Here is a 57,671-nt window from a genome sequence, read left to right as displayed (position 1 = left end):
CCTTCGGACATGACTGGGCCATTCACATGAACGACACATTCAAGGAACTGATTCTGAATGGTAATCACGCTCCCCTGATTGCTTACGACCGGTTGGGCCCTGAAGCACGCCTGGCCATTCCAACGCCAGAACATTATTTACCGTTGTTATACACCCTGGGGCTTCAGGGAAAACGGGATGCCGTTTCATTCTTTAATGACAAAGCCGTTGCTGGTTCGCTAACGATGACTTCCGTAAAAATCACCAGCGTCTAAATACCAGACTGGTAGACGCTTTTGCGAACGCCACCAATCGTATTCGAACAGCTGGAAGCAGCCTAAGACAACACCAAACGCTCCGATGTAGCCCGTCGGAGCGTTTGGTATTTAAGGCAAACTGGGCCGACCGGAGGGGACGCCTTTGCGTTAAAATGCTATTAAAAATTAGCTACCGTAACGGCTTTAAGGCCGGATCAAACAAGATGCTGTGGACTGAATAGGTATTGTATTATTTTGATGAGAGGATTTTGTTGCACTAAAGGAAGATAATAGTCTTTTATCCATAAAAAGCCGGGAAGGCGTTCCTGTTTTAGGTCGTTTAAACGAAATTTGTTTAAACAAATATTGGTTATACCTTTGACACGGCCTATTAGACATGGAAACGCAATTAATCAATGAATACCACCGGCTCATCAAAAACATTCATCAGACGGATGGCTATATATTCAACTACTTTGGACAAAAGCTAGCTCCGTTCGATTTGTCGGTTCAACAGTACATCACCTTACGCCGTCTGTCAGAAGTGTACCCTAATAGTTTGACAGCGGGGGAGTTGAAGGAAAAAATGACAGACATAAATTCAGATATGACCCGGCTTACCGATCGACTGGTAGCGAAGAATCTGATTATTCGTGAGGTCGATCCGACAAATCGAAGACGGGTCAATTTGCGGCTAACCGAGGAGTCCTACCAGTTTGTGGAAACCGTAGCCGCTGATTTTAAGAATTTTGAGTCGATCGTGAGTCATCTCACGGCCGAGGAAGTACGCATAATGAACACACTGCTTGAAAAAATTAGAAATCGGTAAAATGAAAAAGTACGTAATCGGGGCTGGCTTGTGGGTGCTGAGTCTGGGTTGGGCCACCGCCCAGCCAACACCAGCTGTTATGCCGCTGGATCAGGCCATTCAACGGGCCTTACAAAATAATAAGGGAATCAAACTGGCCGATTCGCGCACGCTGGCGGCCGAAGCCCGCGCGCAGGAAGCTAAAGACCGTAGTTTGCCGCAGGCGAATGCATCGCTGGCGTACTCGCGCTACAGCCTGACCGGCCCTTTTGCCTTTGGGCAGGGCAGTGATGGAAAAGCGCTGGCATCGATCCCGGCGGGAGCATTCAATGCTACTATCGGAGGGGCTACGATCACCAAAGAAGTATTTGGCGGGTTTGCCGAGAAGTCTGCCGAACTGTCGGCCAATTTGCTGGCGAAGGCCAGTCAACTGGATGCGCAGCGCAACCGCTCTGAACTGGTTTATACCGTTACGGATGCGTACTATAATATCGTGAAGCTGATTCGCTCGACCAGCGTGATCGATCAGAACATCCGGCAGTTCGATGAGCGGGAGCGGGAAGCGCAGAATTTGCAGAAGGAAGGCGTGGTGACGGCCAATGAAGTGTTGAAGATTCAACTACAGCGCAACAACTTACAACTCAGCCGCCTTCAGGTGGAGAAAGCCCGGCAAACGGCACTGTATAACTTTAACCTGCTCATCGGCCTGCCTGACGATCAGGTGATAACCGTCGACACGACTCTGGCCAATCCGGTCGTTACGGCCGAACCGCTGAGCAATTTTCTGGGGCAGGCCTTACAGAGCCGCCCGGAAGTACAGGCAAATGCCTTACGCGTACAATCGGCGGAAGCTATGTTGCGGAACACCAAGAGCAGTCTGTATCCGCACCTGGGTGTATCAGCGGGGTATAACTACATCAACCCAACGGCGCGGCTCATTCCTGAAGGCAGTTCGTTCATCAGCGCCTGGAACGTGGGGGCCGGACTGAGCTACAACATCGGTTCGCTTTACAACATGAAAGGCAAACTGAATTCGGCGAAAACAGCCATCGACCAGGCGGCCCTGCAGGGCCAGCAGCAAACCGACCAGATTCGGTCGGAGGTTGTAACGGCTTATAACAATTACCAACTGGCGCTGGAACAGCAAAACGTGATCCGCACCGCGGTGGGGCAGGCTCAGGAAAATTACCGCCTGTCTGAATCCCGCTTCCGCAATGGGCTGGTTGGCTCCACGGACCTGCTCGAAGCGGATAGCTTCCTGCTTCAGGCACAACTCAATGTGATCAATGCTACCGTGGACGCCCAACTGGCGTATCAACGTCTGCTGAAAGCCACGGGCCACAATCTTTAATTAATCTCACGTTCTGACGAACGAAAAACCATGAACAAGAAAACTTTATTCCGCGTAGGGGGCGTCGTTGTCCTGGTCATTGCTCTCTTTTTCGGGTACAGCGAGTTTCGCTACCTGCAACGCCATGAAACAACGGATGATGCTCAGATTGACGGTGATGTAAACCCGGTTATTCCCAAAGCGGGTGGGTATGTAACAGCCATTCGGTTCAAAGACAACCAGTTTGTGAAAGAAGGGGATACGCTGATCGTTCTGGACGATGCCGATTATAAAATTCGGGTAGCGCAGGCCGAAGCGGCTTTGCAAAGCGCGATGGCTGCCGCGGGTGTTTCGCGCTCGCAGGTTAACGTGGCGTCGGCCACGATCCAAAGTTCCCAGGCGAGTGTATTTACCGCTCGGAATCAGGTCGCAACGGCACAGGCCAACGTAACGGCGGCTCAGGCTCGCGCCCGTAAAGCCAATCAGGATTTTGACCGCTATAGTCGGCTGTTGGCTGAAAAAACGGTTCCGCAACAGCAGTTCGATGCCGTACAGGCCGAACGCGATGCGGCTCAGGCTCAGGTTCAGGCGGCCCAGGCTCAGTTGCAAACGGCTCAGGCCCAGGTAGCCGCAGCTGGTACGCAAACGGGCGTTACTAATTCGCAGCGCCGGGCAACGGAAGGACAGATTTCGGTAGCGCAGGCGGCCATTAAACAACGCCAGTCAGATCTGGATCTGGCTAAACTTCAGTTGTCGTATACAGTTGTCAAAGCTCCCATCTCGGGCGTCGTTTCGAAACGGTCGGTGCAGGTTGGTCAACTGGTGCAGGCTGGTCAGGCGTTGTGTTCCATCGTTGGTAATTCGAGCCTGTGGGTAACGGCCAACTTCAAAGAAACGCAGTTGAAACAGATGCAGCCCGGCCAAACGGTAGATGTTGATGTGGATGCTTTCGAAGGCGAAAAACTGGTTGGTCACGTCGGTTCGTTCGCTGGTGCAACGGGCGCTAAATTCACGCTTCTGCCCCCTGACAACGCCACGGGTAACTACGTGAAAGTGGTGCAACGGATTCCGGTTCGAATCGAGCTGGATAAAAACAGTCCGCTCTACGCTAAGCTCCGCCCCGGTATGAGTGCGACGGTAGCGGTGGATTTGCAGAAATAGTCTTACTGGTGACGGTGGTGTCGGGTTCTTAAACCCGACACGCTCGCGTCAGCAACGGTGTTGGACCGGGTGGCCGGTGCCATCTTAAACCCGACACCACTACTAATCAACTAATGAAAAAATTAGGTTTTGATAAATGGATCGTTGTCATAACGGTCACGACGGCCGCTCTGCTGCAAACCATCGATTCCTCCATCGTTAATGTTACGCTGAACCAGATGATGGGTAATCTCGGCGCATCGCTGGGCGATATTAGCTGGGTGGTTACGGGCTATGCAGCCGCCAGTGCGGTTATGATTACGATGTCGGGCTGGCTAACGGCCAAACTGGGTCGCCGGAATTATTTTGCCGCGTCCATTATCCTATTTACCATCGCGTCGATCTTTTGTGGTACATCCACCAACGTTTGGGAGCTTGTCTTCTTCAGGGTCGTTCAGGGTATTGGTGGCGGAGGGTTGTTAACCACGGCGCAGTCTATTCTGATCCAGACCTTTCCGAAAGAGGATTTAGGTATTGCCAACGCCATCTTTGGACTAGGCGTAATTATTGGGCCATCCATCGGCCCTACGCTTGGCGGCTTCATTACCGATAACCTGTCGTGGAACTGGGTGTTTTACATCAATATTCCATTCGGTATTCTGGCGACTTTCCTGACGTACACCTACATTAAGGAACCGGCGGAGAAAATGCTGGCGGGTAAGATGGACTGGCTGGCCCTGGTCCTGCTTGTAATGGGTATCGGTGGTCTGCAGATTATTCTGGAAAAAGGCGAAGAAAAAGACTGGTTCGATTCCCGCTTTATTGTCGGCATGTCGATTGCTGCCAGTGTCGGTATAGTCGGGTTCATCTGGCGTCAACTAGCGGTTAAGCTCCCTATTCTGGATCTTCGGTTGTTGCGCCAGCGCCGGTTTGCCGTAGGTACTCTCTTTAATTTTATTCTGGGTTTCGGTTTGTTCGCGTCGGTATTCATTATCCCCGTCTTCTGTCAGACGATTCTGGGCTTCACCGCCAGCCAGACGGGACTATTGCTCATGCCGGGTTCCATTGCCACGGGTATGATGATGCCGGTGGTAGGCGGGCTGATGAGTAAGAACTATATCTCACCCGTTTGGTACGCGGGTATCGGCTTCCTGCTGTTCTTTGGCTTCTGTTTCGATTTGTCCGCCATTAGTCTGGCGGCTGGCCCGGATTATTTCTTCTGGCCGCTAATCATTCGGGGTATTGGTATGGGCTTGATTTTTATCCCGCTGACAACCGTTACGTTAGCCGATTTAAAGAACATCGAAATTCCACAGGGGTCGGCCCTGACGGGTATGATTCGTCAGTTGGGCGGTACGTTCGGAACGGCCATCATGACGACGTACATCTCAACGCGTACCATGTTTCATGCCTCGCGGTTGAGCGATAACGTTTCGACCTACAACCCACTATCGGTCGATCGTATTCGGCAGTATACGGGCTTGTTTCTGTCGAAAGGAGATGCGCTGGCAACGGCTACCGGTAAAGCGTACGGCCTCATGCAGGGTGCCCTGATGCGACAGGCTTTGGTGATGACCTATGCCGATGCGTTTCTGGTCATTGGTGGCTTCTTCCTGATTTGTGTACCGTTGCTGCTATTATTTATCGGTAAGAAAATCGAAGCGCCTGCACACACGGAGATGGTGATGGAGTAGGCGGGTAACGAATCTATTTTGTTTCGTTTAGCAAAAAGGTCGGGATGCAGCATCCCGACCTTTTTGTTATATAATGAATTGGCTGCAAGCGAGTGAGTTAGATACTTTTTGTTTAATAAAGGACCTCCATCAGTACTCTTCATAGAATTACCTGCCACAGGTGTGGTGCTGGCGGTCCCGTCTGTGAGGCAACCGCTCGACAGCGGGCAGGCGCTAGGGCAAAATCATGGGGTTATCATTTGCCGATCTCGCGTCTGGATTCGTCGGCCCATCTCATCCGTCTTACTTTGGCAACCCTACTATTTGTATCTTCCAACTTCTGTTTCAAAGCAGCTAACTTCTCTGGATCGAATCCTTTTTTGTTCTTCTCCACGAAGGCTTCGGCATCAGCTATGTTTTGTTGCACCTTATCCCATTCGATCTGAGCCCAGATGGCTCCTACATCAACTTTATACGCTTTGTAGACGCCCATACCCCCTTTCACGATGGAAATGGCCGCTCCTCCGCCACCGGCCACCGCGCCAACTGCCGATGCGGCTCCTGCGTGTGAAACTTCCACGAGTGTTCTCGTGATGCCCTCTTTGGCACCTACCGCTCCAGATCCTTTCAACAACTCTCCTCTACCTACAGCCGCTCGGCCACTTTGAACTCCGCCCTCCCGCTGCGCGTTTGCTAATCCTACCTCCGTAACTGACCGGGCAGCGCCCACCGCTACACCTGTTGCTGCCGAAGATACCCCAATCGCAATCGCACCAGCGGCCATTGGAATAGCGGCAAGGCCGCCAGAGGCCACAATGCCGGCCACAATCAGGCCACCACCTAAAATACCCAATCCTATTTGGAATCCACTTAATGTGGCCATTCCGTTTCGCCACTTCTTCACATCCTGCTCATTTTTCTCAAACAGTTCCATAAGGGCGTCTATGCCGTCGCACCAGGCACCTACTTTGTTGAAATTGTCCGTCTGGAGTTGATGCGGCCTGCCCCTAACGGCCTGCTGACTACGTTCTCTCCCTGTTAGTTGAGCCGTGAAGTCCCAGGTGTCATCGATTACCCTAAGCTCATGGTTCGGGGTGAACAGGCTTGCTATTCTCGGCAACTGTACAACACCGGGCTCGCTTGTATTCAACGGACCGCTACTAATCCGAGTTGTGCTATCCTCCCAGCCGCCACTGATACCGCGTACATACCAACCTGCTGCCCGGGTGTTTCTGCCATTTTTTTCTCCCTGCCAATATCTTGCCTCACGTCCGTCGGAAAGCGTTTTCTTCGCAGCCCAATACCCTTGCGACATCGCCGATGCCGTTTGCGCCTGAAGTGCACTTGGTGCTGGCCGGGAAGCACTGGCAGGTGTAGTTGTAGGAGTGGGGGTATTCCGGAGTTGCATCGCCCGTTCAGCAGGTGTCATACGCGTAAAGAAATCTAGTTAAAGAATGAATGAGATCAACAGTCCGACAACTATGTTAGGACGAGTAACCTAAAGTTAATGGGTTTTACATTGCTAGGTAACTATTTCAAACATACGGTATTATTTTTTGTCACCCTGCGTGCCGCTACGATTGCCAAGTTGAATTAAGGAGATTGATTATTTTTAGTCGACCTTGTTGAAAGGCATCTTAAAGGGGCGCTAGAGCCGGGAAGATTGGGACCTATTTCTAGCCTTTGCAACCAATTTCACTGGACCTGAGTCATTGGTATAAATAGGAGGTTTGATATGAGACCAAATCGTTTACTGTTGGTGTGTGGCTTGCTCGTGTTAATGGGAAGTTGTGGGCCGTTTCATTTGGGAGAATACAGCCAGGGGGTATTTCCGGAAACGGTAACCAATCTTGGAGCTATTAATTCGGTCGATGACGACTACAATTCAACAGCACCCGCATTTGGCACAGTGATACCCTTGCTTTTTTCATCAAAGCGGGGAGGGCGGAGCGATTTTAACTTCGTAAAAGAGTCACTTAATTATTCGTTTGATAAGCATTCCGAGAAGTTCTCCTGGGATAATAAGCCTTATGGTGGGTGGGACATTTTGCAGGAGCAAAGGCCAATTGGCTGGGCCGGTGATAAGGCCAATTCCGACGCGAACGAACTGGGACCGTATATCAAATCGTATGAGCGGGATTTAATAAAAGACGGCATGGGTGGGCATTATGCTGAATACCTGATGCTATTTGCCTCCGACCGGACCGGTAATCTTGATATTTATTTAATTCATAATTACCAGGACAATCTCGCAAATACACCTGTTATTGCGGGGAGTATAAGTGCCCTTGACAATAAACAAGTTGCTGAACCCGTGCCGCTCTCTTTCCTGAATTCTCCGGCTGACGATGCTTACCCGACATTTGACAAAACATATAGTTCACTTTATTTCACATCTAACCGGGCTGGCTCCTTCGATATTTATAAAGCGGCAGTACCAAGTATAGCCCCGTCGGAATTACATACTCGATTACCTGCCTTATCAAATGTGCCGATTGAGCGGGTCGCTGAGTTGTCGTCTACTGCCGATGATAAATGTCCGTTTATTCTGAATGACATGCTGGTCTTTACGTCGAACAGGCCAGGTGGGCAGGGAGGGTATGATTTGTATTACAGTAAATGGGAAGCCGGGCGCTGGTCGGCACCCGTGAACTTTGGACCAACCGTTAATACGGCTTCTGATGAGTACCGCCCCATTTTATCGGATCAGCCGGATTTTTCCAATCGACTAATGATTTTTTCCTCCAACCGCCCGGGTGGTAAAGGTGGCTATGATCTGTATATGATTGGCCTGCCAAAATAGAATTTTCCGCGTTCGTGCCCGGAATGATGGTGTCATTGACAATGAGGGACTTTTTCCTGGTAAACAGCCGCCTGCCCGTTTTTGCGCAATGGGCCTGAAATGACTTGTGCCACGATAAGGACACCGTGGCACAAGATGCAAAATGAGTCAACCGTTTACCGGGCAGATGCAACGGGCCACGGTCAGGTTTATCCGCAATTATTCCGTCAGAATCACCTTGCGGCTAAGTCGCTGTTGATTTTGGGTGAGCGTCAGGACATAGCTGCCCCGTTGCAGTTGATCCACGTCTACATTGATCAGGTTTTCACCCGGCACAACCTGGTGGCTGGTTTGATGGACCGGCAACGCGGCTGAATTGACCAACTGGATAATGGCTTCGCCGGCTGTTTCGGCATAGTACTGTATCCACAAACGCTGTTTCGCCGGTATAGGGTAAATAGTCTTCAACGAAGGCCCCACAACGGTACGCTCGTCCGAAATCCCGAATCGCCCCCCCGAATAAGCTGCCGGAGCCGGGTATAGCCGGATTTGGGGAACTGTTTGCTGAGTCTGTCCCGGATAAGACCACCATAGTTTCGCCAGAGCCTCACCGGAATTTTCGAAATATTCCAGTCGGATGTCATACCGTTGGCCGGCAGTCAGGTTTATTGATGTACCCTTGTTGATTACGGGCGGGTGGGCGTTCCAGTCACTTATAAGCTGAATACCGTTGACCCAGAGCCGCACCCCATCATCGGCATTGGTGCTGAAGAAATACGCGCCACTGACGGGCGCTTCAACCTGACCCGTCCAGCGAACGGAGAAATTGTCGGTACTGATCGTACCCGAAGCCGGTGAACCCGTTCCCCAGTCGAAATCGACCGTAGCGTCGGTGCGGGTCAGTACACTGGGTGCGTTTAAATATTGGTTATTGAAATAAGCGGCCCGTAAGCCCGTTCCTGTTCCGGCGGTGTTGGTATTTACTAAAGATTGGACAGGGGCCACGCGCCGATAGGCTGCATCCGGGATTACTTGCTTGCTCAGGTTGGGGCCGCTGTAGCTGGCGATCAACGTTTGGCCACCACCGCCCTGAAGAAATAAAAGGCTTATGGCGTGCAGACCCGCCTTGAGGCCAATGGTCCCTGAACGCTCCTGGTCAGCATGTATCCCGTCATTATTAACGACCTCGGTGGAGCCGATCAGCAGTTTACTGCCATCGTCAGATGTTGTGTAAAACGTGTACGCCCCATCAGTTGGAATACTGATGTAGCCAGTGTACCGAATACTATAATTGTTATCCCGGTTACGCACCGCAAGGCTGGCACTCGTACTCGTTCCTGTCTTAACCGGAGTGAGTGATGCAAAGGTCGGCAGGTTATCCCAGCTACCTTCATAATAGCTATAGTCCAGACCGGCGGCTGTATTGGCTGGCTTATCGGCATTTCGCAAAGACAGCACAGGGGCCACCCGCTTAAAAGAAGCATCCGGAATGGCCTGCTTACCCAAATTGGGCCCGCTGTAACTAACCGTCAGCTCCTGCCCGCCACCTGCTTCGAAATAGAGAATGGTGATAGCATGGAGGCCCGCCTTGAGGCCAATCATGCCTGACCGTTCCTGAACAGCGTGCCCGCCATCGTTGTTCACCACTTCGGTGGAGCCGATCAGCAGTTTACTGCCATCGTCAGAATTGGTGTAAAATGTATAAACACCGTCGGCAGGAACGCTTATATAGCCCGTGTAGCGGATCGCGAAATTGTCATCCCGATTGCGTACGGACAGCGCAGGCGTATTGCTGACGCCACTCTTGATCGGTGTCAGCGCGTCGAAGGTCGGCAGGTTACCCCAGTTGCCTTCGTAGTAACTGTAATCCAGCCCGGTCACGGCATTCGCCGGATTGTCGGCTGCCCGTAACGGCATCGATAGAATAATGTCTTTTAGCAGAACCATCGATGAAAATGCGGGTACGGTTACCTGACCCGTATAGACACGATTGCGCATGTCGCGGTAGGTGCCTTCCAGGGAAACCTGAGTGGAACTCGTCGAGCTGTTTGCCAGACATTTGATATAATCGTCTGGATTGCCCGATGCATACGTAATCGGACTATTGGTGGTTGTCAGGTCTTTGCTATACTGGCTCTGCCACTGGGCCAGGGAAAGCGCTGCGCCGGTCGTTCGATTATATACCGCCAGCACTTTATAAGTATCTTCAAATGGACGACCATACGCGTTGTTGTCAAACTGGCCGTAGTTACCCAGGTCGTTTTGATCCGACTCATATTTTACAGTAAACTGGCTGGCCAGCCGACTCACAAATATGTTGTTTTTAATCAGGTTGTTCCGTGGCTGACACCCGCCGGCGCTCGTGATGGCCAACTGGCCGTCGCTGTTATTGTAAGCCGTATTGTCGGTTAGATTAACGTTTGACGAACCGTGAAGAAAGAAGCCTAGTCCCCGACAGTTGTACACCGTATTGTTCAACACGTCAATGTTTTTCGTGCAGTCGTCGAGGTAAATGCCGTGAGCACCCGAAGAGGAACCATCGGGCGAGCCTTCGGAGGTACCAATGCCGTTGAAAACAACATTCGAAATCAGGCGAATATCGCTCATGGGTTGCTGATTACCATTCCAGATATACAGGCCGCTGCCGTCGCTTTTGGTGAGGCAAAAGTTGCTGATCCGGTTGCGCTGAACGGTGGACTTGGTCGAGAAGTTAAGTGCGTTATAGCCAATATTGTCGAGTACGTTATTCTCGATCAGCGTGTTTGCTGTGCTGGCCGATTGGAAGCCCACATAAGTGCCATCGCCACTTTTTCCGCGGCCTGGAATCAGGCCAATGCGCCGGAGTGTATTGCCCCGGACCGTAACGTTCTGATAGCCAGCAATATCGATCCCATTGTTATTGGCATCTTCAATCAGATTGTTTTCCAGCAGCAGTTGCTTTCCGGTACCCTGAACGCGCAAAGCATCTTCACCCGATAAAGTGATGTCGACGTTGCTGATTGTCAGGTTGGAACTGTTGGTGACTAACAGGCCCGTTTCTAGGGTCTGGGTGATTTTCAGATTGCGAACTGTTACGAACGAGGCCGACGAAACACTTACGCCTTCCCGGAACGCAGTGGCTGTTATTGACTGGCTATTAGGATTTGCCTGATCGTCGTACAGTCGAATCGTTTTAGTCGCCGGATTGTAATACCATTCGCCCCGTTGGTCGAGGGTGGCCGGGTGGTTTTGAATGAAGTAGCCCCATTTATCGGTAATGTCATAATTACCGGAACCAACCAGCGTGAGGGTATTGCCCGATTGAGCGGTGATGGTTGCCCGATTCAGGATCCACTGTACGGGCCGGAAAACGGCTTCGGCACCCGACCAATTGGTCGACAATCCCTGTTGGCTTGTGAGTTGCGTTTTGCCATTGTGTGATTGAACCGTCAGGTAGCCTTTATTGGCTGCGCTAAGGTTAGGGTAGCGTCCCAGAGGGAGGGGGTCGTTGTCACGGTAGAGGCCCGTCAACTGATCTCCGCAGGTAGGGCAACTGGCCTGCCAGATATTATTCCCCTGCTTTGTCCAGTTCGTAATGACTACCGCGCCGGACAGAACAGGTTTATTCCCCGACCCGTATGCATCCACTACGATTGGGCTATTGGCAGTACCCGACTGCCGAAGTTGAAGGCTCCCCTGAAACGTATCATTTCGCCGAAATAATACCTGATCGCCAGGTTGTAACGTCAGGCTGTTAATCTTCGAAATAGTTTGAAAGGGAGTGGCGCTTGAGCGCCCTGTATTCGAATCATTGCCCGAACTCGCTACGTAGTACGTGGTTTGCCCCAGCGAAGGGGATAAATTACTACTTAGTAACAGGCAGACGGGAACGCAGCGAAGCAGCGTAGCCACTTGTTGAGATAAAGGTTTTTCCAAGTTGTATAGGTAGAGTAAAGTTTATAAATATTAATATTTGCAAATATAGAGTTACCTTAGTATAAATATCAATAACATATATATTGATCATATACAATTTTTATACCATTTAGGATAAATAATTGAAACATTATTCGTTATAATTTGTACTTAGTGGTTTGTGCGTTATTAAAAATTTATAGATATCAACTTTCACGAGTACGACAGTTATACTCGTGAGCGAATAGAAAAAAACCTCTAGCTACAGACGTGGAAATTACTCAATGCCTGGCTGCTGAAAGTGGCTCCAAAATGGAGTAGAAGGGGAGGGAGGACAGCCCGATTAGTTGTCTAAGGCTATAAGCTGCGATACCCGTACGTTTGGCTGACTACAACATAAAAAAACCTTCGTCGTAACAGCAAGAGATGCCTGTTACGACGAAGGTTTTAAGACGAACAAGCTACGGGAAGCTGTTCGAGGTTCGGTCCAGTAGTGACTACTGGCCTGAGTTTAAGCGACTGATAAACAGTTTACTTATCGCTGGTGGTATACTCATAAACCCCCAGTCCAAGTACTTCGCTTGTTTGCTTCCTGAGCTCCTGGCCAAGCGCAGGGTTATTGGCCAGCACCTGTCCATAGCTTGGAATCATCTCTTTCAGTTTTTGCTGCCAGGCGTCGGTGGCCAGTTGTTCCGGGAAGCAGCGTTTCAGTAAGTCGAGCATGATCGAAACGGCCGTTGACGCGCCCGGCGAGGCACCTAATAAAGCCGCAATGCTGCCATCGGCTGCGCTAACCACTTCTGTACCGAATTCCAGTACACCGCCCTCTTCGTCGTCTTTCTTGATAACCTGTACCCGCTGACCGGCGATTTCCAGCTCCCAATCATCCATTTTAGCATCCGGGTAATACTCCCGCAGGGCATTTAGCCGATCTTCCGGTGATTGCAGTACTTGTTGGATAAGGTACTTTGTTAGCGACACATTATGCAGACCAGCCATGAGCATGGGTGCCATGTTGCTTAGCTGAATGGATTTGGGAAGATCCATGTACGAGCCGCTTTTCAGGAATTTGGTCGAGAAACCAGCGTAGGGCCCGAAGAGGAGTTCACGCTTGCCATCAATCATGCGGGTGTCCAGGTGCGGAACCGACATAGGAGGAGCACCTACAGAAGCTTTTCCGTAGACCTTTGCCTGGTGCTGCTCAATAACTTCGGGGTTAACGCATTTCAGCCACTGGCCGCTTACCGGGAAACCACCGAAGCCCCGGCTTTCGGGAATGTCCGATTTCTCAAGTAGTCGTAACGAGCCGCCACCCGCGCCGATAAAAATGAACTGGGTCTGCACATCGCGCACCTGATTCGTCGTCACGTTCTCTACCCGGATTTTCCACCCGCCCAGCGATTTAGACCGCCATAAGTCGCGCACGTCATGCGCGAAATGAATATGCACACCAGGCATATCATACAACCGGCGGAACATAGCCCGTGTCAGCGCACCGAAATTAACATCAGTGCCGATGTCCATACGGGTAGCTGCTACCGCCTGCGATGGATCGCGGTCCTGCATAACCAGCGGCATCCACTCGGCTAGCTGGGCCGGGTCTTCTGAATAGCGCATACCGTGGAAAAGGTAGTTTTGCTGGAGTGCATCATACCGTTTGCGGAGATACGAAACGTTGTCTTTGCCCCATACGAAACTCATATGTGGAATAGACCGGATAAAATTGGGAGCGTCGTTCAGAAAACCGCGTTGAATGAGGAATGCCCAGAATTGCTTCGACAGTTCAAACGACTCAGCAATTTTGATGGCCTTGCCTGGGTCAATGGTGCCATCTGCCTGTTCTGGCGTATAGTTGAGTTCACAGAAAGCCGAGTGGCCAGTGCCGGCATTGTTCCAGGCATCCGAGCTTTCGGCAGCCGCACTGTCTAAGCGTTCGTAAATGTCGATTGTGATGTCGGGTTGCAGTTCTTTCAGCAACACACCCAACGTGGCACTCATGATACCAGCCCCAATCAGGACTACATCAGGGCCTTTTTGTATTGATTTACTCTTTTTCGCCATGATCGAAATGGGCAGCTAAATATAGATTCTTTTCAGGTATGTATTCCTGTTATAGTTACAAAGTTGGCAGGCAGGATGTTCCAAAACCACTGATTTACCTTTGTTTTATCCGTTTTTTTATTGTCTGGCTTGCCCGTCACTCAACCGGTTAAAAGTCGATAATGCGCTTCATCAGGAAACGTCTGATAGATCAGCAGCGAATAATCTGGCCGGACGACTTGATGCGAGAGCGGCCAACCCGCCTATTTTTAATAATTTTAGCCCATGAATTACCCATTTCGTGCCTTTGTATTACTCTGTTTGTGTGGGCTCCTTCTTGGCCAGTCAGTTCGGGCGCAACCGTTGCCCGTCGCTTCGGCTACACCTGACCCAACGGGCATTCGGCAGGGGCGATTCATTGGTGTACTGGTGGGTACGGCGGCTTTTTATACCCTAACACTGCTCATGCTGCGTAAGCAGTGGTACAAGAAAAAAGTCCCGTTTCACTCCTTCAACGACAACCGGGAATGGCTCCAGATGGATAAAGTTGGCCATGCCGCAACGGCTTACTGCATGAGCCGGGGCGGGTATGAACTGATGCGCTGGAGCGGAGTAAATGAACAGGCCAGTATTCTGACCGGTGGCCTGCTGGCTCTGTTGTTTCAGACAACACTGGAAGTGTACGACGGGCATTCGGAAGGATGGGGATTTTCGAAAGGTGATATGCTGGCCAATACCGTAGGAACGGCTCTGTTTATGGGGCAGCAATACGGGGCGGGCCAACAAGTTGTGAGTTTGAAGTATGGCTTCCGGAAAACGATTTTTCCACCCTTCCGCCCTAATGTACTCGGCAAAACGACAGGCGTTCAAATGCTGAAAGACTACAATGGGCAGCAGTACTGGCTATCCGTTAACCTGGCATCTATATTACCCGTCGGTCCCTCATTTCCACGCTGGCTAAATATGGATATAGGGTACAGCGGCAGTGGTATGATCGGTGGGCACGAAAATCCACCGGTAGTTGATAAAGAAGGCCGCCCGATTACATTTGAGCGATACCGTCAGTTTTTTATTTCGCCCGACGCTGATTTGTCCCGTATCAATTCGTTTTCGCCTTCGTTGCAACGGTTTGTCGGGACGGCCCAGTTTTTTAAGATTGCGGCTCCTTCTCTGGAATATAATCGCATAAAAGGCCTTCGGTTCCATCCTTTTTTATTGCCTAAAGAGTAAGAAAAGTTGCACGAATAAGGCTGGCCTTTCACCTGTCATTTTTTTAGATGTATTACAAAGACAATACTTTCTCCAAGTAACTAAAATGGACATCTTAAAACGGGTGATTTTTCAGATAATAAGTTTTAGTCATTGGTAGTCAGGAGTTTAAGGTCATAAGCAATGCATTTATTTATTGATCGTGACTACTTAATATTATTAAAGATTCTCCATGCAGTAAATCAGTCGCATAGTTTACTTTGTATATTTGTATGTACTTCTGATGAATTAAGCCTTTTGCCGGTGAATAAAAAAGGCTATTGGAAATAGTAAAAAAAGTGCAAGATGACATTTGAGGAGTACCTGCTTCAGAAGAAGATAGATGCCAGTCTTTTTCAACGCACTGAACCAGTTCGATACGCCGAATGGCAAAATGAATTTGTTCAGTTACATCCGGAAAGCTTTACCGCTCAGAAGAAATTTCTTTTGAATGATACTCGAAGAAAGTACCTTGTTCGTTAAAAAAAGTACCATATGGCCTGAAGGTCGGGCCGAATTTCATGTTAAAACTCAACTTCATTCAGATATGAGCCTTACGCTTGGAGAACTACGTGGCATTACGGATGCCGTGTTAAATGCCTTGAAAGGACAAGGCATTAGTGATAGTGATTCGCTACTGGAAGCCACTAAAACACCATCAGATCGTAAAGCACTGGCTTCGGCAAGCGGTGTTGATGCAAAGATTATTTTGGAATTGGCTAATCGTGCTGATTTAGCCCGGGTTAAGGGAATTGGTCGTGTGTATAGCGACCTGATGGAAGAGGCTGGTGTTGATACCGTCAAAGAATTAGCGGAACGGGATCCTAAAAACCTGCATGCCAAATTGATTAAAATAAACAGTGTTCGGCAATTTACGCAGCGGCCACCGTCTGTCGAGCAAATCGGTGATTTTATTGAACAGGCTAAAAATCTGACGTATATACTCGAATATTAGCAGACGTAAATCAGTTCGATCACTTAGTAACAAAGAAGGCCCGCCGTTTCCGGATGGGCCTTTGTCTTTAGTACAAACGATAAGGGCTATCGGTTTTTGGGTTCGCGCAGGTATTTCTCCAGCTTGTTTTCTAGTTCAAGCTGGCTGAGGTTGGTGAATAATTCGCCATTGAGGGCCAATGATAAACGGCCGCTTTCTTCAGAAACGGCAATAACAGCTGCATCCGTCGCTTCGCTCATTCCCAGAGCAGCCCTATGCCGAAACCCGAGTGAGGGCGGTAGTTCATCATCTTCCGAAACGGGCAGGATACAGCGGGCCGCCCGAATGCGTCCCTCACTAATGATCACCGCTCCATCGTGTAGTGGACTGTACTGACTAAAAATAGCCAGCAAAAGTGGTTTCGATATGTCGGCATCAATGACTTCGCCGGATGCGGCAAACTTTTCTAAATCATCGTTTTTCTGGAGAACCAGCAACCCCCCCGAAAACTCGGCACCCAGCGTTTTGCAGGTGTCCAGGATGGGCTTCAAGGAAGTGGTGGATTCTTCTGTAGCATCGAAATCGCGAAGTAGCCACCGGCGTAACCATCGGTTGCTGGACAGATTAGTCGATTTGCCGATAAGCAACAGAAAGCGCCGTATTTCGTGCTGAAAAATAATAATCAGGGCCAGGGCACCGACGCTGATAAAATACTCCAGGATGGTGGTCATCAGGTTAAGACCCAATGCCTTGACAACCAGATAAGCCAGGTAAACCAATAAATAACCGACAAATACCCGACTGGCAACACTTCCGCGAACGAGGTTGTAAATCTGGTAAATAAGAAGAGCTACCAGGCCAATGTCGAGTAAGTCGAGCCAACCAATGTCTAAAAACCCCAGGCGAAATGCCAGCATGAATGAATGGATAAAGTTTAGGGGCTAAATATAGTCAGAAACCGGTCGAGGTAAGAAAAAGAAGTTATAAGTGGCAAACGCCTGTTTTATCGGCGCCGGTTTATCGGCGTGTTCACCACTTACTAACTTACAATCATACAGGCGTTGTTTCGCCCTCAATGGCCAGATACGTTTCCGGAAAAATAGTACGGGCCTCGTCCAGAAATAAGTCGAACTGCTTGTAGCGCGATGAAAAGTGGCCAATCAGCAACCGTCCGGCTCCGGCTTTGGCGGCAATCATGGCTGCCTGCTTAGCGGTAGAGTGATACACTTCGGCGGCCCGCTCGGCATTATCTTCCAGGAAGGTAGCTTCGTGGTAAAGCAAACTGACACCCTGCAGTTGGGGCACCAACTCGACCACATAGCGGGTATCCGAGCAGTAAGCATAGGAGCGGGGAGGAGGTCCCGGCTCCGTGTAGTCGGCAGCGGCATACAAAATATCGCCATCGGCTCCCAGAATATCGTGGCCATCTTTCAATTGCTTCAGGTAAGCGACCGGCACATCCGCCGGAAGCTTCTCCCGCAGCAGATGCGGTTTGTGCGGTTTTTCCCGGAAAAGATAGCCCGAGCAAGCGATGCGGTGCTGCAGGGGAATGGCCTCGACCGTCAACTGCGGATGGTCAAGCAGGAGCGACGGTTCATCTGGCTCGACAGCCTGAAAGTGAAGTCGAAATCCTAAGTGGGCGTTCGAAACCCGGAAGATCGTTGTCAGCACTTCATCTAAGCCGCGTGGCCCGAAGAGGTAAAGATCTTCGGTTCGCCCGCCCAGATTCAGGCTCGACAACAAAGGGGGTAATCCAAAATAATGGTCACCGTGCAGATGACTGATAAAGATGTAGCGCAGGCGACTCAGCCGAATCCGTTGCTCCAGCAGGCGTAGCTGCGTACCCTCACCACAATCGATGAGCATATAGTCACTTCCAATCGTGAGCAACTGGGCTGTCTGGTGAAGACGCAGGGTTGGCGTAGCCGACCCGGCCCCTAAAATAGTTAGGGAAAAAGGCTGGCTGGCTGGCCGGGCGTGTTCCGTTTCCTGATTGGTTTGTGCGTTAGGCATCGGCGTTACCGACGCTCCCCCCGATGTCGTACTCGTCATCCTCTTCGCTTCGAAAATCGTTTTCCAATTCGTTCATGAACACGGCATCAATGGCTTCTTCAACGGTTGGCAGTATGGTCAGGTCGCTGATGTTGGCGCTGTCCAGCACCGTAATCAGGTTTTCGTTTTTGGTAACCAGAATCAATAGGCCAACTTCATTGATGCACTGTCTGTTGATGCGACGAATGGTTGTAAGACCGGCCTGATCAACCGTTTCTACCGTGGCTACATCGACAATAATGTTGCTGTAGCCTTCCCGGAATAGACTGCGGCTCAACATTTCGAACGGAGTCGATACCTCTTCCCCAAACTGACTTTCGGCTAACCGGATCAGGGCGAACTGTTCGTTTTTTTCAATTGTGTAATTCATGTATTCTGAAATTTGACTGATAATCTGACCGAGTCAGGCTAGACGGTTATTTTCAGGTCAGGGCCTATTGGGCACTTAGTGTATAGAAATTGCCTGCGCAACAGCTGCTTCAATACGGGCCAGGGGATCTGAAGCATCGGCGGGCTGAAATGATTGCCCCGTCACCGTTTCGAACAATTCAATGTAGCGGGTTGTAATTTGATTCACCCATTCATCGGACATTGTTGGAATCAGCTGGCCGGTTTTCCCCTGAAAACCATTTGCGATAAGCCATTCTCTAACGAATTCCTTTGACAATTGTTTTTGTGCCTGACCTGTCTGTTGTTGCTCCGCGTACGTGTCGGCGTAGAAATAACGTGAGGAGTCGGGTGTATGAACTTCGTCGATCAGGTAGACTTTCCCGTCCAGGTTGCCGAATTCGTATTTGGTGTCGACCAGAATCAGTCCCCGTTCGGCCGCCATGGCCGTACCGCGGGCAAAAAGAGCCAGGGCGTATGTTTCCAATTGAACGTATTCGTCTTCCGGAACGATACCCCGACTCAGAATTTCGGCGCGGCTTATATCTTCATCGTGCCCTTCATGTGCTTTCGTGGATGGCGTGATGATGGGTGCAGGCAGTCGATCATTTTCATGTAACCCTTCGGGTAATGCCACGCCACAGAGCATTCGTTTGCCCTCGCGGTACTCCCGCCAGGCATGACCCGCCAGATAGCCGCGTACGACCATTTCAACGGCATAGGGATCGCACTTGAGGCCAATACTTACGTTGGGATCGGGGATATCCAGGAGCCAGTTTGGAACAATATCGGCGGTAGCGCGCAGAAAATAAGACGCTGTTTGATTGAGCACCTGTCCTTTGAACGGAATCGGGCGGGGCAACACCACATCAAAAGCCGAAATCCGGTCTGACGCAATCATGACCAGTTTGTCCGGAAAGGAGTAAACATCACGTACTTTGCCGCGATAAAAGGCCGTTTGGCCAGGAAATTGAAAATTGGTCTCCTGAATAGCGTTCATCTAGTTACATTAAGTTTGGCCGAATTACGCATGGCTGAAGCCGCACGATTCGCCCTCATTACAATTTTTCAAGCACGATTGCCGACGCGCCACCACCGCCGTTGCAAATGCCAACGGCACCGAAGCGACCGCCGTTTTGGTACAACACGTTGGTCAGCGTTGTTACGATTCGGGCTCCCGACGCGCCCAGCGGATGCCCAATGGACACGGCCCCACCCGATACATTTAATTTTGTTTGGGGAATGTCGAGCACTTTACTGAATGTAAGCGGGACAACAGAAAAAGCCTCGTTTATTTCGAAAAAGTCAATGTCTTGGACGGTCAGTCCCGCCCGTTGCAGCGCCAGGGGTACGGCTTTAATAGGAGCCGTCGTAAACCATTGGGGCTCCTGTTCTGCATCCGCGTAGGCTAGTATCCGGACCAGGGGTGTCAAGCCCAGTTCATCCGCTTTCTGGCGGCTCATGACAACCAGCGCTGACGCACCATCGCTGATCGGTGACGAACTGGCGGGAGTAACCGTACCATTGGGCGTAAACGCGGCCTTCAGCGTTGGGATCTTGTCGTAGATGACATTCTTATATTCCTCGTCTTCGTTCACCGTCACGCTGCCTTTGCGGCCGGCTACGTCGACTGGAACGATTTCGGCCTTAAATCGGCCGCTTTGCGTACTGGCTTCCGACCGGCGGTACGATTGCACGGTATACGCATCCTGCTCCTCCCGACCAATACCATAGGTTTCGGCCGTTTTGTCGGCAAAGACGCCCATCGCACATTGATCGTAGACATCCACCAATCCATCGCGGGCCAGCCCATCCACCAACTCAGCATTGCCATACTTATACCCGAAACGAGCTTTTGGGACGTAGTAAGGGGTATTGGACATGCTCTCCATGCCACCTGCTACAATCACATCCGCTTGCCCTAACTGAATAGCCTGAGCGGCCAGCATAATTGCTTTTGTGCCCGATGCACATACTTTATTGATGGTCGTACACGGAATCGTTGCGGGCAACCCCGCTTTCAGGGCCGCCTGTTTGGCGGGTGCCTGACCCACATTAGCCGATACTACATTACCTATATAAACCTCCTGGACCTGATCTGGATGAACACCAGCTCGGCTCAGCGCACCCCGAATAGCCGCAGCCCCCAAATCAGTTGCGGACAAGGTGGATAAAGCCCCTCCGAAACTCCCGATGGGTGTTCGAACGGCAGAAACAATGACGACTTCATTCATAGTATACTAATAACACGAATGCCTACCACCGGTTCTCGGAAGCGGCTTGTTTTTTGGCCCGTCGGGCTGAGCGCGTCAGCGCATATGGCAAATCGTCACTTTGCATCGCATCAAGCAACTGAAGCGCTTGTTCTTCATTCAGATTCAGGCGCTGAAACCGGCGTAGAAGCTCATCCTGCCGCGCCGACCGTTCTACCTGCTGCCCACCCGCTGGCCGTGGCTTGTTGACCTGCTGAGGCCTTTTATCGGCTTCCCTGGGTTTCGTGGTTGGGTCTGGCTTTTTGCCGGAGAAGTATTTCTTTATGAGTTCGAAGTTGTAACGGGCCGATTCGTTGTCTGCATTTTCGAGCAAGGCTTGCCGAAACAACGACAAAGCCGTTGCGCTGTCATGCTCCAGACAGGCAATAACGCCCAACTGCGTAGCAGCCGCCGTGCGCAAATCGGCCCGGTCTGATTGAAGCAGTGTTTCGTACTGCGGCTTTGCTTTCGTGAATTGATTTAACTTGAACAAGGTGTGGCCCAGATTTAACCGTACGGCCGGATCGATGGTCGTGGTTGCACGGCTCAGCGAAGTGTATAAAGACAGCGCATGCGTGTACTGGCCTGCCTGATAAGCGGCCTGTGCTTCCTGGCGCATTTGATTATTTCGGGAAATCGGACTCACCGGCAGTAGTTCGCCCCAGAGCAGCCAGACGGTTATGAACAGGTAAATCATCAGGTGTTAACGGATGGCTGGCAAAAATAAGGCGAAATAGGGAGACCAACTCACAATCTGAAGGTTCGAATCGTTACAATTAAATCAAGGGCCATGAATACCAGCGCGGCTATCAAAAAATAATAATATTTATTTGTTGACACCGCCACGCGTTGCTGGTCAATAACCCGGCCTTTTAACGAACGTAAAAACCCCGCCAACTCATTTACGTAGGCTCCACCCGGATCGGCTTCAATGTATTGACCCCGGCCATCGCGGGCAAGCTCCTGTAAAAACGATCGGTTGAGTCGGCTTCGAACAATCTGATGATTATCGTCCCGGACAAAATCGCGCCCCATTTTAATTGATGCGCCCGTCTCCGTACCTACGCCAACGGTGATCAGGGGCAGGCCAAACGACCGCAGACGGGCCAGTTCGCTGCGTTCGCAGGGGCCGAAGTTCTCTCCATCACTAAAAAGAACAATGGCTCTAACCCGTTGATAAGTCGACGAATCGGTCAGGAGTTTCTGGCGAGCCAGCTCAATGGCATTGCATAAATCCGTGCCACCGGTGAGCGAAGCACTCGTATGCACCTCGCGCATGAGTTGTTTAAGTGCATCATGATCGGCCGTCAGCGGTGACAGGACGAACGATTCCTGAGTCGCCATAATCAGACCGAATCGGTCGGCTGGCAAGGTATCACACAACTGTTGAATGTCGTATTTGACCCGTTCGAGCCGCGTCGGAACGACATCGCCAGCGTCCATAGAGCGTGAAATATCCACAAGCAGAAACGTATCATGACCACTGGTCAGCAGATTATCTTCGGCTTCGCCGAAGGAGGGTCCCAGCAGGACAATAAGTAACAGCGTCAAATAAATGCCGCGCAAAAAAAACTTGGGTACAACACCCCAGGCGGCTGTATTTAATTGACGAGCCAGCCGAAATGTGCGCCAAACATACAGGGTATAAAGGCCGATAAAGAGGCCAATAAAAATAAATTCGGTGCTGGAAAAGGAATAAAGCCAGTTCATTTTGAAGGGTATCGGCCTGACGATGAACTAAATTGCTCCGTAGAGATTAGCATCAGGAAGGGCGAAATTAGCGATTTAAAAAAGATTTTTTGGTTTGCCTCTTGCTGAGAACGAATTCTTGCCTTACCTTTGTGTCCCAATCAATCAGGAAGAGTTTGGTTGGCTTCGGAGAGATGCCTGAGTGGCCGAAAGGAACAGTTTGCTAAACTGTCGTACTGGTAACGGTACCGAGGGTTCGAATCCCTCTCTCTCCGCTGAGTGAAAGAATATCTCTTCGGGGTGTAGCGTAGCCCGGTATCGCGCCTGCTTTGGGAGCAGGAGGTCGTAGGTTCGAATCCTGCCACCCCGACATCTAAAGTCCCAGATAATCAAGCACTTATCAGCAATGGTAAGTGCTTTTTTGTTGTTTTACAGTTTCCGGTTTGCACTACGGTTTGCATTTTTATGCAGCCGATTACGAAGGTTTAACTTTGAGAACTATTAATAATTATAAAGTTAACTTCAATGGTGCTAAAGCGACTGCGGAGTGATTATTTTGCTAGATGAAGAATTCATAGTAAGTTTAGACTAGGTTCTACCATGAGAAGATAAAAAGTGAAACAACAATTGCGTAAACCAGAAAATTGGCAGGATTTCGAAGAGCTATGTTGGATTCTTTGGGGCGAAATATGGAGGTGTCCTGAAACAAAGAAGAATGGTAGAAGTGGGCAGAACCAATCAGGCGTAGATGTGTACGGTACCCCCCAAGGAGAAGATGGCTATTATGGTATACAGTGTAAAGGCAAGGATGACTACACTAATGCCAAATTAACGAAGAGAGAGATTGAGGCTGAGATTGAGAAAGCTAAACGATTCAAGCCCAAACTCAAAAAGCTATATTTCGCCACTACAGCTAACAAAGATGTGGACATAGAGGAATATGTACGGATCAAAGATATTCAGTGTAGAGAAATAGGGCTCTTTGAAGTCCATTTATATTGTTGGGAGGACATCGTTAGCTTGATTGACCAATACCAACGTACCCATGATTGGTATGTAAAGAAAATTAATTTTAAATCAAATTTTGCCGCCTTAGTGTCATTTTCTAATGGCTCAGATCGGTTAATTTGTAAACCAAAATTCTTTAGAAATTATATAGCGTTTAAACCTCAAGGTAAATTCGAGCATATGGGGCAAATTGGAGACATGTTCGTTTTAGATATGCCAACCAATTATGAGAAAATATATGAAGATTACAAGAAAAGAGCTTTAAGCCCTCAACCTTGTCATTTTGAATACAACAAAATATATAAGAACAATAGTAGTATACTGTTCAACTTTCAATTAGAAAATATAGGTGATAAGGTACTTGAAGAGTTTAAATTAGAATTTTCTATAAAAGGAGATGTAATAGTTGAGATAGTTGATAAAAAAAATAATTTTTTAGATTTGGAAGCATACTCATATAATATACAATTGCATGATTCTAAAAGTGGTGTTTTTAAATACAAAAATTCAGTCTTAATTCAAAAAGATAGAATAAAGAGTGATGCAATATGCATTAGACCTACAATTGAAGACACGCAAGAGATAATAATACATTGGAAATTACTATGCAGAGATTTTAGTGATTCAGGGCAGATGTTTATTGACGTAATACCTGAAATCAAATATCAAGAAACATCTTTTTATGTTTACGAATATATCATAGATGATGATAGTACAGTTTATGATGATAGATTAAGGCGATATTTTAGATTAGATAATGAGATTGTGTAAATTAATTAAGTTAGCAAAATGAGTTAATATTCAACTATACTTATATAAATCATGAAGTTTTTTGTGCCAGCTTCTAGCAATGATGAACATGCTGAACGCGTTTACAATCTTTTGAAGGAATCTGTAACCAACCAGGTTAACACTATATCAAACGCTCGAATTCGTGAAATTTGTTTCTGGCATAACGGGAAAAAAATCACTGAGTCAGTAGGAGAAGTATCGCCATCTAGTGGCGAACCTGTAGTAGCTATCTTCGATTCTGGTAATCTTTATTTAGTTTGTACTTACAGTAGGGGTGTGGCTAGTGGAGCCCCACTTCTTGCAGGCAAGCATCACATAATTTATGCGGAGCCATTTGATTAAGTTATGGTAAATTTTTCTACTATGCTTCTAACTTCATATATCATCGATAGTGTTATCTAATTCATATACACACAATTTAGAATTAATGTATAAGTAATGTAATTAGTGCAATTGTTGAATCGCAAATAAGTATTAAGTGTAATTATATTTGATAATAATGAAACAATTATATGGTTAATATATCATATAAATCAATCATTGCTTTAACGATAACCTTATAAAAATGAAGTCTAGTCAAACTATAATTAAAACAGATGGCCCGTTAGTGGCCTTTAAAAGGCATTTTAATGACAAAGATAATAAGCGAATTGTATTTTCAGGCAGGTTTGGTTCTGGAAAGACTTTTTTTCTGAATGAATTTTTTGAAAGCCAAAAAGACAAAGTAAATACCTTCTGGCTCTCACCAGTAAAGTACGCTGTCAGCCAGAATGAAGATATTTTCGAATATATAAAGGTAGATATAGCCTATCACCTAATTAAAGATGGACATATTAAGCCAATTTTAAAAAAGCACTTTTCAGAAGATCTATACATAGATCAATATATAAAAAATAAGCCTTTAGAGATTGTTAAATTACTGGCTTATGCTATGCAATCTATAAAGGATGTTCCTGAACCAAGCGCCAAAATTACAGCTTCGTTAGGTACTGCAATTGAAAAATTAACCTTCGCTTTCGATACATACAAAAAATTTAAAGGAGCTATCAATGAAAAGTTAAAAAATGACTATGATATACTAGGAGACTATTTAAAGACGAGTACTGAGAGCAAAGGATCTATTTATGAAAACGATTTAATTACGCAAACAATACAAGTGGCATTAGAATTTTGTCGTGAAGAAATACAAAATGCTGAGAATATTGAAGGGGTAGTTACAACGCAAAATGTACTTATAATTGATGACTTTGATCGATTAGATCCAGAGCATATATTTCGCATTTTAAATATATTGAGCGTACATAACGATCATCTTGGATCAGATAATAAATTCGGATTTGATAAGATTATTATAGTATGTGATATAGATAATATTCAAAATATATATGCTTATAGGTACGGCGATAAAGTTGATTTTAATGGGTACATGAGTAAATTCTTTTCATTGGACATTTTTCATTTTGATAATAGCGCCGAAATACAATATTTTTGTCTTACAGAATTAAAGAGCGTTATTGAAGATGAAGATGCTGAGATTGTATTAGGTCTATTTCTTGCCCATTTTGTAAAATCAGGTATTTTAACTATTAGAAATATTATTAAATATGACTTTTATAAACCTATGGAAGATCATATACTTAAAAGGTTTGAAATTGCTTCGCCTAAACCACATATAAACAGTAGAATCGGGTATTCAAATATTAGGCCGTTCCTTGCTGAAGGTATTCAATCATTCTACATCCATAGTAGCGATTTTCCAATTTTACAAGCTATTAGATTATTAAGTATAATCTTTGGTGATTATAATAAAATGAAAAAAGCTTTTAGTGAAACTTCAGATAATATGCCAGATAGCTTTTTTAGCGAGCGACATTTTCCCTCAGTTGTAAAGGCATTAGCGCCAATTCTAAACGTTTCAGAGAATTACACTGACCCAGGTAAAATAGTTTTTGGTGTGGAAACCGCTACAAGCGAAATAACTTGGGTTAATTACCCAAATTATAATTTTTTTGATAGAACAATCAAAATTGATGTAGGTTGGACTGAAGTAAATCCTTATAATGGCCAAAGGAGTTATTACGAAAAAGTTAAAGAAAATATGAAATTAGCTAAATTTACCGCAAGTATTTTGGATAGCCCTAAAAGCCTAAAATATTTGCTAATTAAAGGGAAACGTATTTTTGATGTGATAGAGCAGAGTTCTTTATTGACTCTCTGGGGTATGACCAAATAGATTTATATGACTTTATAAAAGTTTATCTATTTACGACATAAATAATGTAACTACCATTTTAGTAAGTTAGTTACCATAAAGTAGTAGTGCCTATAAAGTCCTTATGAATGACTTATTGCTCAATGCTATGGAATAGTTTAGATCCGCTTACTGACAAAACTGACAAAAGGGTATTTATTGGGTTTGGTCGTTTTGTCAGTAAGTTGCCTTTGGCATTTTGAATGATTTCAGTGGTTGGTTCAATTTGAATAAAATCGTTAATCACTTGATTATTGTCAACGTATTAGGCCTTTCTTCCTATTGAAAATAGCCTGCATCGGCTGAATGCTTTGGGTTTCGTCAAAGTCGTTTGTGTATATCTCAGTTGTTTTATAGCTACTGTGCCCCATCATGCTTTGAATGTCAATCATGGTAATTGACTTATCATCCTTCATAATCTGCTTAGCTAGTGCCGCGAAACTATGCCGGGCATTGTGCATCCTTAATTTGCCATTCAAATTTGATTCAGATTCGATCTTCTTTAGACTTCTGTTAATCGATACGTTTAGCGGACTGATCGCATTGTAGAGCGCCTTTTTTACCTCAAAGCTGGCTGATCTATACTGTTCATACGTCAGCAACTTTGCATATCCTGCTTTATTGTCCAGCCAGGGCAAGATATAATCAGTGGCTTTGGCCTGTGGGTTCCAATAATGTTTCAGTAATTTTATTGCCGACTCAAACAAAGGGATACTAACCACATTCCCGGTTTTTAGCATTTCATACTTTAAATGAACCGGCTGGCCATCGGCATCCGTGGTGAAGCTTCGATAACGCAACTGCATTACATCGGCAAAGCGCATACCGGCCAGAAAGTGAGACAGAAGCCAGACCCGAAAAGCGTCATCCACTGACACACGTTTACGCCTGGCCGTTACGCTTACTTTTGAAATATCTTGAATGGCTTTTTCGCTTAGCTTACTCTTTTGTGATTTAACTTCTGTTAGCTTTTTAACGTCACCCCAAGGCGAAAGCAAGGCCGCTTTTCTAGGGCTTTTGCCCGACTTAACTAAAATATCCTGGTGCATCTTGTGAAGTTTAATGATAATCACATTGATGCTACTAGCCTTTCGTTTGTCCCCTGTTTTCTCTGAATCAGTAGTGATTAGGTATCGCTGAAAGTCCCTTGCCAGCATTGGTGTAACAGACTGTAAGGGTAAGTCATCACCAGCCCATTCTCTGAATATATTGACAGCACTCTTTTTGTTTACATACGTTGAATAGGCTGAGCGTTTCACGTCTTCTAAAACGGCATCCAGCCAGACAAAGTAACGTTCAGAAGATCCAGATTTAAACCGGTCAGCTAATATAGCAGGTGTTAGTATAGAGTCTGGTTCCTCCTTCTGCCATAGCTCAACTCGTTTTTTTATCCTCAAGTATTCATTTTCAATTTCAGTATTTAAATCTTCCTTTCGTCTATCCTTCAAGACCCATTTACCCCAAGTCTTCTTTGGATTCCAACTTTTATGAGCTTCTACAATCTTGACACTGGTTAATATCCGTGCTGGCTTTTGGCCTTTCATATGTAAACGGACCATCACTGATGATCGTCCTGTTCTATCGGGCTTACTAGCTAGCTCAATATTATATGTAAGCAGTGGCATGGTTTTTTAAATGCATATGATTTCGGCCAATTATGTATTGTTAATATGCATCTAAGGGTTGAATTTAGTAAGTATATAATGATTTGATGTGTTTTCTGACAGTGCTTTAATGGCAGAAAGCCCCGGTTATATCCGGGGCCTTATAGCTACTTCACAGTACTGTACAAAGCATGTTATTCCTACGCTCTATGAGGGATGATGCTAGTCAACTATTAGCTAAGTTGAGGATGTTATTTCAAGTCATTTTTAGTTAGATTTTAATCTCTTAATCCGTTGCCACTTCTCAGATAACCTTATCAAAAAGCTAGTCAATTGATTTGCACTGAACATACGGGCTAGATCAGCTTGAGAAATAGGATACTCTTGTGCTGGCTCATATTCAGATTCGGGATCAAAGCCTATGTTGCTGTGTACGGCATCTAATACCAGACCGTTCACCAGGTCAACAGGTCCAGATGTACCGGCTTCATATAAGAAGTTGCTCACCATCATGTAAAGCTGTTGGTACTCCCTTTCCAGATCTGAATCCGGTTGCCGATTATCAACCGTAAAAGATGTTTGTAGGACCGTTTTTGCCGATTGCTCAGAATCGTTTGCATGGGTTCCCTTACCCACGTAGTTTTGTTCCGTGTTCATTTGATTTTAAAAGTTAGGTGAAACACTTGCTCCTTCGCTGGTTTCTCAGGCCGTTAGCGTTGGGGCTTTTTTCTTTATCAAGGCATCACATACGGTCCAGTGGGCAACCTCATCAGTACTATACCACCTTTTCTGTTCGTCATTGACAGTACAATAATATCAATAAACTATGATATATCATAGTTTATTGGGCAAAAATATTTTATTTAAAAAAGGAGCTAACCTCTACGCCTAGCACTTCGGCTACTTTTTGTAGGGTATCAATCGTTAAGTTCTGTTTGCCGGATTCATAATTGGTGATGACAGAATCAGCTACACCCAAATTTTGGCCTAATTCCTTCTGTGTTAATCCTCTGGCCTTTCGTGCTTCTCGAATCGATTGACCTACTTTTTGTCTAATAATTGACATTTATGTGTGGGCTATAGGTATAAGACTGGATAGTGTAAGGCATAGTAAGTGTACAAAGTTACACAATTATCAAACTGTCCGTTAACCTTAACGAAAGACAAGTTGAGTATCCGCTTAATTGTTATTTTTGAAAGAGATAATAATTAAGCCCAATATAATTAAAAATTATATATTCGTCGGGTAAAGGTAAAGATCGGGATTTTTAAATAATTAGAGGGAAATAATAATCATTATCAACAATTTTGTAACATACATAAAGTTAAGATGAATAACGATAAAATCACAGAATATAACTTATTAATAAATAGATTGTTAATTATTTATAGTCATAATGAATTACATAAAACAATGGATAATGATATTTTATTAATTAATAATGATTTATATTATATACTTACTAATTGTGAAGCACATGTAATTGATAGAAATAAATATGTTTTAAATAAAATAATTAAATATCTAGTGGAAAAATGGTTAGTGGCAGCTATTGAGCACAAAGAGAAGTATTTGAAAAATAATATTAAATTTTTATCTGATATATATGCACTAATTTTTCTAAAAGAACTATTTGAATACCATTTAAGTATTGATGAGGGAATGAATTATAAATATGTAAAAAATCATTATGAGAGGTTAATTAGCTTACATTTTCAAGAGACAATAGGAAAGGTTAATTATACTAATATCCCAGAGAGTAGTTTAAAGAAAAGGCTTCTAAGTATAGACCTTTTACTATCTATAGTAGATGAGTTGTCAACTCCACTAGATTGGGCCTTATTATGTGGTGAGAAAGGTGATACATTATTTCATTTAAGAGAGTATAAAAACTCCATTGATGAATATAGAAAAGCAATTGATATTTTCATTATTGAAAATAATACAAGTCTATTAGCAACCACCCAACGTTCAGTAGGAAATAGCTATTTAAAAATCATGAAACTACCAGAAGACGAAATCGAAGTTGCAATAAATCATTTCAAGGAATCTTTAAAATTTTACACAAAATATGATTTTCCTAATGACTGGGCTAGCATAAATAGAAAGATTGCAGATTCATATTTGATGTATAGTTATAATAAAGAGAATATTTCTGAAGCTATAAATTGTCTAAATTTAGCATTGGAAGTATACACTACAGAAAATTTTCCAGAAAATTGGGCAAGCATTCATATGCAATTAGGTAACATTTATTTTGAAAGAATTCATGAAAATCGTGCTAAAAATATTGAATTTGCTATTGAAAAATATAACATAAGTCAATCATTTTTTATGAGAGATGGACACCCTATCACTTGGGCTATGTTACAGCATAATCTAGGAAATGCATATAATGAAAGAGTTTACGGTAAACGGTCAGAAAATATAGAACTAGCAATTCAATATCAAACTCAGGCTTTGGGAATTCTAACAAAAGAACATCAGCCTATTCTCTGGATCGATACAAATGTTCAATTAAGTAATTTATATATTACGCGCCCAACTGGAAATAAAGTCAATAACCTAAAAGATGCAAAAGATATCCTTGACAAATTAATAAATTTTGTAAGCCGTGATAACTATCCTGTACAATGGGCAAGAACTCATGCAACTTTGGGGGTACTGTATAATGAAGAGCCGCAAACGCTTATTTCGGTTAATAAAACAAAAGCATTAGATGAATATAATCTTGCACTCAGTGTTTTTACATTAAATGAATATCCTTTTGAATGGGCTCAAACGAAAAATAACTTAGGGAATCTATATAGTAGACATATTGATGGAGATGTGGCTGAAAGTATAGAAATTTCTATAAACTATTTTAACGAGGCATTAAAGGTTAGAAGTAAAAGTAACTTTCCAAAAGAATGGGCAGAAACCACAAATAATCTGGCTATGGCACTTTCAAGGAGAGTAAGAGGAGACCGTTCTCGTAATATTGATACTGCAATTAAATTATACCAGGAAGTTTTATTAATAAGTAATTTAACGAATTTTCCTCTTGAATGGGCAAATACACAATGTAATTTAAGTATTGCATACCGTGAACGCATAAGCGGCGATAAAGGGGATAACCTTGAGGATGCAAAAGATGCTTTAGAGCTTTCCTTGAATGTATTTAATAAAGAAGACTCACCCGTTGAGTGGGCAATAAGTAAGCAAAATTTAGGCCTTCTATTTATAGATAGAATAAAAGGCGATTTGAATAAAAATATTATAAACTCAATTAATTTATTCCGTGAGTCTTTGGAAATTATTAATAAGATTGACTTTCCTTATCATTGGGCTGCTATACAACTTAACTTAGGTTTAGCATATTATAAGTGTGCTAATAACCAGATTATTGGTTACCTAAAGCTAGCGATAAGTGCTTTTAATCTTGCTTTGGAGGTTTTCACTCCAGATACATATCCAGAAGAATGTAAGTCAGCATCATTTAAATGTGGCCAATCATACTGTCTACTTGATGAGTGGTATGATGCTCGTCAAGTTTTAGAGATTTCACATAGTGCTACTGAAATTTTAAGGCAGCAATTTCATAGAGCAGATAGTAAGAGTAATTTAAGTAACAAAAGCACTTCCTTATATAGTCTTTTAATATATGCATGCATAAAATCACAAGATTATGAAGCTGCTTTTAATTATGTTCAGGCATCAAAAGGCCGTACTGATATAGAACGTTTACAGTCGCTTCAATCAATTGAAGACGTAGTTATGAAATACCCTGAATTGTTACCAAGGTATGAAGAAGTTAAAATTCTCCAGAAGCAATTGGATGCTCTTACATCCAACTCTACAAATAAATCTCGTTCTTCTACTCCAAACTTCATTCCTATAAGCGATGCTAATGAAATGGGAAAATTCAGAAGCTCAACTAATTGGGAAATAAACTCAATACGTCAAAACATAAAAGCTAAATTAGAAGCTATTAGTTATTTATTTCCCGTTTCAACGGCTATACAATATAGTCCTAGTTTTGAAGTTAGTAGCGCAAAAGAATTAGCTAAAAATTTAAATTCTATATTTATTGAATTTCTAAATCATCCTAAAATGTGGATGGCATTTATAGTAGATGAAAACAATTGTTACTATGTGCCATTGCCTAACATTACTCCAACTGATATAAATTCATGTGTAAAGGTTTTGGAATCTTTTCAGCAAGGTAGATATGCTTACGATTTTAGTGGTTTTGAGAAACTTTACAAAGATCTTTGGTTACCATTAATGCCTTATTTGACAAATGAGAAGAGTATTGTAGTAGCACCTCACAGTATATTATACGCCGTTCCTATTGGGGCTTTACAAAGTAATAAATACTCGAGACCTATATGTGAAGAATTTACATTATCTACAGTCTCAAGTATTTCATTTTTATCAGCTATCTACCAACAGAGCAATAAATCACTCAATAATAATTCGAGGTTGTTAAGTATAGTATATGCAGGATCAAGTAGTAAAACAAGTGATTACTTGTACAATGTAGAAGCAGAAGCAATTGCGATAGCTAAAAATTTTGATGAAACAATTAAGTTAACATCATCAGATGCAACACCTGAAAATGTAGCTTTTTATTCTAATAGTCAATTATTTGAAGTAATACATTTTGGTTGCCATGGCTATTTTGATGCAAGTGATTCAAATTATGCTGCTTTGAAAATTAATGGCAGTTTAAGTGTTCAAAATATAATTAACAGTATCAGGTTTAATGGTAGCCCCCTTGTAACATTAGCGGCTTGTCAAACTGGAATGGTCGAACAAGCAACAGGTGGTGATTTAACTGGCTTAACACAAGCATTATTCATAGCAGGTGCTAGCAATGTAATTGCAACTTTATGGCCTGTTAAAGATAGACCTACTAGAGAATTATTAGAGATATTTTATAAAAAACGAAAAGAAGGTGTAAGTAATTCTGTAGCTTTACAATTTGCTATTACAGCAATGAGAAATAATTCTCGCTGGAGAGATCCTTTATATTGGGCAGCATTCCAAATTTTTGGTTTACCTATCTAAATATATTAGGTATTTAGCCATATAAGTTATGATATTCGTTTCTTAATTTAAATTAACAGTATTTTAATAGAAGGAAATATTTAATAAGACAACTTTTACCTTACTTAAGTTTACTAGGTGATCGAAAAAAATTATTAAATATTGCCTTGCGTTAATAAATTTTATATCTATCAACGCAAGGCAATATTTTAAACAGCAATCAACACAGCCGTAGCCGTTTGGCCGGATCTGTACGGACCTAACTTGTTCAGGTAAAATGTAGTGTCATTTACTTCAATACTGCCTAAGCGTACTTTCTTCAGCCGGATAGGTACGGACAGATCCAAACTAGCCACTTCAGCCGGATCTAAATAAACCGATGCCGTCAGCATTCGCGGCCTACGTAACACTCTGACCAGTGGCTTAAAATAGCGGTCAATCAAGGGCTGTTCAGTCTGCTTCAGCACTGGCGAAAAGGCCAAACTGAACGAGTTGTTATCCGTTTTTGCCCCCGCTGGCCGAATTGCCCACCAGCAGGCAGTAAGTGTAACGGCCACATCTAAGAAATCACCAGCAGGCGTAAGGGTTCGGGTCTGAACTGCTACCGTTTTGGTTGGTTCGACCAGAATAAGCCGCGCTGAGGCATCATTTTTATTGATATTCGTGGTATCGCCTGACTTGCTGATTGATCTGGTTTTGATCAAAATCGGGCTTCCGTACCCGCCAATGGTGTTTTCAGACGACAAACAGGCCATAAAAGGCAAGTCAAACAGGGTTGTTTCCGTTGGGTTTGAACTGTTTCCACTCAATAAAAAGCCGTCACCATAACCGATGTATGACTTTTCATCGTATTCTTTCCACTTGCACCAGTTTTTTGCCGCGTAGCCTTCCAATTGTACTGAATATTCCGGCTCATTGGTTTCATCGACCATCATTGACCAGTCTTTCGCAGTCGGCATTTGGGCAATCACATCATTCAGTGGCACCAGCTTAACCGTTTTTCGCTTTTCGTCAACGATAAACGTACCCTGCATGATTTTGGCAATACTGAGGGCTAGATCTGTACAGGAAATATCAGCCGGTAAGTTTTCAGCTACTGGCCAGGTATCACCCAAATGAACCAGACCGTCAGGCACGAAACTTACCCACGTTTCACCAGCCAGTAGGCTAAAATAATAGGCATAGTCAGCTAGTTTTGTCCGGCTGCTACCTGTTAGCCTAAACTGAAGTTCATCACCGGCCAGACAATCAATCGTTTCATCGATGGTCAGAATCTCAGTAATGTTTAGCCCATTATAGTACCCACCTTTCGAGTAGTGCGTAGTGGCAATCGGCTGGCCGTTCTTTTCCAAGATGAACTCAATGTCAGCAGCCCCGTAGCGAACAACAGACACATACATTAGTTGAGCCTGCACCTTCAAACGCATGTTATTTGGACATACGTAACTGTAACGATCAGTCTTGAAGGGCTTTAGTTTGCCCTGTGTGTAGCCGTCCAGCACCATGTTATCAATGCTGAATGGAACAATCTGATTAACGGTGTGGCCAGACGAAAGCTTAATGCTGGTGGTGGTGCCGTTGGTGGTTATTTGGGCCGAACGGTCATCTATCCACTGGTCATCATGGGCTTTCGGATCAGCACCGACGAACGGCAAAACCAGTACTTCAAACAGCGGATCTTTCAGCCAGTCACCAACGGGCTTGTAACCGGCTTCTTTGCAGATCTGGCCGAATATCGTTTTCGCATACACACCAGGGCAAATTGTATCATACGGCATAATGCCAGCATCTATACCACCGTAGTCAACCATCGGATAAACTACGCCCTCAGCATTACCGGCTAGGGATGTGATCTGGTCCAGTGTCCACGGGTGATTGAGCCGGGAAAGATCCAGGCTTGTAAGCATCTTGTCTTTGATGGCATCAAAAAAAGAAATAAGGCTATCATAAAGATTGACCTTCCAGCCAGCCGAAAAGCTATCAAATTCAACGATACCCTGAAACGTGCGTTCGCCTTCATCGATGACAAAAGCCGGTAGTTGCCGGTATGGGTTTGGCCCACCGGCATCAATCTGTTCACCGCCGTTCATCAGATCACGGACAACCTGACTGTCAGGTAATCTGAAGGAGTTAGAATAAGAAGCAGTACGGGCATCTGGTTGTGTTAGATCATTTCCCTGAAACGTAAGGGAAAAGTCTATTTCACACACCCACACATTGTTAATATATAATCCGTCTTTCATTAATTTAGCTGTCTATTAAGTTGAAATTTTACTGACTGAAATAGCTGTTGTTTTTTCGCATTGGGCGGCTAATTCTAGGTCCGCCAACAGGTACATTATATTTGGTATAAACCGCGCTCCGAACTGCATCTAAAGCATGATTATAGGCGTCAATGGGCGTGTTGGTTGCTACACCACCTGCCATGATCCATTGATAATTGCGGACCTCACGCCGAATATTTAAGCTACGTTTGGTGTAATGCACCTGGTATTCTTTTAGCTTACTGATGCCTGCATTTATTGAGCCTGGTCCTTTTGTACAAGGCTTTATATTAAGGCCATTTAGCCGCTGGCCACTCTCTAAAGTTGTGCCCCTTCGGATCTCTTCAATACTTTTTGGTTCGGCATTATCGGCAATCACCTCTTCCTGAGAATTTACTTTAGCCAGGTGTGCCCGTTGTAGAATATCGGGATTAGTTAAGCCTGTTTCATAGATCAATTCATCCAGGTACATGTTCTTACCGCTTAGCCCTATACGTATCAGTGTCGTTGGATCATTCGAGTAACCAAAGTCCATACCGGCAAACTGCACATCACAAGCGGGAAACTCATCGATTTCAATCCAGTCAGAAAAGACCATCGCTTCGGTTGATGGCCTTGGATCTTGCTGATAAAGGCTATTAAACGTCAATGGGCTGTTTTGTCGAATGGCTTCTAAGCGTTCGCTAGAATGACGTTCAGGCCATAAAGCTGCACCGATAGGCCGTTGGTCATATGGAACAATATCAACCGTTTTAAGAGCAGCAAAGCTGACCACTTCCCAACCATTCGGATTTGATTCTGATCGGTAGCCATCGCGTTCCAGAAACCTGCCTGCTGGATCGTCTTCATCCCAACGAGTAGTCACATAGAGAATCTGGCTATCGTTGTGAAAACGTGTCTCTACCACGTCTACAATCCATGACCAGGTGTTCTCCCTGATGGTTAGCGATTGAGCTTCTAAGCGGTCTTTTAGCAAGTCGTCTAAGATGGCCACATCGACCGGATCACCCGTTAGCGGTCCCTGCCTGCCAACTGACTTCAAAGAACCACTAAAGCCCACCAAGTCAAATTGTTCAGTTGTACGGGCAACGGCTTCATCTTTTGCACTGGCAAGACGAACAGCCGGAAACAAAGCTTGATACCGTGGGCTGGTTAATCGCTGCTGAATTTCCCTGTTGAATTTCTTAGCCTTTGATGCTGCATAGCTGAGGACGGCAATTCGTAAGTTTGGATTTAGACCGAACAAATAAGGCGGGAAAGATCTGGTAGCCACTTCAGACTTCCCATTTTGAGGAGGCATAAAAACCATTAACTTTTTGATCTCTTTCCGGGCAAAGCGTTGTAGACGCTCACAGATCACACTATGAAACCAAGTCATCTGGTAATCAGGCTTGATCTGTGGCACGAAGTGGGCAAAGTCACGCCGGGCAAGTTCCCGGCGTACCTGCTCTATGCGGATAAAGTCAGGACTCAGCGTTTCCACGATTGGCTTTGGTTTCGAGTTCGGTTAATAATTGCTTCAATTGGGCATCGCTGAGGTTGCCTAAATCATTCGTTTCGACTTTACCCGAGTGAGCTACCTCTACTTTATCACGCCACTTGGCCGGTTGTCGATTCTTCAGCCAGTTTAATGCTGCACCAGGATCAGGCGGAATAAGCTTAATAACTTCCTTTGTGACGGTCAATTGATCATCAACTAGTTCACGTGTCACCTCAGTAAATTCAATGCCGATAGCCCGTTTATAGAAGCCCTCAGCAACGTTGGCATCCGCTACTTTTTTTCCTTCCTGGACTCCCCGCAAAAAATCAGGATATTGCCGCTTCCAATTATCAATGGTGCGAATTGTAACGCCAAATGATACAGCTAGTTCTTCATCCGTAGCGCCTTCCAGTAGGCAGTACTTACGGGCCTGTTCTGCATATTCAGGCTTGTATTTTGTTGGGGCACCTCGCTTTGTCTGTTTCATCTTTTTTAGCTGTCGTTAATGGGTAATACTTATTGTGGAGATAAGAAATCCAGGCTGAAGCGGAGTATTCCTTCATCACTGGCATAATGATTATTGTACTGACTAATCAGCTTAGCAGCGTGAGGAAAAGCATCGTAGAGCATATAGAATGAACTGTAAGGCTTTGGTTGTCGGAGAGTGGTTAAGCGTTCCTCAATTTGCTCATCCGACAGGGCAGACAGGTTCTTGATTTCCGGTAGGTATTTATTTGGTCCTTCCAGATTCATTACTACGTTGCCAAAGCCAGAATCGTAGTTCTGTGTGAGATAGTATTCATACTCACTGGCCATTTCTCCCAAGCTGTTCCAAATAGCTTTAGGGGAGTTACATGCTTCATCTTCTTTTGTTGGACCAAATGTCAATTGAGTGATGACCTGACTACGCTGAAACCGCTGCTGAAAAACAGTAGCAATAATTCTGAAAGGATTAGGGATCTGACTTCTATCAAATTCCACCAGATCAATCGTAATGTCTAACACCTGATGAGATTGCTTTTCAGTCAGTAACCGTTGCACAGATTGCAAAGCAGCTTGCCGGGAGGATAATAAACTGCTATCTCGAAAGGTGTGGGATTTGTGATAATTAGGATTTGAAAGGTCTTTCGCTTTTACCACGTAACCAGGTACTACGGGCTGTTCTTGGATGTTCATCGGTTTATTTTCGTTTGATTGGAAATTTGTCTTGTGATTAAGGTACATGGGCTTGTAAAATGCGTTTGGCTTTGTTTATCAGCCGTTCAATGTGTGAGCCAACTTCTACCCCGTTTTCGTTGTGAAAGCCTTCCCAGGGCGGTTTATGGCTTCCGTTTTTACACCGTTTGTCTAAGACCTCGACTACAGTTAGGGCCAGGCTGATTAACTCGTCATTTGGGCTTTTCATAGGGTAAAGGGTGGCTTACGGTGGAAGGGGTGGCTTACGACTCCATAAGCCATGACAACTAACTGTTTTACAACAACTTACGGGCTATTTTTGGGGTGGCTTGCGGTAACTGGCAAAAACTTTCCTTACAGAGAAAAATATTTTTTTATGTTCCCTCTTTCTCGAATTATTTTTCCCTTATTACATAAATACTTATTCACAAGCCACTTAAGCCACTATATATAAACTATTAATAATAAGGAGGTTAGGGTGGATTAGGGGTGGCTTAAACCCGGCTTTAAGTGGCTTACGGATTGTCTAAACGAAGCACATCGTACACCCAGGGTCGTCTTTGCTTCTTAGTTTGAGGGTCTTTACCAAATCGCTTTTGGTAAGATTTCAATCCCATCGCTGCCAGTTCCAGCCTGATCTTATCGCTTTCGAGCCTACGACCACCAGCCCGACTCTCAAGGCTAAGGTGAATCTGAATCAGTTCCAGATGTTCAACTACCTCCCCACCTTCACCTGTCGGTTTAGCAAAAGAGCATTCCAGGAGTTGCCTTTCAATTGACCACTTTTTAAAGCTCCCTGTTTCCTCTTCCAGGCGTCTTATATCGTCACTTGATAAAGAATACCCTTCGCCATTTGTGTAAGCGTGATAGGCTTCCATCAGCAAATCTGTTTTATCGATAGTGTTATATAATTCCCGGTTAATCGACAGTACGTTAATCGGAATGATACGCCTATTGCCTGTGGGATCGCTAAGAATCGCCTGCGGGTTACTCGATCCACAGAGTGCAGCCCGACGCCGTAACTTCACGTTAGTACTGCCATACGGTTCGCGGAGGTCAAAAACCTTAGCCGAAAGCAGGTTTTTCATTAACCCCACGTCCTGAAATGATTTACCCGATAACTCATCTAAGAAAACAATCCAGTTTTCACAGAGTAATATCTCGTCATCTTTGCCTCGGTCCAGTTTAGTTTCAGCAAAGTATCTTTGTAGTCCATCAGGTAACAGACGCCTAAAAAATTCGGTCTTGCCAATGTTTTGCGGTCCGGTCAGAATCAACATTAAGTCGCATAAATTATCAAAAGCCAACGCGACCAGGCCGATCAACCATTTTCTAAAAAAGTATTCAGTGTAGGTTGGGTCAAATCCATTCCCTTCCCAGCCAGTATCCGTTTCAATCGTGGCCGCTAGCTGTGCGATAACGCCAACCGGCTTACGGTCCCGGTGATGAATAAAGAACTGTTGCAGCGGATTAAGGGGCGGGACTGTCTTATGAGAAAAAAGAAGCGATTCAAAAGCCTGTCTTCCTAATTTTCCATCGAAGAGGATCAAGAGTTCATTAAATAACTCATTCACCTCCCATTTCCCGTTGAAAATGATCCCATTCGGCTTTTCAATACGCCGGGACACCAGGTTAAAGAAAAGGGCGTGTTGAAGCTGAATGTGCCTTATCGTCTGCTCATAAATGGTCTCCTGAGTATCAATACTGCCAGTAGCATTATAGACCTGCTCCACAATGGGCCGCGACTCCTGGTGTGGTATATCCAGCATTTTCGCCAGCGTATCCACGGCGCTGTTAAGGCTAACTTTATTTTTTTTGCTGTTACTTGAAATGCTGACGATCTCCTTTGTACGCGGAGTCATGATGTCCAGACCGGCGCTTTTAGCCACATGATAAAAAGTAGCTATTGTAATCTGTTTGGCTCCATAACGTAGTAAGTAATCGTATTGCTTGTTACATTCCTCCGGTTCGTACTTGGGGCTGAACTGGCTAACGCGGTGAAAAAATTCCCTACCATTCGCGCCATATCCCGCCACGAAAGCAAAGCCCATTTTAAACCAATCGTCGTAAGAATCCGTAAGATTTAGCTGCCGACTTTCGATCTGGCTAATGACGTGTTCTATATCCTCATTCGTATGTACGTAGTCCGAAATTGGCTTTTCACTCTTTTTTCGCTCCGATGCTTTAAGGTATTGCCGGAAAACTAACGACTCTTCATTGGTGAACAGATTAGGGTCATAACTGACATAGCGCAACCGTCCTTTGTTTTTACAAGATGGATCAATGAACCGGCCGTATTTTTCCAAGTAGTACCGCTCAAGAGCTAAAAAAGCATCTTCCCATCGTTCAGGCTGAATCTTTACCAAAACGCAAAGACCCTTTCCCCGACACGAGACCCAGACCGCAAAACTGTACGGATCGCTGCATAATTGTTTGCATGTTTCGTCTAGCTCATCGTTCAGGTAATCAAAGTCAATGGCCATCAAACCCGAATAATCTACTACACCTTCGTTGGTTCGATTATTGACCTCAAGTGTCCCGGCAATCGTAGCCGCTGGCAAATCTTTTTTATACTTATCCTGCTTTTCTTTATCAGCTTCCGAGCGTAGTTGTTCTATTAGGTTTTGGTGCTTGCCCAAAACAATTTGATCTAGAAAATCCCTTACCGTAATGTCGGTGCCAACCTTATCATACGTATTTTTATACATAGTGATAGGGGCCAACATCGTTTTTGACTTTGTTGTCGATAGCATCGCAATAGATGAATTAGGTAAGCGGGTTGGGGGTAGGGTCGGTCATATCCTGAATGGCTTTATCAAGAAGCCAGTGATAAACCCGACACTGTTTTTGATACAGACTTAAGGCAAATTGATGGTCCTCATCAGGCAGGGGAATGCCAGCGGCTATAAACTGAATAATACGCAGTATGCTGGTAGCGTCATCCTGGGTCAAGATGAGGTTATCTAATCGATTGCGGGGGCAGGCACATTGGCAACGTCTTTTGCGCTTGCTAGGGGTGGAGTTTGGGCGCTGGTTCATATTGTCTTGCGCGCCCTGCCGCGTTGCTTACCTAACTGATTATTTACTTGCTCATTAGCAGCTCGTTCGAGTGCAAAAGTATCAAGTGAGGATCGGCGCGTCTGACTGCGTAGCCAGTTGAGTACACTGGCTTTCTCGTACAAAACACGTTTCCCAAATTTGATAACGCCGGGTATATCACCTGCTGCTGACTTGATTCTCAAGGTACTGGCTGGAACACCGGGGCAAGTGGTTACTAACCACTTAAAATCACCGTAAGGTTCGGCATCAGTCGTGCCGGAATGGTTACTGAGAAGAGTGCGTATTTCGTTTTGTCCTTCTCGAATAGCGGCAAGTTCTTCCGCAAAAACTTCAAACCAATTTATCACGTTTGTTTGTTCGCCGGATATGTTGCGCGGTGAACAGAACAAATATCCGTAAACAAAAAAAGTCACTTTGAAAGTGACCTTTTCGATATAGTTAAATGTCTGATAATCGAGAAGTTAATTAAAAGGTCATAAAGGTTTCAAAAAAAGCCACTATTGTTTTAGTCGTATTTGGTTAGAGGTTTCTACAGTTTCGTTACCCCGTAGAACCTTATATGCATAGTCGTATGAAACCGGCTTAGGGTTCTTTTTTCCCCAACTGATATATGCTGCTAACCAGTTTGCTAGTTCTTTCATATCGGCTAAAATTGGATTGGTTCGTGCTTCTCTGGCTACTTTAAAGATATAAGCTAATGAATCAGCCCTTAGTTTCACCCAAATGCGATCATTAGAATACCCTTTTTCTAACAGTTCTCCCAACGCGCCATGTTGCTCAGTTGGAGTGTAAATAGAAAGCGTTTTAAACAAGCGTGTTTGCATCTGGTCGGGTACATACAAATTAGGCTGTAGTTCGTATGGGGTTGATGCTACACCTGACCGAGCACCTTCAGTAATAGTATTTGATGTTGATGTAGGTAAGTTAGGCGTAGGTATATCGGAAGAGGTAAATTCAGCTAAAATCTTAGTAAGTCGTTTTTTCAAACTTACGGCTGCACCATGCGTGAATTTTGCCTGAAAAGCAGGATATGTAATACTTAGAGCATCGGCTCTATCAGTTACTTTAGCTTTTACATCCTCAATAAAAGCAACAAGATCAAATTCAGGATTGTCAATGCGATAGTCGCGTAATAACATACGGATAGTCATTGCTAACCATTCTATTTCAAGCGGCCTCCCATCTACGAAAGCTTTTAAGGAATCATCTATATCATCTTCTATAGCACTTTCATTGGCTATAATTAATCCATCACGTATATTAAAGCGGTGCCTCTCATATAATGGTCGTTCTTTATCTTCTAAATAAGCTTGATAACTCGCCTCAATTTCTTTATTCCTTCCTATGCTAAACCTTTCTTCATGGGTCTTTATAATACATACACTTTTTGGAGATAGGGCATCAGCTTTATTTCTTTCTTGCATATCTGCACGATAAGAATAAGTCTTACCAGAATCCGCACTATGAAGCCAACGGCCACTATTATACCGGATTAGTTCATTGGGATTTTCAGGGTAAGGCTGAAAAACTTGACCTTCTCCAACTGTTATATTATTGTCTATCATGATCTTATAAATTTTCAAAAGCAGCATCCACTAAATCAGTCTCAAACTCAGATAAATAAATCTGTGTTGTGCGTTCATCACTGTGGCCCATTGCTTCGCTAATGACTGCTGTAGCCACGCCGGAACGCTTGAGGGCCATAGCAAAAGAATGTCTTGATACATACGTGGTGAGCGTTGTTTGGATACCTACGGCGGTTCCAATCGTTTTTAGATCGAGGTTTACTTGCCCCATGATTTTCCCGCAACGGTTTTGTCGTTGGGTCGGTGTAGTATGTAAAGCTGTGTTGAGGATTGGGAACACATAAGCGGCAGTATGTACAGTTTCGGGCTTGTAATGTTCGAGAATTGCCAGGGCTTGCGGCATAAGCCGAATTGAGAACCTACCGCCTGTTTTCTGCCTAATGTAGCTTAGGCGGGGTTTGTTGTCTAAGTCAGTGCCGATATTAGACCAGCGTAGGGCAGCCATGTCTACAAAGTTGATACCACCACAGTAGTACGAAAATAGGAACAGGTCTTTTGCCAACTGTAACCGATCCTGTGTATTGCGCAAGGTGGCATATTTGCCGTTTTCCTGTGGGGGCTGGTAGGCTTCAATTTTGCGTATGTCGCTTTTACTAATCGCTCGTTTGGTAGTTCGAGTATCAAACTTACCAATTTGGAACTTGTGATTTTCGGCGGTGTTACGGGCAAAAGGGTAGGAGGTAGGTTTAGCGTAGCCGTTGGCAATGGCTTTATTCAGGACAGCGCGGAGGGTTCTAAATCTGACCGACAGTGTAGAATCCGTTACTGTCTCGCTTCTCATCCGGTTTTCCCATTGGTTACAGAATTTGACTGTAATGCCATCAAACGGCACGTCTTGACCTTCACCCATGAACCGACGTAAGCTGTTTTGCACATCTTTGTAAACTCGTTTATTACCTACATTCCCGGTTTTATCAAACTGGCTAATTAACTCGTCGAAATATTCTAGTAGTTGAAATCGGCGCAAGTCGTTACGTTCATCAATAACTTTGTGAACAATACTACTAGCATCATGACGGGTATCATTAACAGCAAGTTCTTCAGCAGCCTCAGTAAACCTCTCTTTCCATTTTTCTAAAGCCTTTTCCAGAGCCTTACGCTTTTCGGCGGGGTAACTCTGTCTGATTTCGTGCTTATTAGGATTCCAGAATTGCGGATGCAAACTAAGGCCAGTAGTAATGTGCTTACGGGTTCCCTCTTTATGGATTCGCACTACAAACGGATGTGAGCCATCAGCCAGAGTTTTTGAAGTCCATAAAACTATTTTAACGCTTGCCTTTTTCTCTCTGATTTTGCCTGTTTCCGCCATGTCGGTAGGTTTTGAATGTGCAAACCGGTTTGCGTACTGGTTTGCATTTGCCAAAAATACTACCAAAAACAACAATAACAAACGAAAACATAATAGTAATTATATTATTGAAAATCAATGTGTTGCACTCTATAATGAAAATTGGTCCGTAATATAGATTCATGCTTTGGGAGCAGGAGGTCGTAGGTTCGAATCCTGCCACCCCGACATCTAAAGTCCCAGTAAAAAAACCGATTAGCAAATAAGCTAATCGGTTTTTTTATGTTTGGATTTGTTTGGTTGAAACAAGTATACAGATGACTAAGATAAAAGCAATATCGAATAGTGGGGATGATACTACGATTGACGTAATTGAAGATACTATCATTTGCCCAAATTGTCATGTAAATATTATTCCTAAGCCATTGTATGCTTTCGTCCGCTCGAATGGATCAAGTATCGATTTAATGCTTAGATGTCCTAATATCAATAATTGTGGATCTGTTTTTATTGGAGTGAATCAAAAAACAATTTCGTCGTCTGGCTATCCTACATTTTCATCGTCTGGCCCCATATTTAAGGGTACTGTTAGGCCTAGGCAATTTAGTGATACAATAAAGGCTCTATCAGCGCCATTTGTTACGATATACAACCAAGCATACACATCAGAACAGCAAGGCTTATCGGAAATATGTGGAGTAGGTTATAGGAAGGCTATAGAATTTTTGATAAAAGACTTTGCAGTTTTAAATAATCCGAACGAAACTGATTTAATTCTAAAAATGCCATTGATGCAGTGTATTAATAAATTTGTTGAAAGTGGCAATATTAAGAAGGTAGCAGAGCGGGCAGTTTGGTTAGGTAATGACCAAACCCATTATGTTAGACTATGGGATAACCACGATTTGCAAGATTTAAAAAGATTAATTGATCTAACAGTACATTGGATTGAAGCTGAAGAGTTGACTAAAGAAATCATAAATAATATGCCTCGAAAATGACTTGGACTAAAAATATATCATCCGACTCAATACACTACAGTATTGCTTCACTTTTGAGTAGTCACTAATAGTCTCTTTTTTCATTTTGCCTGATAACAAACCCTTCGCGACAATAATACAGTGTTGGGTAACTTGGACGAGTATATAGTAGCGATTAGCTAATTGTAAGGTTTGTATAATATAGGATTATAGAAAATATATGCTTACATGTATAATTGTTGAAGATGAAACTATGGCTCGTACATCATTGCAACGTCTGTGCAAGCAGCATAGTGCGCTGGAGGTGTTGGGCGTATTTGACAACACGATAAGTGCCCTTGACTTTCTAGCTGAACAGGATATAGACTTGATTTGGCTGAGTGTTGAGATGCCGGGTTTGTCAGGTTTTGATCTATTAGAACAGCTACCGTCTGTACCATATGTAATCTTAACAACTAGAAAGATCGAGTACGCGTTTGAAGCTTTTCAGTACAATGTAACAGATTATCTAAAGTTACCGATTACATTACCTCGTTTCAATATAGCCGTTGAAAAGGTACTAGAGTTGAGTACACGTCTAAAGCAGAACACAACCGAAGAACGACAGGAAATATATGTCAAAGTTGATAGTCGTTACATAAAACTTACACATCAGACAATACTATATGTCGAAGCCTACGGTGATTATGTCAAGGTAGTTACTACGGATAAGACATATACAGTATATACAAAGATGAACCGTATCGAAGAAAAATTAGGGCACCTATTTATACGCGTACATCGTAAATATATAGTCAATATTGACAAAATAGAAGACATTGAAGAGAATACACTAGTCATTTTAAAACAGGTTATTCCTATTGCCAGAACGTATAGGGCAGAATTAATGAACCGTCTCAATTTGCTTTAATTATACACTATAGAGGAAATGGTTTCAAAGCGCCATATATCGTGTAAAAATAACCGTTCATCGAAGGTGGGTAACCGAAAAACCTCCTTTTAGGGCTCAATACAGCGTGTATTGCGCGATTTGTCGAGAAAATATTGTAAATGATTGCATTTGGGCGAGGAAAAGCTACGCTTCATCGAATTTACCAGTATCAATTACCTTTTGCGCTACAATTTTAGGTCAGAAAGTGATAGCAAGCTTTCTTAAACCGATTTGTATAATGCAAAAGCGTTTAAAAAAGCCAGGGCCCGGCCGGAAGCCGAACCCTGATGAGAATGGTAGCCAATCAATTCTAGTAAAGTGGCTTGGTTACCTTCGAACTGTAGTGCTTTTAGTTGACATTATTGATCGACATCTAAACTAAAAGCGAACGTTGTTGAGCCCTGTATTAGCAGTACAGGGCTCTTCTATTTAGATAAGACAAATTTACTCATAAATAAATGAACCAGACAAGTCTAAGTTATTGTGTTTGTGCTTTTGAAACGTTTTACTGAGCTAAACGAGCCAATAAAATATACTTATCGACTGACGAACACTCAATTTTTTGCTCTATTAGATAGGCTCGAATCGAAAAGACGTCATACATAGGTTTCTTGCCTTCTTACCGGTGCGTCAGCGTCTTATTTATTATAGGAGGACCGTTCGCCCGGATTACATATAACACAATTACTAAGGTAGTTAGCTATATAGGCAGGTAGATGGTAAAGGTAGCCCCTTGGCCGGGTTGGCTGGTAGCCGTTATCGCCCCGCCATGATTGGTCACTACGCGTTGGCAAATGGCCAGTCCAATACCCGTACCCACATACTCGCTCTTGCCATGTAAGCGCTGGAAGACCTGAAAGATGCGGTCCCGGTACTGCTCATCAAAACCAATCCCATTATCCATCACCGCAATCTGGTGGTATGCCATAGCTGACCGGGCGGGCTTGAGGCCGGCAGGCAACTGATCGGCCGCCACCTGGCTGGCCTTAATGACAATGTGGGGAGTTACCCCTGTACGCCGAAACTTAAGCGCATTGGTCAGCAGATTTTGAAACACCTGACCCAACTGCGAAGCATCGCCCTGTACAGTAGGTAGGGGGTCAACACTCACCTGAGCGCCCGTTTCTTGGATGCTCATCTCGACCGTGGTCAACACTTGCTCAAGGACCCAATCCAGGGACACCGGGCCGCTGGCATCCCGCTGGGTAGCAATACGTGAGAAGTCCAGCAGGTTTTTGATCAGGGTGGACATGCGGCTGGCCGCAGACTGCATCCGCTCCAGGTAGGCTAGCTCATCCCCTACCGAACCGGTGTAACGACTTTTGAGAAGGTCGCCAAACGACTGGATCTTTCGTAAGGGTTCCTGCAAGTCATGAGAGGCAATGAAAGCAAACTGTTGTAAGTTCTCGTTGGAGCGTTGCAGGTCCTGATTGGCCAGCTGCAACTGGTGCGTTTGCTGGGCTACCCGCTGTTCGAGGAGTTCATGACTCAGTTTGTGCTGGGTAATGTCCACCACCATGCCCACAAAGCGGGTAGCTACCCCCTGCTGGTCAAAGTAAGCCTGCCCCTGTGCACGAATCCAACGCAACTGGCCGTCGGTTAAGCCCACGGTGCGGTACTCGATGGAATAAAAACCCGACTGGTAGCCTTGCAGGGCTGCTTGAACGACGGCATCGGTTCGCTCCCGGTCATCGGGATGCACCCCTTGCAGAAACAGTGAATAACTGACGCTGGCCAGGGGCGGTAAGCCAAATAAGGCTTTGCATTGATCCGACCAGATCAGCTCGCCCGTGGCGGGGTTGAGGTCCCAAGTACCTATCTCGGTGGATTCGATAGCCATCTGTAACCGCTGCTGGGTGATCTTTAATTCATGGATGTCGGTAACTGAGCCCACAAAGCCCAGAAAGGTTCCTTGGGCGTCAAAGCGGGGGCGGCCCGTATCTTTCATCCAGTAGTAGGTGCCGTCGGCGGCTCGTAGCCGATAGTCCAGTGCAAAGGGTTGCCGGGCCTGGTTGGCGGCCAGGAAGATAGCACCCGATGGCTGAGCATCGTCAGGATGGACCGCCGTCAGCCAGCCGGTGCCCAAGGCCTCCAACTGGTTTTGTCCGGTGTAGTCATACCAGCGTTGGTTGAGGAACACACAGCTAGCGTCGGGTTGGGTGACCCAAATCATCACCGGCAAATCGTCGGCCAGGGGTAGGAGCTTGTCTAAATTGGTTGGGTCGGGTAGTGCAGATGACATGCTGGAAGGTAATATATGGTATAAATATCATTTGATTTGGGGGCATCTGGGGGCGTACCTTACTGGAGAACGTCACCCGGGAAAAGTACATTGATTTAGTTAATAGCCCATCGGCTGCCGGTTGAGTTCCATAGACCTAATACGGTCCAGAATTTTGGACATGGAGGCAAGGGGTCAGGTAATTTTTACGGGAAACCCCTTTTATCAGCTCCTTCGTATGTCATTGCGCTAAAAACGTCTGGCCCCGGAAGTAGATACATACATACCTCTTAGTCTCACTGGGGAGAGTAATTTGAGACTATAATACAGGTCGCTTGATTTGTAACAGGGTAGGGGCCTTCATACTTTACTTGTCAAAGCACAAAAGTCACTATCCTTTCATAAGAATTACTTGCCGTCAAGTAATTCAAGCTGTTCGATCACAGGAGGCATACTCAATAGCGTATCAGCATTTGCCAACAACGCCTTCGCAATTTCACCGCTCAGGTGGGCTTGCCGGTCGTCTCCGGTGGCAAATGTGTCGAAAATACCAAACGTATTCTCATTTATCCTGAAGGCATACCAGCGAATGGTGCCCTCTTCTCGTTGAGCCGTGGCCAGGTTTTGCTTGAACACGAGCCAATAATGACAGTCTTTCCATGATATATGAGTGTAAAGGTTTGTAATGTGTGAGACAGTTAATAAGCGTACGACTTTGGTCCTACGTTTTGCCCTTCATTCAAAACACGTGATAGGGGAAATAGACTTGTCATGATGTTGATTAGGGGGGACTTAGCTCGGGCTTCAGAATGTTCGCCAGGAATGGTGCCGTGCGGCTTGCCTGACACGCGGCAATCTGGGCGGGTGTCCCTGCCGCAACGATCGTGCCGCCCTGATTCCCCGCTCCAGGTCCCACGTCGACCACCCAATCACACTGGGCGACCGTACGCATATCATGCTCGACAACGATAACGGTATTGCCCGCATCAACCAGGCGGTTCAGCTGAACAAGAAGACGGTCGACATCACGCGGATGCAGGCCTGTGGTCGGCTCGTCCAACACGTAGAGGGTGGTGCCCCGTTGCGTACGTTGCAGTTCGGTGGAGAGCTTGATGCGCTGGGCCTCCCCGCCGGAAAGCTCGGTCGCACTTTGCCCAAGTTTAAGATATCCCAGGCCAATATCCCTCAGCGTGTCCAGGGACCGCAACACTAACGCTTCCTTAGCAAAAAACAGGCAGGCTTCATCAACTGTCATGTCCAGCACATCTGCAATGGATTTGCCATTCCAGTTGATCTCCAGCGTCTTCTCGTTATAGCGGGTGCCATGACAGGTCGGACAGGGGGCATACACGCTCGGCATGAACAGCAGCTCGATACTGACCTGGCCTTCTCCCTCACAGGTTGGGCACCGCCCTTTGGCGACGTTGAAGGAAAAGCGGCCGGCATCGAAGTGTCTCTTACGGGCCTCCGGCGTTGCGGCAAAGAGTTTTCTGACCTGATCAAAAAGCCCGGTATAGGTGGCCAGGTTGGAGCGTGGCGTACGTCCGATTGGTTTTTGATCCACCTCAATCAGTCGCTGGATGGCATCGATATCGCCCCCCAATCGACCGATGGTTTTTTCGGCAGGGGTATTTTCCAGCGTATCTTCCTCGGCCTCTTCCCGTCTCATGCCCAGGTGCCCGGCCACCAGATCCAGTAGAGACTGGCTCACCAGGCTGGATTTACCCGACCCTGAGACACCGGTCACAGCAGTAAAGCAACCCAGCGGAAACGAAACATTCACGCCCTTGAGATTATTCCGTCGGACTCCTTCCAGGCCTAGCCAGCCTTTTGGGGCACGGTTGGGGGACTCAAGCCGGGCTGTTTCCTCAAACAGGTAGGGCCGGGTGCGGGACTCGCTGACCGTCCTAAGGCCTTGTGGTTCTCCACTGTAGAGAATGCGCCCGCCCGCACTGCCCGCTTCAGGGCCAACATCAACGAGCCAATCGGCACGACGCATCATCTCAACGTCGTGTTCGACCACGAAAAGTGAGTTGCCCGACGCTTTGAGCCTGTCCAGTGCGTCGAAGAGCGCGTGGCCATCGGCCGGGTGCAGTCCTGCCGTCGGCTCGTCCAGCACATAGATGACCCCAAAGAGCTGGGAGGAGAGTTGAGTGGCCAGCCGCAGCCGCTGCAGCTCCCCGGAGGAGCAGGTGGGCGTGCTGCGGTCAAGCGACAGATAACCAAGACCCAGCTCGATGAGCGTTGTCAGCCGATCCAGAAGATCACCGCACAGGCGCTCGGCAGCGATGCGCTTTTCAGGCGAAAGATCATCCGTACGGCGCACATCAGGCGCTCCCTTGTGCGCTGAGCCCCCTGCCTGCTGGCGCCTATCCAGCGCGGCTTTGGCCTCCTGGCGACTTACAAGCGACTTTGCTGCATTCATGTCGGCGGCAAATTCGCCATTCGCGGCCGGGGTGATAACGTCTGCCAGTTGGTCCAGGGAAAGATGCGAGAGATCGGCGATGTCGTAGCCAGCGAAGGTAACTGAAAGTGCCTCGGGCTTTAAGCGCTTGCCCTTGCATACCGGGCAAAGGCTACTGATCATAAACTGGAGCACACGTTTGCGCATCGCTGCACTGTCGGTATTGGCCAGCGTGTGCTCCAGGTTTCGCCTGGCGCTGCTGAAGGTTCCCTGATAGCTCGGTTCCATCTTCAATCGCTGAGCCTGCCGCGTTTGGGCCGGGGTGAGGCCTGCATAGACTGGCACCGTCGGCTGCTCGTCCGTAAAGAGAATCCACTGTCGATCGGTTTTGGGCAGGTCTTTCCAGGGTGTATCGATGTCATAGCCCAGTGAGACTAAAATGTCGCGCAAGTTCTGACCGCCCCAGGCCGTGGGCCAGGCGGCAATGGCTCGTTGGCGGATGGTCAGCGATGGATCTGGAACCATCGACTCTTCGGTCATGGTATGCACCCGGCCCATGCCCTGGCAGCGGGGACAAGCCCCTTGCGGGGTGTTAAAGGAAAAATCCTCGGCATAGAGCATCGTCTGGTGGGCGGGGTAGGTACCCACGCGCGAGTAGAGCATGCGCACCAGGCTGGAGAGCGTCGTCAGACTCCCTACCGTCGAGCGCGCATTGGGCGTACCGCGTTGCTGCTGCAGGGCGACGGCGGGCGGCAGGCCGTCAATGGCATCGACATCCGGCACGCCGACCTGATCGATCAGCCGTCTGGCATACGGGGAAACCGATTCAAGATACCGTCGCTGTGCTTCGGCATAGAGGGTACCGAAGGCCAGGGACGATTTGCCCGAGCCGGAAACACCGCTGAAAACCACCAGCTGATTGCGGGGTATGGAGACGTCGATATTTTTGAGGTTGTGCTCACGAGCCCCCCGCACGCGGACAAATCCGGATGCTGCTTTATCGTCCTGGTCGTTGGCGTTTGTTCGTCGAGCCATGGGAAAAGAAGATACTTCGCGAGGTTGCTATAAACTATCAACGTGTACGCTTTTTCGTTAACCTCGGGAATAAAATTACTGCTTTTGCTGGGCCGTATAGTAAACAATCATACTATATTGTCCAGTAAATGGTAAACAAATCCAATAAGATTTGTTTACCTTCCTTTCTACTTTTCTTACCAAAACACGAAAGTCACTGCCCTGTTAAAACAGTTACTTGACGGCAAGTAATTCAAGTTTTTCGATCACAGGGGGCGCACTCAGTAACGTGTCAGCATTTGCCATCAACCCCTTCGCAATTTCACCGCTCAGGTGGGCTTGCCGGCCGTCCTCATTGGCAAATGTGTCGAAAATACCAAACGTATTCTCATCGATCTTGAAGGCATACCAACGAAGGGTGCCCTCTTCCCGTTGAGCCATAGCCAGCGCTTCTTTCAGAAAGTTCTCGACAGTAGCTTCTTGGCCAGGTTTTGCTTGAACACGAGCCAGTAATGACAGTTTTTCCATGATATATGAGTTTAAAGGTTTGTAATACGTATGATAGTTAACAAGGTACAACTTTAATCCTACGTTTTGCCATTTATTCAAGACACGTGATAGGGTAACTAGATTATGTCAATTGAAACGCTTGTTTGATGTGTCATGAAAGTAGGGTATGTTGAGGTAAAATTGCGCCATCCAGTTGAACCGTCGGCGCAGCCGGACCACTAAGGCACTAGGTGGGAGGTTACCCGCAACTAACTTGGTAGCGCATTAGGCATCAGGCAGCCTCATTCGGTAAATGGCATACGGTGTGGTTCGTTTATTTTCGCCTTCATTGTAATCGGGTTGCTTATTGATCTGAGAGCAGCTGATGTATAAATAATCATCCGTCGAAATCGAATAACTATCCGGCCAGATCAGCCGTTCATCGGACACGACATCTTCCAGCTTGTGCGCAGGCGTTAGTCGCACCAGTTTATAATTCTGGTAATCACCCAGATACAGGTTGCCGTTTTTGTCGAAGATCATCCCGTCCGTAACCGCAAACCGTCCCAAATCTTCTACCGCAGCCTCCCGTTGATCTTCCGACAAGGCTTCGTTTCGCAAAAATTCCGTTCGGATACGGTAGAGTTTATTGTCGGTGAGCGGTTTGTAATACAGCCATTCGCCATCCGGTGTTAAGGCAATGCCATCGGATTGAAGGTGTACCGGCTGCCCCTGCTTTTTGAATTCCTTCCCGTCCACGATCAGGGTAAAGGAAGGGTCGTGTTTCACCGACGGATGGTTGTGCAAGACCTGCCAGCTAGTTCCCGTTTCCAAATTAACCACCACAATTCCCCCTTCGTTGGAGTTGGTTAAATAAGCTACCTGTCGACGGGTATCGACCCGCACATCGTTGATATAGCTTTTGTTACTTAGTACGCCATCAAACCGGTACACGTCTTCGATGCTGTCGGTAGCCAGGTTGAACTTGACCAGCTTAAAACTAGTGTCATAAACCTGTTCCATATTCGGGCAGGCCGGGTCCACCACCCACAGGTAGTTCTCTTCATCCACATACACGGCTTGCACACAAACCCATTTGTTTGTTCCATCGTCCCCTGCCTGCCAGCTGTTCCATTGCTCGTCTGGATACGGTTTCACCCGGTTATTGGGTAAAATTTCGACAACACTGTCCTGGTGTGGTCCGGGCCATAACGGATAACAGCTAAACAAACGACCGTCTTTCGATATAGCTACACCGGTTAATTGGTAGGTATCGTCTGAAAAAACTTGTTCTAATTCCTGACTGCTCGTACTCATGATTGAATCGGTTTAATTAATAGGGTACCTGCAGGGAGGTACTTATTTACAAGTCGGGTCGGAATGGATCAACCTAAAAGGGGTATAGGATAAGGTCTTTTTTCGACAGGATTAACAGGATTTTCAGAATGTATTGTGTTAACTATTGCCGAGATACATTCTAAAAATCCTGTTAATCCTGAAAATCCTGTCGAAAAAAACAGTTTACAAGCGTCTATACTAAACTTGTAGTCCTACCCGCTTGCCATCAGCTACTTATGCTTGTTTTTTCGTTTCAGCAGCATCAAGCCAGCCGTGATCAGCAAGGCCGTAGTCGCTGTCTTTCGGATAAAAGCAGGGCGGTTGTGCTTCCATTCCGCTCGCCAGCCCCTTTCAATCCAGGGATTGGGAAAAATGCCCTGTGTTAAGTCACTCAGCTTTCCCTCAATGGCGTTTATCCGGTCGGCCAATATCAGCGTCATCCAGTGCGTAGCGGTTGCTTCGCTATACTGATAGGCATAGCGACGGAGAGCCCCACTGAGGCCCGACGGCGGTGATGACGTACCAAAGACCCGCGTAACGCCCGGTCGTTCCACCGAATGCAAGACCTCGATGTCGATGGGCTGTTGGGGGGCTTTTTCATAGTTGAGCCGTTCGTGGTCCGCACCGTTCCAATGCTTCATCGGGTACGTGGGGTCATTTTCCGGGTCGGCATCCATGCCCCAGCCGGGGATGTCTTTCGTGCGGCTTTTCAGGTTTCGGTCCGCAATCTTGCGGTCCTGAAATTCATCTAGTTTCTCTTCTAATACGGGTTGCATACGATAAGGGTTTAAGCCGCATGGGCGCTTGGGGGAATTAATAAGGGTTTGACGATGTGGTCCATCTTACCGGAAAACATGCGGTAAGCATCCGACACTTCTTCCAGGGGCAGCCGGTGCGTGATTATTTCCTTGGGATTGATGCGACCGCTCATTATGTGATCAATCAGTTTGGGCAGCAGCCGTTTTACCGATGCCTGGTTGGCCCGTAGGGTAATGCCTTTGTTCATCAGACTGCCAATGGGTACCAGGTTCCAGGGCGGACCGTATACGCCAATGATGGACACAATTCCGCCTTTTTTGACCGAGTTGATGGCCCAGTGCAGGGCCGTGGCATCGCCGGCCTGCAACAGCAGTCCTTTACCGGTGATGGTTTGTAAGGCACTGCCGGTGCCATCGCAGCCCACTGCATCGATACAAACGTCAGCGCCAAAGTAGTCGGTGGCTTTTTTCAGGAACAACACGGGGTCTTTCATTTCCCGGAAGTTGTAAGCCTCGGCATAGGCAAACTTGCGGGCAAACTCCAGGCGGTAGTCGACGTGATCGATCACAATGACGCGGGTAGCCCCGAAAAACCAGGCAAAACGGGCCGCCATCAGCCCTACCGGACCGGCGCCAAACACCACCACGGTATCGCCTTTCTGGATGCCGCCCTGCTCGGCAGCCTGGTAGCCCGTCGGCACGACGTCTGTCAGCAGCACCGCATTTTCCAGGTCCATGCCGTCAGGGATTTTGGTGGGGCTCACATCGGCGTAGGGTACCCGAACGTATTCGGCCTGTCCGCCATCATAGCCACCGCCCGTGTGCGCATAGCCAAAAAAGCCGCCGACGGCGGTGGCTTCCGGATTGGACTCATTGCAGTTGCCATAGAGTTCCTGCTTGCAATGGGGGCAGGTGCCGCAGGCAACGTTGAACGGCACCAGCACATGGTCACCTACTTTTAATTTTTGTACGCCCGAGCCTACCGCTTCGACTACGCCGGTAAACTCATGGCCAAAGGTCATGCCCACCCGGGTATCGGGCACACGACCGTGATACAAGTGCAGGTCTGAGCCGCAAATCAGGGATCGGGTGACCCGGACAATGGCATCATAAGGATGCTTGATTTCCGGCTCGGGCTTGTTCCGGTCTAACCTGATTTGACGGGGACCGCGAAAATTCATTGCTAACATAGCTTCCTGTCGTTAAACGTGATTGAACTACTCTACTGAAGACGTCAAGCTGGCATGCCGCCTTGAAGCTAACTTAAGCGTTTGCCCTTTTGGCAAAACGGGTCCAGCCGCGACAATGACGGGTTTAGAAACCTACCTGAGCGGTAAGTTAAAAAGGCGTAAAAACAACTGGCTTTTCCAGGATCAGACCCACGCTTGCCGAGCGAAGCGTTTGGGTTAGCCGAAGGGCGTGTCGTGTGTATCGGGCAAGCCTGTTAACACAATCTGTATCGTTTTTCCCTTTAGACTAAGCAATAACAGGCCATTGTACGCTTGGTTAACAGACAGATAGTGTCTGCTGAAGACAAGCCCATTCACCTTGTCACCGTACCGAAGAGTGGTCATTCTGCGGAATGGTCGTGCGTTGTTATTCTGATAACTACCGCTATCAGCATGGTTTGGGCTATACTGTCAAGTCCTGGTAACGATTTACGTAGCGTGAGATTCACTCACCCCTGTCGAGTCGCCGACTTGTCTGCCAATAACTTTTGTTTAATAGGAATGTTATAGGTAAGCTAAAAAAGTGAGGCTAAGGTCGCATCTTAAAAAATGGACCGCGCCGGTAGGTAGGCTAACCCATGATCATTTAGGACGATAACCCATGAATGGGTGTCAGGCAATCAGCCGCCGAGTCTCAGCCTTGTCTCAATCGTTGATGAAGCCCATGGGCGTCAGGCTTAACCATCGGGAGCTCGCTTTGACATCGGTAAGCAGCCAAGCGAAAGAAGCGGATACGTAAAACGGCTATACGTACGACCCAACATTTGTTAAAGCTAGTTGTTTGCAAAAAGCTAGTTTCTTATCGACCGGTTCCTATCTGTTCCAGGCTATCAGCGCCCCACCAGGCGGTCCTATGAATCCCATCTCCGGTATGAGCACGTCCATTGAGACCCTTAATCGGTTCAAACTACACGATCTATGCAGGGCAATACGAGAACTGAGGAAGCTATGAAGCCGATTCAATTTGTTGGTTACCCGTCGGTGCAGGGCGAATTTTATGTGCCACGCTATGATGCGCAGGCAAACACCAGCACCATTTCTGGCCGCATTGATCGACGGGACGTTTTTTATTGGAAACCCCTCATGCAAACGGATAGTAAGGGTCACAGTCAGCTACATTGTCCCCTGTCGGATGTAGTGCGAACGTTACGCGTGGTCATACAAGGCGTTACGGTCGATGGCCGCCCGGTGCTGGGTGTTCAGTTAGTTCGAGTACAATAAGGTCGTGATTAGTATCTCCTGAGACAGGTGTGAGCTTACATCTGTACTTCATTAAAAGACGTTACTCCTTTCGGACCGATCTACGTAATGGTAGTAAACTGAGAAATCGAATCGCGCATGAAAAAAGTACAATGTCTACTAGGACAGTCTCCAGAGTAAACAGGTCATGAGCGCGACCGTCGTCCCCGCTGACACAAAAAATAGCCATATTTGACAGTATAACCACCATTCATACAATTATCCGTGTCAGACGCCCGCAGAAGCCGTTTCTTTAGGCAAAAATAGATTGTCATGACACTTACCAAAACGCTTCAATACTTTTCCTTTGTTGTGTTTAGCGCCCTGTGTTTCAACAGAGTCTACTGGCTACTTAACCAACCCAGCGATTACCTTCTGGTCGTGGCCGGTTTAGTCATTACGCTTTATTTATGGCTTTCCATTCACAGTAAACTGTTCACGAAAAACCCGTTTAAAAATGAGTAAAATGCGACTGATCCTCTACGGTGTCATCCTGCTGCTGGCCGGTCTGTTTCTGGTTAATTCCTGTACGACGGTCGATGCTTCGCACGAAGGTATCAAGGTTAGTAAAATTGGTTCGGACCGTGGCGCATCCGACATCGAAAACGTAACGGGCTGGATCTTCTATAATCCCCTGACTTCCTTCATCGAGCAGTATCCAACCTTTACGCAAACCAAAGACTTCGATCCCTTTCAGGTGAGTGCCAAGGGCGGTACTCTCTTTAAAATTGACCCGACCCTGAACTATCATCTGGTTAAAGGGCAGGGGGCCAATGTCTACCGTAAGTACCGGAAGGAATTACCTGATATTGAAAATAATATTTTGAGAACGATTGTCTATAATTCTTACCGGGATGTGGCCAACTCGTTTAGTCCTGACTCACTGGTCAATAACCGGGCAGGCTTTGAAGAACAGGTGGAGGCTAAGCTCAGAAAAGCCTTAGGCGATGACGGGTTCTCCTTTGAGAACATTACCTCTGGCCTGATGCCCCCTGAGTCCCTGCAAGCTATGATCGATGCAAAGAATACAGCGGTTCAGAATGCACTACGCCTAAACAATCA

General features: G+C 46.0%; 47 protein-coding genes and 2 tRNA genes (2 of these 49 cut by a window edge). 19 read left to right on the top strand and 30 right to left on the bottom strand.

The window, feature by feature from the left end; all coding sequences use genetic code 11:
• The 5 genes from ygiD to ACYU8Y_RS20090 all read left to right on the top strand — a co-directional run.
• A protein-coding gene (gene ygiD, locus ACYU8Y_RS20110; protein ID WP_460939864.1) for a 4,5-DOPA-extradiol-dioxygenase crosses the window boundary here: on the top strand, window positions 1–254 show its final stretch. It extends 628 nt beyond the left edge of the window; the window shows 254 of its 882 coding nt (coding positions 629–882); the start codon falls outside the window, past its left edge; the stop codon is at window positions 252–254.
• Between the two features lie 379 nt (window positions 255–633).
• On the top strand, window positions 634–1,065 hold the full coding sequence (locus ACYU8Y_RS20105; RefSeq protein WP_460939863.1) for a MarR family winged helix-turn-helix transcriptional regulator: 432 nt from the start codon (window positions 634–636) through the stop codon (window positions 1,063–1,065).
• Window position 1,066: 1 nt separating this feature from the next.
• Window positions 1,067–2,395: a TolC family protein gene (locus ACYU8Y_RS20100; RefSeq protein ID WP_460939862.1), complete on the top strand. Its 1,329-nt coding sequence runs from the start codon at window positions 1,067–1,069 to the stop codon at window positions 2,393–2,395.
• 30 nt (window positions 2,396–2,425) lie between these two features.
• Window positions 2,426–3,535, top strand: a complete 1,110-nt coding sequence (locus ACYU8Y_RS20095; protein ID WP_460939861.1) for an HlyD family secretion protein — start codon at window positions 2,426–2,428, stop codon at window positions 3,533–3,535.
• Window positions 3,536–3,648: 113 nt separating this feature from the next.
• Entirely contained in the window at window positions 3,649–5,208 is a 1,560-nt protein-coding gene (locus tag ACYU8Y_RS20090; protein WP_460939860.1) for a DHA2 family efflux MFS transporter permease subunit, read from the top strand.
• A 235-nt stretch (window positions 5,209–5,443) separates the two neighbouring features.
• Here ACYU8Y_RS20090 and ACYU8Y_RS20085 read toward each other — a convergent pair whose 3' ends face one another.
• Window positions 5,444–6,616, bottom strand: a complete 1,173-nt coding sequence (locus tag ACYU8Y_RS20085; RefSeq protein ID WP_460939859.1) for a hypothetical protein — start codon at window positions 6,614–6,616, stop codon at window positions 5,444–5,446.
• A 306-nt stretch (window positions 6,617–6,922) separates the two neighbouring features.
• Here ACYU8Y_RS20085 and ACYU8Y_RS20080 point away from each other — a divergent pair, with 306 nt between their 5' ends.
• Window positions 6,923–7,990, top strand: a complete 1,068-nt coding sequence (locus tag ACYU8Y_RS20080; protein ID WP_460939858.1) for a TolB family protein — start codon at window positions 6,923–6,925, stop codon at window positions 7,988–7,990.
• 198 nt (window positions 7,991–8,188) lie between these two features.
• Here ACYU8Y_RS20080 and ACYU8Y_RS20075 read toward each other — a convergent pair whose 3' ends face one another.
• Both ACYU8Y_RS20075 and ACYU8Y_RS20070 read right to left on the bottom strand, forming a co-directional pair.
• On the bottom strand, window positions 8,189–11,884 hold the full coding sequence (locus ACYU8Y_RS20075; RefSeq protein WP_460939857.1) for a PA14 domain-containing protein: 3,696 nt from the start codon (window positions 11,882–11,884) through the stop codon (window positions 8,189–8,191).
• A gap of 510 nt (window positions 11,885–12,394) precedes the next feature.
• Complete coding sequence (locus tag ACYU8Y_RS20070; RefSeq protein WP_460939856.1) at window positions 12,395–13,924, bottom strand: malate:quinone oxidoreductase; 1,530 nt, start codon at window positions 13,922–13,924, stop codon at window positions 12,395–12,397.
• Between the two features lie 264 nt (window positions 13,925–14,188).
• On the opposite strand from ACYU8Y_RS20070, the gene ACYU8Y_RS20065 reads away from it, so the two are divergent.
• Window positions 14,189–15,133, top strand: coding sequence for a DUF2279 domain-containing protein (locus tag ACYU8Y_RS20065; protein ID WP_460939855.1), 945 nt, complete (start codon window positions 14,189–14,191; stop codon window positions 15,131–15,133).
• A gap of 565 nt (window positions 15,134–15,698) precedes the next feature.
• On the top strand, window positions 15,699–16,106 hold the full coding sequence (locus ACYU8Y_RS20060; protein WP_460940328.1) for a DUF4332 domain-containing protein: 408 nt from the start codon (window positions 15,699–15,701) through the stop codon (window positions 16,104–16,106).
• Window positions 16,107–16,192: 86 nt separating this feature from the next.
• Here the strand turns inward: ACYU8Y_RS20060 and cdaA are convergent, their stop codons facing one another.
• The 7 genes from cdaA to ACYU8Y_RS20025 all read right to left on the bottom strand — a co-directional run bounded on the left by cdaA (window position 16,193) and on the right by ACYU8Y_RS20025 (window position 22,486).
• Window positions 16,193–17,002, bottom strand: coding sequence for a diadenylate cyclase CdaA (gene cdaA / locus ACYU8Y_RS20055; protein ID WP_460939854.1), 810 nt, complete (start codon window positions 17,000–17,002; stop codon window positions 16,193–16,195).
• Window positions 17,003–17,135: 133 nt separating this feature from the next.
• Complete coding sequence (locus ACYU8Y_RS20050; protein WP_460940327.1) at window positions 17,136–18,098, bottom strand: ribonuclease Z; 963 nt, start codon at window positions 18,096–18,098, stop codon at window positions 17,136–17,138.
• Window positions 18,091–18,507, bottom strand: coding sequence for an STAS domain-containing protein (locus ACYU8Y_RS20045; RefSeq protein WP_460939853.1), 417 nt, complete (start codon window positions 18,505–18,507; stop codon window positions 18,091–18,093). The genes ACYU8Y_RS20050 and ACYU8Y_RS20045 overlap by 8 nt, the downstream gene beginning before the upstream one ends.
• 75 nt (window positions 18,508–18,582) lie before the next feature.
• On the bottom strand, window positions 18,583–19,524 hold the full coding sequence (locus tag ACYU8Y_RS20040; protein WP_460939852.1) for a phosphoribosylaminoimidazolesuccinocarboxamide synthase: 942 nt from the start codon (window positions 19,522–19,524) through the stop codon (window positions 18,583–18,585).
• A gap of 58 nt (window positions 19,525–19,582) precedes the next feature.
• Window positions 19,583–20,758: an acetyl-CoA C-acyltransferase gene (locus tag ACYU8Y_RS20035; protein ID WP_460939851.1), complete on the bottom strand. Its 1,176-nt coding sequence runs from the start codon at window positions 20,756–20,758 to the stop codon at window positions 19,583–19,585.
• 22 nt (window positions 20,759–20,780) lie between these two features.
• Window positions 20,781–21,473, bottom strand: a complete 693-nt coding sequence (locus tag ACYU8Y_RS20030) for a tetratricopeptide repeat protein (RefSeq protein ID WP_460939850.1) — start codon at window positions 21,471–21,473, stop codon at window positions 20,781–20,783.
• 50 nt (window positions 21,474–21,523) lie between these two features.
• Entirely contained in the window at window positions 21,524–22,486 is a 963-nt protein-coding gene (locus tag ACYU8Y_RS20025) for a vWA domain-containing protein (protein ID WP_460939849.1), read from the bottom strand.
• 167 nt (window positions 22,487–22,653) lie between these two features.
• Here ACYU8Y_RS20025 and ACYU8Y_RS20020 point away from each other — a divergent pair.
• The 5 genes from ACYU8Y_RS20020 to ACYU8Y_RS20000 all read left to right on the top strand — a co-directional run bounded on the left by ACYU8Y_RS20020 (window position 22,654) and on the right by ACYU8Y_RS20000 (window position 26,498).
• Window positions 22,654–22,740, top strand: a tRNA-Ser gene (locus ACYU8Y_RS20020).
• Between the two features lie 21 nt (window positions 22,741–22,761).
• Window positions 22,762–22,835, top strand: a tRNA-Pro gene (locus ACYU8Y_RS20015).
• Between the two features lie 245 nt (window positions 22,836–23,080).
• Window positions 23,081–24,244, top strand: a complete 1,164-nt coding sequence (locus ACYU8Y_RS20010) for a restriction endonuclease (RefSeq protein WP_460939848.1) — start codon at window positions 23,081–23,083, stop codon at window positions 24,242–24,244.
• A 51-nt stretch (window positions 24,245–24,295) separates the two neighbouring features.
• Window positions 24,296–24,607, top strand: a complete 312-nt coding sequence (locus tag ACYU8Y_RS20005) for a hypothetical protein (protein WP_460939847.1) — start codon at window positions 24,296–24,298, stop codon at window positions 24,605–24,607.
• 223 nt (window positions 24,608–24,830) lie between these two features.
• Complete coding sequence (locus ACYU8Y_RS20000; protein WP_460939846.1) at window positions 24,831–26,498, top strand: P-loop NTPase fold protein; 1,668 nt, start codon at window positions 24,831–24,833, stop codon at window positions 26,496–26,498.
• A 275-nt stretch (window positions 26,499–26,773) separates the two neighbouring features.
• Here the strand turns inward: ACYU8Y_RS20000 and ACYU8Y_RS19995 are convergent, their stop codons facing one another.
• The 3 genes from ACYU8Y_RS19995 to ACYU8Y_RS19985 all read right to left on the bottom strand — a co-directional run bounded on the left by ACYU8Y_RS19995 (window position 26,774) and on the right by ACYU8Y_RS19985 (window position 29,186).
• Window positions 26,774–28,141: a tyrosine-type recombinase/integrase gene (locus tag ACYU8Y_RS19995; protein ID WP_460939845.1), complete on the bottom strand. Its 1,368-nt coding sequence runs from the start codon at window positions 28,139–28,141 to the stop codon at window positions 26,774–26,776.
• A gap of 246 nt (window positions 28,142–28,387) precedes the next feature.
• Complete coding sequence (locus ACYU8Y_RS19990; RefSeq protein ID WP_460939844.1) at window positions 28,388–28,777, bottom strand: hypothetical protein; 390 nt, start codon at window positions 28,775–28,777, stop codon at window positions 28,388–28,390.
• Between the two features lie 202 nt (window positions 28,778–28,979).
• On the bottom strand, window positions 28,980–29,186 hold the full coding sequence (locus tag ACYU8Y_RS19985) for a helix-turn-helix domain-containing protein (RefSeq protein WP_460939843.1): 207 nt from the start codon (window positions 29,184–29,186) through the stop codon (window positions 28,980–28,982).
• A gap of 264 nt (window positions 29,187–29,450) precedes the next feature.
• Between ACYU8Y_RS19985 and ACYU8Y_RS19980 the strand changes: the two genes are divergently transcribed.
• Window positions 29,451–33,173: a CHAT domain-containing protein gene (locus tag ACYU8Y_RS19980; RefSeq protein WP_460939842.1), complete on the top strand. Its 3,723-nt coding sequence runs from the start codon at window positions 29,451–29,453 to the stop codon at window positions 33,171–33,173.
• Between the two features lie 188 nt (window positions 33,174–33,361).
• Here the strand turns inward: ACYU8Y_RS19980 and ACYU8Y_RS19975 are convergent, their stop codons facing one another.
• The 10 genes from ACYU8Y_RS19975 to ACYU8Y_RS19930 form a co-directional block, all read right to left on the bottom strand.
• Window positions 33,362–35,395: a hypothetical protein gene (locus tag ACYU8Y_RS19975; protein WP_460939841.1), complete on the bottom strand. Its 2,034-nt coding sequence runs from the start codon at window positions 35,393–35,395 to the stop codon at window positions 33,362–33,364.
• Between the two features lie 28 nt (window positions 35,396–35,423).
• Window positions 35,424–36,899 carry a terminase large subunit gene (locus ACYU8Y_RS19970; RefSeq protein ID WP_460939840.1) on the bottom strand — a complete coding sequence of 492 codons (1,476 nt, stop codon included), beginning with the start codon at window positions 36,897–36,899 and terminating at the stop codon, window positions 35,424–35,426.
• A complete protein-coding gene (locus ACYU8Y_RS19965; RefSeq protein ID WP_460939839.1) occupies window positions 36,880–37,383 on the bottom strand; it encodes a helix-turn-helix domain-containing protein in 504 nt (167 codons plus the stop codon). The genes ACYU8Y_RS19970 and ACYU8Y_RS19965 overlap by 20 nt, the downstream gene beginning before the upstream one ends.
• A gap of 29 nt (window positions 37,384–37,412) precedes the next feature.
• Entirely contained in the window at window positions 37,413–38,072 is a 660-nt protein-coding gene (locus tag ACYU8Y_RS19960) for a hypothetical protein (RefSeq protein WP_460939838.1), read from the bottom strand.
• Between the two features lie 37 nt (window positions 38,073–38,109).
• Entirely contained in the window at window positions 38,110–38,301 is a 192-nt protein-coding gene (locus ACYU8Y_RS19955) for a hypothetical protein (protein WP_460939837.1), read from the bottom strand.
• A gap of 286 nt (window positions 38,302–38,587) precedes the next feature.
• Window positions 38,588–40,825: a VapE domain-containing protein gene (locus tag ACYU8Y_RS19950; RefSeq protein ID WP_460939836.1), complete on the bottom strand. Its 2,238-nt coding sequence runs from the start codon at window positions 40,823–40,825 to the stop codon at window positions 38,588–38,590.
• Between the two features lie 13 nt (window positions 40,826–40,838).
• Window positions 40,839–41,024, bottom strand: coding sequence for a hypothetical protein (locus ACYU8Y_RS19945; protein WP_460939835.1), 186 nt, complete (start codon window positions 41,022–41,024; stop codon window positions 40,839–40,841).
• Between the two features lie 83 nt (window positions 41,025–41,107).
• Entirely contained in the window at window positions 41,108–41,545 is a 438-nt protein-coding gene (locus ACYU8Y_RS19940; protein ID WP_460939834.1) for a hypothetical protein, read from the bottom strand.
• An 84-nt stretch (window positions 41,546–41,629) separates the two neighbouring features.
• Entirely contained in the window at window positions 41,630–42,697 is a 1,068-nt protein-coding gene (locus ACYU8Y_RS19935; protein ID WP_460939833.1) for a hypothetical protein, read from the bottom strand.
• Between the two features lie 4 nt (window positions 42,698–42,701).
• A complete protein-coding gene (locus tag ACYU8Y_RS19930; RefSeq protein ID WP_460939832.1) occupies window positions 42,702–44,027 on the bottom strand; it encodes a site-specific integrase in 1,326 nt (441 codons plus the stop codon).
• Window positions 44,028–44,323: 296 nt separating this feature from the next.
• On the opposite strand from ACYU8Y_RS19930, the gene ACYU8Y_RS19925 reads away from it, so the two are divergent.
• Together ACYU8Y_RS19925 and ACYU8Y_RS19920 are read left to right on the top strand one after the other, a co-directional pair.
• Complete coding sequence (locus ACYU8Y_RS19925) at window positions 44,324–45,007, top strand: hypothetical protein (RefSeq protein WP_460939831.1); 684 nt, start codon at window positions 44,324–44,326, stop codon at window positions 45,005–45,007.
• Between the two features lie 199 nt (window positions 45,008–45,206).
• Window positions 45,207–45,896 (top strand): LytR/AlgR family response regulator transcription factor, encoded by a 690-nt coding sequence (locus ACYU8Y_RS19920; protein ID WP_460939830.1) that lies wholly within the window; start codon window positions 45,207–45,209, stop codon window positions 45,894–45,896.
• A 721-nt stretch (window positions 45,897–46,617) separates the two neighbouring features.
• On the opposite strand, the gene ACYU8Y_RS19915 is transcribed toward ACYU8Y_RS19920, so the two are convergent.
• From ACYU8Y_RS19915 to ACYU8Y_RS19885, 7 genes are all read right to left on the bottom strand, one after another.
• Window positions 46,618–48,159, bottom strand: a complete 1,542-nt coding sequence (locus ACYU8Y_RS19915; protein WP_460939829.1) for a sensor histidine kinase — start codon at window positions 48,157–48,159, stop codon at window positions 46,618–46,620.
• 387 nt (window positions 48,160–48,546) lie between these two features.
• A complete protein-coding gene (locus ACYU8Y_RS19910; protein ID WP_460939828.1) occupies window positions 48,547–48,774 on the bottom strand; it encodes a putative quinol monooxygenase in 228 nt (75 codons plus the stop codon).
• A 145-nt stretch (window positions 48,775–48,919) separates the two neighbouring features.
• Complete coding sequence (locus ACYU8Y_RS19905) at window positions 48,920–51,577, bottom strand: excinuclease ABC subunit UvrA (RefSeq protein ID WP_460939827.1); 2,658 nt, start codon at window positions 51,575–51,577, stop codon at window positions 48,920–48,922.
• A gap of 213 nt (window positions 51,578–51,790) precedes the next feature.
• Window positions 51,791–52,084: a putative quinol monooxygenase gene (locus ACYU8Y_RS19900; protein ID WP_460939826.1), complete on the bottom strand. Its 294-nt coding sequence runs from the start codon at window positions 52,082–52,084 to the stop codon at window positions 51,791–51,793.
• Between the two features lie 246 nt (window positions 52,085–52,330).
• Entirely contained in the window at window positions 52,331–53,362 is a 1,032-nt protein-coding gene (locus ACYU8Y_RS19895) for an L-dopachrome tautomerase-related protein (RefSeq protein WP_460939825.1), read from the bottom strand.
• A 251-nt stretch (window positions 53,363–53,613) separates the two neighbouring features.
• Window positions 53,614–54,159 carry a hypothetical protein gene (locus ACYU8Y_RS19890; protein WP_460939824.1) on the bottom strand — a complete coding sequence of 182 codons (546 nt, stop codon included), beginning with the start codon at window positions 54,157–54,159 and terminating at the stop codon, window positions 53,614–53,616.
• An 11-nt stretch (window positions 54,160–54,170) separates the two neighbouring features.
• Entirely contained in the window at window positions 54,171–55,331 is a 1,161-nt protein-coding gene (locus tag ACYU8Y_RS19885; protein ID WP_460939823.1) for a zinc-dependent alcohol dehydrogenase, read from the bottom strand.
• A gap of 987 nt (window positions 55,332–56,318) precedes the next feature.
• On the opposite strand from ACYU8Y_RS19885, the gene ACYU8Y_RS19880 reads away from it, so the two are divergent.
• The 3 genes from ACYU8Y_RS19880 to ACYU8Y_RS19870 form a co-directional block, all read left to right on the top strand.
• Complete coding sequence (locus tag ACYU8Y_RS19880; RefSeq protein WP_460939822.1) at window positions 56,319–56,591, top strand: hypothetical protein; 273 nt, start codon at window positions 56,319–56,321, stop codon at window positions 56,589–56,591.
• Window positions 56,592–56,882: 291 nt separating this feature from the next.
• Complete coding sequence (locus tag ACYU8Y_RS19875) at window positions 56,883–57,074, top strand: hypothetical protein (protein WP_460939821.1); 192 nt, start codon at window positions 56,883–56,885, stop codon at window positions 57,072–57,074.
• Window positions 57,067–57,671, top strand: partial view of an SPFH domain-containing protein gene (locus ACYU8Y_RS19870; RefSeq protein WP_460939820.1) — the 5' portion only. The gene runs 229 nt beyond the window's last position; only the first 605 of its 834 coding nucleotides appear in the window; it begins with the start codon at window positions 57,067–57,069; the stop codon falls past the right edge of the window. The genes ACYU8Y_RS19875 and ACYU8Y_RS19870 overlap by 8 nt, the downstream gene beginning before the upstream one ends.

The organism is Spirosoma humi, assembly GCF_054776575.1.
This window is presented reverse-complemented; position numbering and strand designations above follow the sequence as displayed.

What these genes read in the sequence shown, in the direction of transcription:
- ACYU8Y_RS20105 (WP_460939863.1), top strand. Translation starts at nt 634, where the DNA reads ATGGAAACGCAATTAATCAATGAATACCACCGGCTCATCAAAAACATT.
- ACYU8Y_RS20100 (WP_460939862.1), top strand. Translation starts at nt 1,067, where the DNA reads ATGAAAAAGTACGTAATCGGGGCTGGCTTGTGGGTGCTGAGTCTGGGT.
- ACYU8Y_RS20095 (WP_460939861.1), top strand. Translation starts at nt 2,426, where the DNA reads ATGAACAAGAAAACTTTATTCCGCGTAGGGGGCGTCGTTGTCCTGGTC.
- ACYU8Y_RS20090 (WP_460939860.1), top strand. Translation starts at nt 3,649, where the DNA reads ATGAAAAAATTAGGTTTTGATAAATGGATCGTTGTCATAACGGTCACG.
- ACYU8Y_RS20085 (WP_460939859.1), bottom strand. Translation starts at nt 6,616, where the DNA reads ATGACACCTGCTGAACGGGCGATGCAACTCCGGAATACCCCCACTCCT.
- ACYU8Y_RS20080 (WP_460939858.1), top strand. Translation starts at nt 6,923, where the DNA reads ATGAGACCAAATCGTTTACTGTTGGTGTGTGGCTTGCTCGTGTTAATG.
- ACYU8Y_RS20070 (WP_460939856.1), bottom strand. Translation starts at nt 13,924, where the DNA reads ATGGCGAAAAAGAGTAAATCAATACAAAAAGGCCCTGATGTAGTCCTG.
- ACYU8Y_RS20065 (WP_460939855.1), top strand. Translation starts at nt 14,189, where the DNA reads ATGAATTACCCATTTCGTGCCTTTGTATTACTCTGTTTGTGTGGGCTC.
- ACYU8Y_RS20060 (WP_460940328.1), top strand. Translation starts at nt 15,699, where the DNA reads ATGAGCCTTACGCTTGGAGAACTACGTGGCATTACGGATGCCGTGTTA.
- cdaA (WP_460939854.1), bottom strand. Translation starts at nt 17,002, where the DNA reads ATGCTGGCATTTCGCCTGGGGTTTTTAGACATTGGTTGGCTCGACTTA.
- ACYU8Y_RS20050 (WP_460940327.1), bottom strand. Translation starts at nt 18,098, where the DNA reads ATGCCTAACGCACAAACCAATCAGGAAACGGAACACGCCCGGCCAGCC.
- ACYU8Y_RS20045 (WP_460939853.1), bottom strand. Translation starts at nt 18,507, where the DNA reads ATGAATTACACAATTGAAAAAAACGAACAGTTCGCCCTGATCCGGTTA.
- ACYU8Y_RS20040 (WP_460939852.1), bottom strand. Translation starts at nt 19,524, where the DNA reads ATGAACGCTATTCAGGAGACCAATTTTCAATTTCCTGGCCAAACGGCC.
- ACYU8Y_RS20035 (WP_460939851.1), bottom strand. Translation starts at nt 20,758, where the DNA reads ATGAATGAAGTCGTCATTGTTTCTGCCGTTCGAACACCCATCGGGAGT.
- ACYU8Y_RS20030 (WP_460939850.1), bottom strand. Translation starts at nt 21,473, where the DNA reads ATGATTTACCTGTTCATAACCGTCTGGCTGCTCTGGGGCGAACTACTG.
- ACYU8Y_RS20025 (WP_460939849.1), bottom strand. Translation starts at nt 22,486, where the DNA reads ATGAACTGGCTTTATTCCTTTTCCAGCACCGAATTTATTTTTATTGGC.
- ACYU8Y_RS20005 (WP_460939847.1), top strand. Translation starts at nt 24,296, where the DNA reads ATGAAGTTTTTTGTGCCAGCTTCTAGCAATGATGAACATGCTGAACGC.
- ACYU8Y_RS20000 (WP_460939846.1), top strand. Translation starts at nt 24,831, where the DNA reads ATGAAGTCTAGTCAAACTATAATTAAAACAGATGGCCCGTTAGTGGCC.
- ACYU8Y_RS19995 (WP_460939845.1), bottom strand. Translation starts at nt 28,141, where the DNA reads ATGCCACTGCTTACATATAATATTGAGCTAGCTAGTAAGCCCGATAGA.
- ACYU8Y_RS19990 (WP_460939844.1), bottom strand. Translation starts at nt 28,777, where the DNA reads ATGAACACGGAACAAAACTACGTGGGTAAGGGAACCCATGCAAACGAT.
- ACYU8Y_RS19985 (WP_460939843.1), bottom strand. Translation starts at nt 29,186, where the DNA reads ATGTCAATTATTAGACAAAAAGTAGGTCAATCGATTCGAGAAGCACGA.
- ACYU8Y_RS19980 (WP_460939842.1), top strand. Translation starts at nt 29,451, where the DNA reads ATGAATAACGATAAAATCACAGAATATAACTTATTAATAAATAGATTG.
- ACYU8Y_RS19975 (WP_460939841.1), bottom strand. Translation starts at nt 35,395, where the DNA reads ATGAAAGACGGATTATATATTAACAATGTGTGGGTGTGTGAAATAGAC.
- ACYU8Y_RS19965 (WP_460939839.1), bottom strand. Translation starts at nt 37,383, where the DNA reads ATGAAACAGACAAAGCGAGGTGCCCCAACAAAATACAAGCCTGAATAT.
- ACYU8Y_RS19960 (WP_460939838.1), bottom strand. Translation starts at nt 38,072, where the DNA reads ATGAACATCCAAGAACAGCCCGTAGTACCTGGTTACGTGGTAAAAGCG.
- ACYU8Y_RS19955 (WP_460939837.1), bottom strand. Translation starts at nt 38,301, where the DNA reads ATGAAAAGCCCAAATGACGAGTTAATCAGCCTGGCCCTAACTGTAGTC.
- ACYU8Y_RS19950 (WP_460939836.1), bottom strand. Translation starts at nt 40,825, where the DNA reads ATGCTATCGACAACAAAGTCAAAAACGATGTTGGCCCCTATCACTATG.
- ACYU8Y_RS19935 (WP_460939833.1), bottom strand. Translation starts at nt 42,697, where the DNA reads ATGATAGACAATAATATAACAGTTGGAGAAGGTCAAGTTTTTCAGCCT.
- ACYU8Y_RS19930 (WP_460939832.1), bottom strand. Translation starts at nt 44,027, where the DNA reads ATGGCGGAAACAGGCAAAATCAGAGAGAAAAAGGCAAGCGTTAAAATA.
- ACYU8Y_RS19925 (WP_460939831.1), top strand. Translation starts at nt 44,324, where the DNA reads ATGACTAAGATAAAAGCAATATCGAATAGTGGGGATGATACTACGATT.
- ACYU8Y_RS19920 (WP_460939830.1), top strand. Translation starts at nt 45,207, where the DNA reads ATGCTTACATGTATAATTGTTGAAGATGAAACTATGGCTCGTACATCA.
- ACYU8Y_RS19915 (WP_460939829.1), bottom strand. Translation starts at nt 48,159, where the DNA reads ATGTCATCTGCACTACCCGACCCAACCAATTTAGACAAGCTCCTACCC.
- ACYU8Y_RS19905 (WP_460939827.1), bottom strand. Translation starts at nt 51,577, where the DNA reads ATGGCTCGACGAACAAACGCCAACGACCAGGACGATAAAGCAGCATCC.
- ACYU8Y_RS19900 (WP_460939826.1), bottom strand. Translation starts at nt 52,084, where the DNA reads ATGGAAAAACTGTCATTACTGGCTCGTGTTCAAGCAAAACCTGGCCAA.
- ACYU8Y_RS19895 (WP_460939825.1), bottom strand. Translation starts at nt 53,362, where the DNA reads ATGAGTACGAGCAGTCAGGAATTAGAACAAGTTTTTTCAGACGATACC.
- ACYU8Y_RS19890 (WP_460939824.1), bottom strand. Translation starts at nt 54,159, where the DNA reads ATGCAACCCGTATTAGAAGAGAAACTAGATGAATTTCAGGACCGCAAG.
- ACYU8Y_RS19885 (WP_460939823.1), bottom strand. Translation starts at nt 55,331, where the DNA reads ATGTTAGCAATGAATTTTCGCGGTCCCCGTCAAATCAGGTTAGACCGG.
- ACYU8Y_RS19880 (WP_460939822.1), top strand. Translation starts at nt 56,319, where the DNA reads ATGAAGCCGATTCAATTTGTTGGTTACCCGTCGGTGCAGGGCGAATTT.
- ACYU8Y_RS19875 (WP_460939821.1), top strand. Translation starts at nt 56,883, where the DNA reads ATGACACTTACCAAAACGCTTCAATACTTTTCCTTTGTTGTGTTTAGC.